The sequence below is a fragment of the Variovorax sp. Sphag1AA genome (genome assembly GCF_014192575.1).
Classification (GTDB): domain Bacteria; phylum Pseudomonadota; class Gammaproteobacteria; order Burkholderiales; family Burkholderiaceae_C; genus Variovorax.
In genome coordinates, this window is sequence record NZ_JACHYC010000007.1 from 396558 (window position 1) to 452497 (window position 55940).

Below are 55940 nucleotides of genomic sequence, written 5' to 3' on the forward strand. Positions count from 1 at the left end.
CTCCAGACCCAGCGCCTGCAACGCGTCGTCGATCGGCCCTTTGTCGATGCTTCGACGCGACACGACGACATGCCTTCCGGCCGCATATCGAGCAGGTGTCATTTCGCCTTGGCAAAGGGGATGCCCGGGACGCACGACGCCAATGAATCGGTCCCGGAACAGGGCCTGCACACGCACCTCCGGACTCGTAGTGCTGCCGATCACGCCCGTCTCCAGGTCGACGGTGCCGTCGCGAAGTGATGCACTCTCCCTGTCCGCCTTCTGCATGAATCGCAGCCGTACCCCGGGCGCTTCGCGGCCGACGTGTTCGAGCAGGTCGCCCCCGAAAGTCTCAACGAATCCTTCGCTGGTGCGCAGCGTGAACGTCCGTGCGAGATGCCTTAGGTCGAGCGCCTCGGCAGGTCGCAGGATGGCCTCGGCGTCTTGAACAAGGTGATTGACCCTTTCGCGCAGTTCGAGCGCACGGGGAGTCGCGACCAAGCCTCGCCCGGCCCGAACCAGCAGCGGGTCGCCGGTTGTTTCCCGCAATCGCGCAAGGGCCCGGCTCATCGCCGAAGGGCTCAAGCGCAAGCGGCGCGCAGCGGCTGCAACGCTGCCTTCGGCGAGGAGCACATCGAGCGTGACAAGCAGGTTCAGATCAGGCGTTGACATGCCCGACGCTAGCACGTTCGTGCCGACATGGCGTTTCATGCACGTATATGTTGCAACTGATGCGTCTTCCGCAATTTGCGATGAAGTCCTATCGTTTCACCACTGCTTGAACGGAGGTCGTCCGAGCGCAACTCGAAGGAGATGGTGATGGTCAGCAATACTCTCGAAGCATCGATACTGGGAATCAAGTCGGTCTGGGGCCCACTCAGCGACAAGGTCGTCGCCGGATGTGAGCGCCACTTGGCAGACCTGCTCCGGGCCCCTGTCACGGAAGACTGGTTGGCGGCCTTGCACCGCGACGCGCCGGCAAATGAAGAGCTCTATCGCGATCCCGCCCATGGGTTCGTCCTCCTGGCGCATTCCGAGTACGCCGGTCTCTATCGGCCACCCCATGACCATGGCCGCAGCTGGGTCATCTATGCGATCCAGCAAGGCGAGGTCGAGATGAGAACCTATTCGCGGGTCACGAACCCGGACGGCAGTGTCGGACTGGTTCAAAAGGACTCGACCCTGATGCGGCCCGGACAGGTTCAGGCCTATCTGCCCGGAGACATTCATGACACGCGATGCATGAAAGGACCGGCGCTTGTGTACCGGTTCACCGAACGCGACCTCAAGAAAGAAGACAAGGAAGAACACCGGGTGAATCGCTATGTGGAGAGGGACGGCGTCTGGGCGTTCGGAACACGATGAACCCTTCGACGACACAACTCCCTCGCGCCGCCGCGGTCGCGGCAGTGCTCGCGGCGATGGTGCTCGTGGTCCTCGATGCAGGCATCGCCAACGTGGCCCTCCCAACGATCGCGCGTTCCTTGCAAGTCACGCCGGGCATGTCGGTGTGGGTGATCACGGCCTATCAGACCGCGCTGGTGATGGGATTGCTGCCTTGCGCCGCGTTGGGAGAGAGCCAGGGCCATCGCGGAGTGTTTGCAATCGGCGTCGCGGTGTTCACGGCTGCATCCGCGTTGTGCGCACTGTCTCCTTCCTTGCCGTGGCTTGTTGCGGCACGATTCCTCCAGGGACTGGGAGGTGCCGCCGTCATGTCGCTGGGCGTTGCGCTGTTGCGCTCCATCGTTCCGCGTCAACAACTCGGTGCGGCCATCGGCTGGAACGCACTCGCTGTTGCACTGTCCTCGGCGGCTGGTCCGACGATCGGTGCATTGATCCTCTCGCACGCGAGTTGGCCCTGGCTGTTTCTATTGAACGTGCCGCTGGGCGCTGCGGTCTTGCTGGCCGCACGCGCATTGCCGGCGCTCAAGGGGACGGGGCGCTGGCTGGACCTGATCAGTGTGGCGTTGAATGCGGGGGCGTTGGCGGCATTGGTCATTGGTGCGGAGCTCTTGATCGAAAAGCCGGCCGTGGCGGTCTTGCTCCTCGGGGCAGCGGCCTTGGGCCTCACGATGCTGGTTCGGCGCGAGATGCCGAAGGCCGTGCCATTGGTTCCGCTGGACCTGCTTCGCTCGCCTTCCCTGCGCGTTTCGGTGATCGCCTCGGTGAGCTGCTTCTCGGGCACGACCTTGGGCTTGATGGCGCTTCCTTTCTACCTGCAGCACTCCTTTGAATTGGACGCGCTGACGACCGGTCTCCACATGACACCTTGGCCTCTTACCGTGGCATTGGTGGCGCCGCTCGCGGGGCGTCTCGCGGACCGCATGCCGACATCCTGGCTCTGCGTCACGGGCGCTGGCATTCTTGCCGTTGCCCTGGGGGCTGCCTCGCTGTGGCCTTTCCAAGGGCGGCCTCAAGCGCTGGTCCTGATCACTGTGGTGTGCGGCATAGGCTTCGGACTTTTCCAGGTGCCGAACAACCGCAACATGTTCCTTTCAGCGCCCGACGAACGGAGTGGGGCGGCGGGCGGCATGCAGGGGACCGCCAGGCTGGCTGGTCAAACGGCAGGCGGCATCGTCATGAGCCTGTTGTTCACTGTTGCATCGGCCGACACTGCTCCCAGGATCGCGCTCGGAATCGCTGCCGTGCTGACGTTCGCGGCGGGCTTCGTGAGCATGGCGCGGACTGCTTCAGCCCTCAATAGGGCTGTCCCTCCTCGATCGGAAGCGAGAGGTCCCGCGACCACTCGTTCCAGGAGCCTAGATAGAGCCGCACGTTCTTGATACCGGCCTCTTCCAGTGCGACAAACGTGGTGGATGCACGCGCGCCCTTGAAGCAGAAGACAACAACGGGTGTATCCCGCCGAATCCCGACCGTCGCGCACTCGGCAAGGATTTCGGCCGGTGACTTGAACATCTGTCCGGTCGGGGCGGGCTTCATCATGCGATACCACTCAAGCCAGACCGAGCCTGGAATGCGACCTTTGCGCGGGCAGAAGTCCTTGCCGTAGGGGGAAGAGCTTTCCCCGATCCACTCATCGACGTCTCGCACATCGAGCTTGACGATGTGCGGGTCCGCAACGGCTTCCCTCATTTCCTTCAGATCGACCAGGATGTCGTGCCCTTGGATTGCGAGCGGAAACTTGACGGGTTTGGGCGTCGGCACCTCTGTCGTGCTCGGCTGTCCGGCTGCACGCCACGCATTGAAGCCGCCGTGGAGCACCTTGATCTTGTCTCGTGGGTAGCCCAGAAAGCGCAGCAACACGTAGCCCCGGCAGGACTGCCCGAAGCCCGTCGTCATGGACTGCTCGTAGACGACGACGATTTCCTCGCCTGACAAGCCGGCCTTGCCAAAGGCTTCGGTGAAAGTTTCGCGCAAGGCGATCACGCCTTGCGGTGTCGACATTGCCAAGTAGGTGAATATTTCGTGAATGTTGACGGCGCCGGGCAGATGCGCCTCGGCGTAGTTCGCGGCATCTCTCGTATCGATGACGACGACCGCCTTCGTCTTGATGATTTCAGCCAGTTCGCCAGGAGAAATGAGAACCCTGTCCAGCATGACCAACCTCGCCTGCGCCGCTTCTATTTGGACGCCTTGAAACCATAGGCGCTGCGTGGCTTGTTGGTATTGACGTCTATCAACCCGGAGTGAGAAAGAGTGCTCCCTCTGACTCGTCGACCATCACGCAGCGATCCAGCCCAGCCCGCGAGCCAGCAGGAGCAGGGACACTGCGCCGCTGATCACGGCGAAGGCCTGCTGGAGTCGGGCTCCGGCCAAGCGGGCGGCGATCAATCTTCCCGCGAGAAGAGCCGCGACGGCTCCAACGGCGAACGGTAAGGCGATAGCCCAAACGATGGACCCCTGCCAAGCTGCGGAGGCCACGCCGCCCACGGACACCAGCGCGATCACTGCAAGGGACGTTGCGAAGATGCCGGGCATCGCGACATTGGTGTAGCGGCTGAGCGAAGGCACGATCACAAAGCCGCCGCCAACGCCCAGCAGACCGCTTAACAGCCCCGACACGACACCGGTGCCAGCGAGCGTCCAAGCACAGGGAAGTGTCCAGATCAGCCGGCCCTCGCTGGGATGAAGCACGCATGGGGGCTTCGACGAAAGATGGACATCAGGGGGGGGCCCAGCATCTCGCCGTGCCTGGTTGAACATCCGCCAGGCGACCCAGGCAAGTACGAAGGAGAACGCCACCATCAAGGGTGCGTTAGGGATGACGCGCGCCAGTCGCAAACCCAGCGGCGCGAGCAACATGCCCGTCACGCCGATGAGCGCCGCGGCGCGATAGCGGACCAGGCCCTTGCGCAGTCCGAGAACCGCTCCGAACGCAGACGCAGCGCCCACGGCGATCAGCCCGACGGGAGCAGCCTGCACGATGGACAGATGCAAGCCGAACACCAGCAGCGGCACGGCGAGGATGCCTCCCCCGGCACCGGTGAGCGCCAGGATGAAGCCAACCAGCGTGCCGAGGCCGAAGCCAAGCAGTGCAACTTCCATCCCGTCCAACCCCCTACGCGGTCATCTCGGGCTGAGCTAGCCACTCGCGTCCCTTGAGCATCGCCTGCCAGTAAAGGGGCGGGAGAACGCGCTCCTTGAGGTACCAGGCAAGAGAAGACGGACGCGTGCCGTCGATGAGCCATTTCGGAAAGCTCGGCGCGAGCTTGCCACCGTAAGTGAACTCAGCCAGCACGATCTTGCCGCGCTCGACCGTCAACGGGCATGAGCCGTAACCGTCGTAGATAGCTTCACCTTTAGCCTCACCCCGCATGGCGAGCAGGTTGTGCGCCACCACGGGCGCCTGCTTGCGGGTCGCGGCCGCTGTCTTGGCGTTGGAAGTGCTTCCTGCATCCCCGAGCGCAAAAATGTTGGCGAAGGTCTTGTGACACAGGGTCCCCGGCTCTACGTCGATCCATCCCGCCGCATCTGCCAGCGGACTGACGCGAACGAAGTCCGGCGCTTTCTGTGGCGGCACGACATGAATCATGTCGAACTCGCGCGTGATCAGCTGCTTGGTGCCGTCAGCGTTCGTCTGGCTGAAGCAGGCCTTCCTTGACGGCCCATCCACGGAAACCAGCGTTTGCCCGAAGTTCAGGCCAATGCCGTAGCTCTTGACGTATTCCATCAGCGCAGGCACGTATTCGCTCACTCCAAAGAGCACCGCGCCCGCGCTGCAGAACTGAATGTCGATGGCGCTCAGCACGCCTGTGCGCCGCCATTGGTCCGCTGACATGTACATCGCCTTCTGCGGCGCACCGGCGCACTTGATGGGCATGGGGGGCTGCGTGAAGATCGCCTTGCCCCGATGCAATTGCTGCACCAGCTGCCACGTATAGGGCGCTAGGTCATACCGGTAGTTGGAGGTCACGCCATTGCGGCCCAGCGTCTCTGCAAGGCCGTCGATGCCGTGCCAGTCGAGCTTGAGTCCAGGGCACACCACGAGTTGCTTGTACTTGACCACGCGGCAGCCATCGAGAATGACCGCGTCGCGCTCGGGCTCGAACGCAGCGACGGCCGACTTGATCCAATGCACGCCGTGTGGCAATACCGACGCCATGGTGCGCGCTGTGGTCGCCGCGTCAAAGACGCCGGCGCCGACCATCGTCCACCCAGGCTGGTAGTAGTGAATGTCCGCCGGATCGATGATGGCGATGTCGAGATTTGGTCTGCGCGCCAGTAGGCTGGACGCGACGGCGATGCCTGCTGCACCGCCACCGATGATGACCACCTCGTGCGTTGCATCGGCCACCTCGATCGGTGTCTTGCCGCCGTTGACGATGCGCCGCACGACGCCCTTGAGGTCGAAGCCGGCCTTGAAAGAGCGCTCGATGATCTCCGGCAGCGGCATCTGCCCAGCCTGCGAAAGCGCCCACATCGTTGTGGAGCGCATGCCGGTGCGGCAGAACGCCAGCACCGGCTTCGGAAGCTCTGCCATCAAGGCGCCGAAAGCCGCGCCCTGTTCGTCGGTGACTTTGCCGGACTCGGCCGGCAGGTAGCGCACCTGCAGCCCCTGCTCGTGGGCAGCAAGTTCGATCTCGCTGAAAACGGGTTGATCGGATCCTTCGCCATCCGGGCGATTGCAGATGACCGAACGGAATCCGGCCTCTGCGATGGCCTGCATGTCGGCGCCGGCAATCTGAGGTGAGACCGACAGTTCGCCAGTCAATGACTTGATGTCCATGCCTTTGTCTCCTGGTGCGTCGTGTGGCCCTGTTGAGCCGTCTTCGAGCCGTGTCGCGGTCTACACCGCGTTCAAGGGAATCTTGATGTAGCGCGTGCCGTTGTCTTCGGGTTCGGGCAACTGTCCCGCCCGCATGTTGACCTGCACCGATGGCAGGATCAGCGTGGGCATGCCCAGCGTGAGGTCGCGGGCGTGCCTCATTGCGACGAACTCTTCCTCGCTGATCCCGTCTCGCACATGGATGTTCTTCTCCCGCTCCTCGGCGACCGTGCTGACGAACTGCACTTCTCGACCGCCTGGCTGGTAGTCATGGCACATGTAGAGCCGGGTTTCGCGGGGCAGGCTCAGCACCTTGTTGATGGATCGATACAACGTGCGGGCATCGCCGCCCGGGAAGTCGCAGCGCGCGGTGCCGTAGTCGGGCATGAAGAGCGTGTCACCGACGAAGGCGGCGCTGGCTGAAGTGGGATCTTCCGGGTCGCTGACCACATACGTCATGCAGGCGGGGGTGTGGCCCGGCGTGTGGATGGCGTGGGCCTTCAGGCTGCCGATGCTGAAGCTCTCGTCATCCGTGAAGAGGTGGTCGAACTGGCGGCCGTCGCGCGCGAATTCGTTGCCGGAATTGAACAGCGACCCGAAGACCTGTTGCACGATCGTAATTTGCTTGCCGATCCCGAGCTGGCCGCCCAATGCCTCCTTCAGGTAAGGCGCCGCGGAGAGGTGGTCGGCATGGACATGCGTTTCGAGGATCCATTCCACGGCCGCGCCGAGTTCTTTCACGCGAGCGATCAACCGATCGGCGCTGGCATGGTCCGTGCGGCCCGACTTGGGGTCGTAGTCAAGCACGCTATCGATCAACGCACAGGCTCGCGTCTTCTGGTCGAAGACGATGTAGCTGATGGTCCAGGTGGCGGGGTCGAAAAAGCCTTCGACCTGCATGTTGCGCGGGGTATTCATGGTGAAGTCACAGTCTTCAATCGCGCTTCGTCGAACAGGTATTGATTCGAAGCAGCCCGTAAAGGGGGCACATACCGACCACGCCGGTCAGCAACGGCACGATGCCCACGTAGCCCCACGCGCCTATGGCATTCGTCGCCGCCAAGCCGATCAGAAGTACGCCGATGGCGACACGCAGTGTGCGATCCAGGATGCCCTCGTTCCTCTTCATGATGCGTCTCCGTGTTGGTTGAACCGGTGGTGTGCCTTTGGGCCATCACACAGCCTCTTTATCAAGAGCCGTGCCACCTTCGGCGGACTCGCTCCGCTGAACGCAAGTCATTGATATGAAAGAGTTTTTCCGATGTTTTCCTCTCGCGACCCGGCTCATGGCCTTCGAGGCGGCGGCAGATGTGGCAGAGAAAATGGCAGTGTTATCTGCCATCTTTGGCAGTTTTGGCAGACCGGCACACAATCGGTCGAATTTCCGCACTTGCTTGCGATGCCGAACGTCAACTGCACAAGGAACACGCCTCACTGGTTCCTGATCCATGCGAGCCGCTGTCCAACCGACTCAAGAAGGAAGAAGGCGCCATGACATCCGCCCCTCCAGTACAAGCGCTGATCTCGTACCTCGAGCACGAGGCGCAGCCGATGATCGTGCTAGACCCGGACTACAACATCCTGGCGGCGAACACGGCCTATCAGCGCCAGTTCGCCACGGTGGGCAGGCCCTACATCGGACACAAGTGCTTCCGCGTCTCGCATCACTACGACGTGCCTTGCGATCAGGCGGGGGAGCACTGCCCGATGAAACGGGCGCTTGAGCTCAAGGGCCCGGACCGTGTCCTGCACATCCATCACACACCGCGCGGACCGGAGCATGTGGATGTGTCTCTGCGACCAATCCTGGATGCCCGCGGCGAGGTGGTGGCCTACGTCGAGCGCCTGGTGACCGTGCACAGCGCATCGGCAAGTCCAAGTACCAAAGGCCTGGTGGGTCGTGCGCCCGCCTTCAATGCGGCTCTCTCGGCGGTGCAGCGAGTGGCGCCGTCCATGCTGCCGGTGCTGTTGCTGGGCGAGTCCGGCACGGGCAAGGAGCTCTTCGCGCGCGCGATCCACGAGGCCAGCGAACGCGCGAGCGGCCCCTTTGTCGTGGTGGATTGTTCGGGGCTGACCGAGACCCTGTTCGAGAGTGAGCTGTTCGGGTATGAAAAGGGCGCGTTTACCGGCGCCAACGCGCGCAAGAAGGGCCTGGTCGAGACTGCCGATGGGGGCACGCTTTTCCTGGACGAGATGGGGGATGTGCCTCTGGCGATGCAGGTGAAGCTGCTGCGCCTGATCGAATCGGGTACGTTCCGCCGAGTGGGTAGCCTTGAAACGCAGAGGGCCAACTTTCGGCTGATCTCCGCGACGCACAAACCTCTTCGCGAAATGGTGGCCGACGGTCGATTCCGACAGGATCTCTACTACCGCATCAGTGCATTCCCGATCTACTTGCCGCCGCTGCGCGAGCGCACCTCGGATATTCCTTTGCTAATCGATTCCTTCCTGCAAAGAGGGGGCTCTGCCGAGCCTCGGGTAAGGGTCGAGCCCGCGGCGATGGCGCGTCTGCAGTCGCACGACTGGCCCGGCAACATCCGCGAGCTTCGCAATGTGTTGGAGCGAGCGCGGCTCTTTGCGGACGACGGCGTAGTACATGCCGAAAATTTGCCGAACTTCGAGAGGCACGGAGACGCCGGCTCCGCCGGTCCCGGCATCGCGAAAACTCCCGTGCGGTCGAATGGCAAGGACAGCGTCAGCGACTTGCAAACGCTGCTTCGGGAGGGGCGACACACACGGCTCGAAATAGCTCGGAAGCTGGGCCTCAGTGAACGCACGCTGTACCGTCGGCTCAAGGCGCTCCGGGTGAGTTGACTGGCGAACAGCTTCGCTGGTACGCACGGCTCGTACAATTCCCAGCTCGTGATCCACAGAGCTTTGCTACCTTGAAACGAATCCTCGCGTCACTCGCCGCCGCATTTTTTTCTTGTACCGCGCCGGCGGCCACGGGGATGTTGAATCAGGCTGGAATGGCTGCCCGTTACGAGGACATGCTGCACTGCATGGATCAGGCCATGGGCAAGGGCTGGCAGGGCAAGTACGACATCGATATTGTGACCAACCGGTGGGGCACAGCCGAGGCGAGCGCGCGCGACGTCAGTGAGGCGCCGGAGGCGATCCGTCTCAATGACCTTCGCTGCCGGCGGGAGCTCAACCTGGATGGTCAGCCGCGCCCCGACTGACGGCATTGCTGCTGGCAGCCGTCGGTATCAGGTCGAGCCCCTGGTTGCCCTCTCGTCGAATTTCCGAATCGCTCGATCGAGTCGCCGCTTCAAATGATCGATCTTCGGATCGGGGGGCAATTCTCCAGCCCTCTCGCAAAGCAAGGCGACCTCGTTGTATGCGGCAATCCGAGGCCGTACAGCTTGGAGTTCGTGGGCAACCGCTTGATCCTCGATGGCGTTGAGCGCCCGCCTGGCGAGTATCAGGGCGCTTGTGAAGTAGGCCACGCGACCCACATTTAAATCAGCGCAAGGGACCGTGTCGCTCCGCCCGTCCCGGTGGATGACGATCGCGGTCGATCCAATCAAGGCAACCCGAATCGGAACCGGCCTCATCAACGGCTCTGCTGACGAACCTGCGGCCGACATGGCAAGTGACAGTGTCGGCACAAGAAGCCATTTCATCGGTTAGCAGCCCTCTCGAGGAGACCGACTCTAGCCGATTGCGCCTTGGATGCAACACACACATGGGACGGCCCGTCCGTTCAGCGACACCTCATCCGATCCGAACCGTCGTCGACGATATGAATCGGTAGTTCGGGACTTCAAGATTGGTAGGCGCCGGCACGTTCTTCACGACGCGCCCGGCGAGGTCGAAGCGGGAACCGTGGCAGGGGCACAGGAAACCGCCAGGCGCATGAAGCTCGGCGCTCAGCGCTTCGTCATTAAGGCGGAGGGTAGGGGAGCACCCGAGGTGCGTGCATACGCCTATGGCTACGAAATATTCCGGACGTTCTGACCTAGTCGCATTGATGCAGGACGCCGGTTGTTCGGAGCGCTTGGAGAGCGGGTCTGCGAGTGCTGGATTCACCTCCTGCAACGCCCGTACCATCTCATTGCTGCGCCGCAGCAGCCAGACCGGCTTGCCCCGCCATGCGACCGTGCGCAATTCACCAGGGGCTAAGCCGGCGAAGTCCCCGGTGACTGGTCCACCTTGGGCCCTGTCGCGAGCCGAGGGTTCGAGACTGGCAACGAACGGACAGGCTGCAGCCGATAGGCCAACCGCGCCGATAACGCGCGTTGCGGCCAGCAGTATGCGGCGTCGACGGTGGTCAGACAAAGCACCGGCATCGATCTCGTGGATGAACTCGCTGATCGATGTCATGAGCCTGACCCGACTTCGTTTCGTTCACGAAGCTTTGCTGCGTGCTTCGCCCGGCCAGACAAAGACTGCTTTGGTCGGCCCGTGCTCCTTGATCACAATGTTCTCGCTCAGCTTCTTGCCAGCAAGCGTCGCATCGACAACATACTGTCCGGGCGGCAGTTTCGCCAGCAGGAAAGGTCCGTCGGAGGTTGCCTTCATAGTGTCCTTGCCGTGAGCGTCACGCACCCGAACCTTGACGTCTGCGAGGAAGTCGGCGCGTTGCTTGTCCTTGGCCGCGAACTCCAAGGTCAGCGGCCATTGGGGGCTCGCGTGTTCGATGGCTCGGGATTCATCCAGCCCGATGCCACCGCTGAGGTATTCGACGGAGCCGAACTTGTGTACTGGGGGCAGCATCGTGGTGGCCTGCGCGAGCGCTCCGCCCGACAACAGGGCGCCCGCGGTGGCTGTCAGAACGATCTTGCGGAAGAGGGGGCTCATGACGACTCTCCTTTGGAGACGAGAGCAGCAGATCGATGCAGTGTGCTGCTCGGAGCACTGCTTTCGCGAACCGGTGCAAACGGACCTGAAACGTGCCCGGCACGAAATCTCGTGGCTGTCTCGATGTATCGCCAACGAGACTGCCAATGCACAACTTCAATATCGGAGCGGAGGCTTAGAAGGACCTTAAGCGGTCGACCGCGTATCAGAGCGCCATTCAGTCTTCACCATCATCCAAGGCGCAGCGGCGCAAAGATCTTGCTGTCATCCCGCTCGATCAACAACGCGACCGCGTTCACGGAGTTCACATGCTCCAGCGTCAGCAGTGGCAGACTCAAGCGTCTGCGACGCCCGCCCCAAGTAGCGTAGTCCGCTAACCGGAGAACGAGTTTGCGATGGGCGCTCTGTTTCTATTCACGCGACCCGGCCCGACCACCACAGGGACAGGACCGTTGCGATCGCCACCAGCAGCGCGGCGATGCCAGCGAACGCGAACGCGATTTCGGTTCTTTTCTTTTCGAGAACCACACGGTTCTTCAGCACGTCATAGGCTGCCTCGAGCTCCGAACCGCTGCCAGCATAGAAGTACTGGCCGAGCGTCAGGTTGGCAACGTTCCTAAGCGTCTGTTCATCCAGGCTCACCCGCATCCGCATGCCTTGGTATCCGATGACTTCTCCGTCCTTGGTCCCGAAGCCGACCGTGAAGATCCTCACACCCCGGTCCGCCGCCAACTGGGCCGCGTCGATCGGCGACGGACCCGAGGTGTTCTGTCCGTCAGTCAGCAAGACGATCGCGGCGTCTTGATATGAGCCAGGAGCCGCCCTGACAGTGGTCTCGTGGTCTTGAGGCTCGATAGGAGCCGACTTCAATCGGTCCCCCCGTTCCGAGGTTGTGCCAGGCACAGCAATCTCTTGATCGGGGAAGAGGGTGCCGAGTGCAACGATGATGGCCTCCCCGATTCCGGTGCTGCGCTGGAAGCGAAGATCCGCGATCGCGGCGACGGCGTCATCGTGGTTCAGGGTCGGGTGCTGGACAAGGTGTGCAGTACCACCATAGGCGATCACACCAACGCGCACGTTCACGGGAAGGTCATTGACAAACTTCTCGGCCGCCTGTTGAGAGGCCTTCATGCGATTTGGCTTCACGTCCTGTGCCTTCATACTGACTGAAGCATCCATGAGCAGCAAGATCGTCTGCTGCGGCATCGGCAGGACAACGACCGCGGAGGGTCTGGCCGCCGCCAGCACGAGAAGGGCGACGGCGACGAGAATCAGTGCGGGCGGCAGGTGACGACGCCAGAGAGTCCCGCGCCCTTGTGCTTGCCCCACCAGCCCAAGGCTCGTGTAGCGCAAGCAGGTTCGATGACGGGGTCGACTACCGTTGTGCAGCGTGAGCGGCCGGTCGACGGGGCACTCTCCGCAGCCGGGTGGCCGCCGGGTAGCGGAAGTTCAGGGTGCGCAAACAACCTGCTAAAAGCGCAAACAACTCAACACATGCGCGAACAGTCTGCCCCAAATCGTGAGGGTGTTTGATTGGGGCATTGCAGCGTGCAAAACGACCTCCGGGTGAGACCCCCGATCGAACCGGGCCGCGTGGATCAAAGACCACGTTCAAGGCGCCCCAATTCCGGAATCCACTGCGAGACGGCTGGCCAGACACTTCCCCACATAAGCAGACCTACGATGCCCGCAACGGCGATGCATAGCGTTGCCCGGACCAGCTTGCCGACCAAGTCCGGATTGCGAGTTCGCAGAACGAACGAGAGGCTGAACGCGAGACTTGTGAATGAGGCCAGCACCGCCCCAATACCAGCGACACTGGGCGAGATGCTCCCTTGAGATGTGAGCGCTGCAGCGGCGGCTACCGCGCTGGCGCTGGACATCAGGCCGCCGACTACGCAGACGAAGTAGAACCCCAGATCGCCGAACTGGTGCTGGGTCAATCCGCCGACCACATGCAGCACCAGGAATACGACTCCGTACTTGAGCGCCAGAGGCAAGGAGAAGGGCAGTTCGAGCTTGATCTCCGGCGACTTCTCGCCAAGACGGTGCCGTCGCCGCCCATAGCTCCACGTCACGATGGCAATGCTTGTCAGCAGCATCAGTGCGAACGCGGCCAGCGAGCCGAGCAGGGCCAACGGCGCAAGGATCAGAAGCAGGATCGCGTTGCGCATGATCATTGCGGACGTCGCCAGAAGGATTCCTCGATACGCTGAATCCACTGTTCCTTCTGGCGACTGTTTCACGCGCGAGGACAACTCGATCACAGTGAAGTTGCTGTTCACCAGTCCACCCAGGAAGCCCGAAAGCTCCGTGCCACGGGTCCCATACAGCTTCCAGAGGATGTAGTTCACGAAGCCGATGCTCGCGATGAGGATCACTGTCACCCAAGCTGCGCGGGGGTCCACGAGCTTCCACGGCCCGACCGGGCCCGCTGGCAAGGCTGGGTAGATCACGATGGCCAGAATGGCCAACAGGAGGGCGGAGCGCATTTCGCCCTCGGTCAATCCGGTGGAGAGGCCGGCCAAACGTTCCTTCCAGGCCAAGAGTGCCGTCGCGATGACCATCACGGCGGCCGGGGAGATGGTGTGGCCCTGGCCGCAGAGAATGCCGGCGACGCAGGTGACAAGCATCGCGGCTGACGTGGTCAACTCAGTCCCTTGTCCCGCGCGCAGCGTCTGCACGTTCAGAAGGACAGCCAGCATCCCGACCAGCGCCAGGATCAAGAGCGCGAACGCGACGCCGAGAGATCCGCCCAGCGCGCCGAGGAGCGCTATGAATCCGAAAGTGCGCAGCCCGGCTTCTTTGCCGCGCCGCTCGCGCTCCAGTCCGATCAGAAGGCCCAGCGCGAGGCTGAGCGCCAAGCGCACGAGAATCTGCAGGTAGGGCCATTCGACATTGGGCAGTGCTGGCGGGGGTTCAAACATGACCGCGTCATCGCTCCTTGATCAATGCCACATTCTCATCAAGTGCGCGCGTTCTGGCCATCATCTGTCCTAACCGTCCGGTGGCGGAGTCGACATGCCAGAGTCTCGACTGATGGTCCTGGTGACGAGCTTCGATCGCAGGAAGCGCTCCCCAGCGTGTCACTGGCCAGTTGTCCAACTTCAAGCCCGTCGCATGACGTTGGCGATGGTCCGAAAAGTCAGATCCGCAAACGCGGCGCTGCCTATCGCAACCACTGCCGACATGATCATGTCCAGAGGCCAGTGGATGCCGACGTAAATTCGCGCCCAGGCGAGCACAAACCCAAACGCAGTCAAGACTGCGGATAGAGACCACTTCCCTTTCATCGCAAAGACGGCTGCAATGACCCAGACAAACGTCACATGCGAACTAGGCATCGAGTTGTTCGCTGCATGATGCACAAGAGCTGGCCCAAAGCCGGCGGCAAACGGGCGGTCATGGTACGCGTGGGCATTGCAGAGCGCCTCTACGATCCAGCCGAGCAACCATGCGACGGCAATCGTGGCCATGAATCTCACGTCTCGTGCCCGATACAGGTAGACCGCCGTCACCAGGACCGCCACGTATACCGGGCAGTTCAGACAACACGATGCCTGACGCGACGACGAACTTCGTCGCAGTGGGTGAAGCGCGCAGGTATTCGAGCCCAGAGACATTCCAAGTCTCCAAAAGAGGCAGGCTATACATTCGGGATTTCGAGGAACATGAGGACGAGGCCGCGACAGGGCCGTGCGGCTAGGGCGCTCTGCGGCCCTATTTGTTCTGGCGAACAATGGTTACCGCGCAATACGCATAGGCGACGACCTGCCTTGCCACCGAGCCGATGAGCCATCGCTCGAACAATGTGTGCCCGCGATGGCCGACTACGATGTGGTCGATGGCATGCTGTTCGGCGTAACGTACCAACTGCTCTGCTGGATGGCCGATCACAAGCTGCGAATGTGCAGCCAAGCCATCGTTGGCCAACCTCACTTTGAGGGCAGAGAGGACGCGGTTGTAGCGACGCTGTACGTCTTCGAGTGCCGCCTCCGTTTCGACTTCGTCGCCGAAGTCCGGCGGTCTCGCGACAACCAATGCATGCAGTTCGGCCGCGTAGCGCTTGGCCATCTCAGCCGCGAAGCCGTATGCGTTGTCGGAAGACGCCGAACCGTCATAGCCCAGGAGAATCCTGCGAATCATGATGCCCTCCTTGCTGCGGTGCTACCGCTTTCCTCGCTCAGGGCTGGCGCTTCACCGGGATCCGCTGCCTGTGAGTCGATGAGATGACGTGGAAGGAAGAAGGCGTTGGCAATCAGGGTGGGAACGACGGCGCTCAGGATCACGGTTGCGACCAATGCCGAGTACTGTGCCTGGTTGATGACGTCGTGAGAGAGTCCGAACAAGGCGGCGATGGTCCCGAACGTCAGCCCGGTTGACATAAGCAGCGTCGTGTACGCGGCTTCGCGTCGTGGAGCTGCGTACAGACGTGTGACGGGATAGACGCCGACGATCTTCGTAACCATCTTGGCGATGAGAAGGATCAGCATTGCTGCCGGCGCTGCAACGAGGGCCGGAATTGAAACCAGCGATCCGGCGCGGATGAAGTAGAACGGTGTCAGCAGCCCGAAGGTCAGGGTTCTCAGGCGTCGCACCAGTACATGGTCCTTGCCGACCGTGCCTGCAAGCACCATGCCGATCAGGTACGCGGGAAGCACCGCCTCGCTGTCGGCCCAAGTTGCAAGCGCACCCATCCCGAAGAGGCACAGCATCAGGAACTTGGCCTCAAGTTCAGACGGACGCCCGCCGTAGCGACGAAAGAACCAAGGCGTGATGATGGGCAGGACGACGAACACGACGATGCCGGCGCCGAGAAAGATCAAAGTGCGCACGCTAAACGGTGCGAAGAGCAGACCTAGCGCAACCACGGTCGCAAGGTCGGTCACAAAGCAGGCGGCCAACACTGTCTTGCCGTAGTCGGAACGGTTGATGCCGAACTCCAGCATGACCGCATAGACGACAGCCACGGACGTCGTGGACATGGCGATCCCTGCAAGCCAGCTCGCCTGACCTGACCAACCGAGTACGAAGCGCGCGATCGCCGCGCACCCGAGAAACGGACCAAGGAAGCTGATGAAGCCGATCGCGCCGGCTTGCTTCCACTGCCGCTTGAATACGACCGGATCGAGTTCGGCACCCGCCAGGAAAGTGAGCACGATGGCACCGGCTCCCGCAAGGAATTTCAGCCACGAGGCATCCCCCGCCAAGATCGTGCTGCTCAACAAGGCGCCGATGACCAGCTGGGCGATGGTGCCGACGACGATTTCGGAGAGAGCCGTCGCCACTTTCAGCCATATGGAAAGGAGCGTCGCGAGGAGTGCCAGTCCGAGCCAGAGGGCAGCTTGAGCCCAGATCTCGGTCATGGTGCACCATCCCCTGCCGAAGCGGCTCCAATGGAGGGGTCCCCGGTCTTCGGATTGATGACCCCGAAAACGGCCGGCACGCGCGCGTAGAAGACCCGAACACTTTCCTTCTGCAGGAGCGCGAGGAGCTTGGTAGCTTCGTCATCCGTGACGATGAACTCCACCTCGACGGTCATCGTGCCGGCCAGCTCGAAGAAGTGGTCCTCATGAAGAATGTGGTGGCTGCCGAAGCCTGCCATCGCCCGAAACGCAGAGCCGCCGCGGATTCCGAGTTTGTTCGCCTCCTTGAGCAGCCATTCCCAGACGAGCGTGTGGTGGACGCGTTGATTCTCGTGCACGTAGAAGCGCAGGAAAGATCCGTTCATGGCTAGGGCTCCTTGTGGGTCGCACAGACAGGGCCTGGCGCATGCCCGACGCTGCCTGTTGAGCGCGGTGGGAGAAAGGTTGCTTCGTTCACGTCCGATCCCTTCTTCGCATGGAGTGGGTGGGCGTTGAACGGGCTGAAAACAAAAATGCCTACCGCACCCGAGTTGAGCTTGGTAGGCATCATCAGCCGTTAGGCGGTTAAAGGAGGTATGCCATCTCCCTTACTGGTCATTCTAGCGAACACCGGCCGAACCAGCAATTTGGGCGTTCGGGCTCGGTGTCGCACCACGCATTGGTGATCAAAGTTGCTCGCATCAGGCCGCTACCGTGGCGCCCTGAGCCTTCTCGGCGCGCGGATCGTGCCCGATGAGCAGAACCAGGATGAAGGCCACGACGGCCAAGAGTGCCAAGAAGAGCACCGCATAGAAGTCGTTGCCCATCTTGTCTTTCAGAAGGCCGAAGATGGTCGGTCCGATGTAGCCACCAAGGTTGCCGATCGAATTGATCCAGGCAATGCCGGCAGCGGCGGCCACGCCACTCAGCAAGGCGGTTGGAATCGTCCAGAACACGGGCAACGCCGTGAAGATTCCGAACGCTGCGAGCGTCACTGCGGCCATTTTGGGGATCGGCGATGCAATTTCTGCGGCCGCTACGAGGCCCACGATGATGCAGACCAGTGGCACCAGGAGGAACCACTTGCGTTCGCGACGCGCATCCGACCAGCGCGTCCATAGCACCATTGCGATGGCGCCGACAAGGTAGGGGAATGCGTTGATGAAGCCGATCTCGACATTTGTGAGACCACCGAATCCCTTGATGATCTGTGGGAGAAAGAATCCAAGGCCATAGAGAGGCACCGTGATGCCCATGTAGACGAAGCCGAGGCCGATCACGCGCCAGTTGAAAAGCGTCTGCTTCCAGGAGATCTTGTGGAGGGACTCGCGATTGCGGCGTTCTGCGACCAGGGTCCCTTTCAGCCAGGCGCGCTCGTTCGTGCTGAGCCACTTCGCATCGTCTGGACCATCCGGCAGATAGAAGAGAACGACGAGGGTTAGGACCAGCGCCGGGATGGCTTCAAGGATGAATAGCCACTGCCAGCCCCGCAGGCCCGCAATGCCGTCCATGTTGAGGATGTAGCCCGAGATCGGTGAGCCGATCACCGTCGAGATCGGCACTGCAAACATGAACCAGCCAACGATGCGGGCACGGTATTGCGACGGAAACCAGAGCGTGAGATAGAAGATCACGCCCGGAAAGAACCCCGCTTCGGCGGCGCCGAGGAGGAAGCGCACGACGTTGAAGCTCGTCGCGCCCGCCACCCACGCCTGTGCTGCGGAGAGGATCCCCCAGGTAAACATGATGCGCGCGATCCAGCGACGAGCGCCGAACCGCTCCAGCGCGAGGTTGCTTGGCACCTCAAGGAGGAAGTACGCGATGAAGAAGATGCCCGCAGCATTGCCGAACACGGTGCTTGTAAATCCGAGGTCCTTGGACATCGAGGCGCCGGCGAACCCAAGGTTGACGCGGTCCAGGTATGCAACGAAATAGGCAATCATCAGCAGCGGCAAGAGCCGCCAACTGATCTTCGAGATGGTGGTCTGTTCTATTGCATTCATTTGTTCTCCAGAGTTGTTATAGGTCCGATGCACCTTGTTGATCTGATGCGCCGGAACGCTTTGTCGGCACAAGGCCGCTTGGTACGCCGGGCGGACGTCGTCTGCGCGGCGATTGGGGATGGCCGGTGCTCCGGATGAGGCGGCCATAGTGTTCCTTCTTAACGCACTGAGAGGCGCGACCCCGAAGCCATGCCTGCTGCATGGATGCGGTACCGCCAGCCAGTGCAAGTCAGGGAGTGAACTGGATCTCGCATCGATAGAGGACGGCCCGAACCTTCTGAAGCTCTTCGGCATGCTCGCGAAGGAACTTGCGGAGACGGCTTTCCGTGTCGATCAGTTCAATGCACTGAGGGATGCGCCCTGAGGTGCTCTCGAAATGGTGATGCGTCATCTTGTCACCTGGCAGATAGCCCGAGTCGATCCGATGCATCACGGCTTGATGGATATGCGCTCGGCGCGCGCACTGCAGCAGGTGATGCCCGAGGGCGGGAGCGCTCAGGCGATGCCAGAAGCGCGTTCCCCGTGCGCGGGCGGACAGGGGAAAATAAAGACGCAGCGAGGCCATTTCACTCATGATTTCTCGATCTCTTCAACGGGTAGGGAGGTTTTCGAAGCGGTTGCGGCGCGCGATTTGCGTCGATAGGCGGGGACGTCGCTCAGCTTCAGGCCTTCGGGCACATGGCGATGTTTGGCATGACCCACGCGCTGTGCGCGGTAGATCCCTGTGTGACCGGAAAAGAGGTAGGCGAGAACACAGGCCACGACTGCGTAGACCCCTATCTCGGCGCCGAACAATTCGATGGCCATGAGCGTGCAGGCCAGGGGCGTGTTCGCCGCGCCGGCAAAGACCGCGACGAAGCCGAGCGCTGCAAGCAGGGGAACCGGCATATGCAGGAGCGGCGCCATCGCGTTGCCCAGCGTGGCGCCGATGTAGAACAGTGGCGTGACCTCTCCGCCCTTGAATCCGGTGCCGATGGACGCCACGGTGTAGGCCATCTTGGCCGCGAAGTCCCATGGCGCCACCGGTTGGGAGAAGGACTCGACAATGACCGGAATGCCGAGACCTGCGTAGCGAGGACCGCCCACGGTCCACATGGCGGTCGCGATCAGCGCGCCGCCAATGAGAGGGCGCAGCGGTGCATAGGAAATGTACCGCTTAGCGAAACCGGAGAGCCAGTGCGTCGCATCGGCAAAGAGCATGCCGACGATGCCGAAGACACCGCCGGCCAACAGCACCGCGGTGACGCCCCAAACGCTCAGCGGCGGTATGGTGCCTGCCACGTAGTGGGTGTGATGCACGCCCAGGAAGTGCGTCGTCTGCGCACCGACGATTGCTGCGACGACGCAGGCGAGCAGCGCGTCGTAGCGCAACTTGCCAATTGCGAGGACCTCCAGTCCAAAGAGAGCGCCGGCCAGGGGCGTTCCGAAGATGGATGCGAAGCCGGCGCTGATGCCCGCCATCAGGAGGATGCGGCGGTCCTCATGCTTGAGCTTGAACGCGTGAGTAACTTGGTCCGCGAGCGCGCCGCCCATCTGCACAGCGGTGCCTTCTCGACCGACGGAAGCGCCGACCAGATGGGAGAGGACGGTGCTTCCCAGGATGAGCGGGACCATGCGCAGTGGTATGACCTTCTGCGGATCGTGGATCTCGTCGATCAGGAGGTTGTTGCCAGCCTCAACGCGCTGGCCGACCTTGAGGTAGAGCCAGCTCACCACGAAGCCGGCAATGGGCATGCACCAGATCAGCCACTGATGCGATTCGCGTGTCGAGGTCGCAGCCTCGAGAGCCAGGAGGAAGACAGCGGATGCGGCGCCTGCCAGCGCGCCCACGGCCGTCGACAGCAACAGCCATTTCGTCGCGTGCGGAAAGAGCGCGAGCTGTTCAGGGTGTTTGGAATACATCATCGAATCAAAGTGTTGAACACACCTGATCGATGACGCTTGGCGCACGCCTACAGCGACCTGGTCGACCAGGACTCCGTAGGCATCATCAGCTCCGCAACTGTCGCTGCGGGCGGTTCGGGGAGGAATGCCATCTCCGTAGCGGCGATTCTAGCAATACAACGCGCAGGCCCTTCGCTGGCGAAGTTTGCGGGCGCCGTGTGTGGCATCCAGCCGATGGTGGTCCATGTTGATCCGACAGCCGAATACCCGTCGCAAGAGAGGTCTGCAAGCTCAAGTGGGTAGGATTGGCGCGGTCAAAAGCGTTGACGCTGCTGACGGGGCGGCGGCTGCCTGTACAGAATGAGGAGGTGAACGGATGGTGGGATTCGTTGTGGTGAGCGGCCTTCCTGCCAGCGGCAAGTCCACGGTCGCAAGAAGTCTGGCGGACCAACTCTCCATCCCGCTTCTCGACAAGGATGACTTTCTTGAGGCACTCTTTCCCCCCGCAGGTGTCGATGATGAAACTCTGCGTCGCAAGCTCAGCCGACAAGCTGATGAGGAGTTCCGCTATGCGGCAACGCGCTTGTCGGGCGCTCTCCTGACATCTTGGTGGCGCCATCCAGGCTCATGCCGCGATTCCGGGACACCTACCTCGTGGTTGGGGACACTCCAGGCGCCTTTGGTGGAGGTACATTGCCGCTGTTCCGCAAGAGCGGCCGTAGCCAGGTTTGTTGCGCGGTCTCGGCATCCTGGCCACCGTGATGGTGTACGGTCGCACGCTGAGTTGGTGGCGAGTTTCGAAGAACAAGAAGCGCTGGGCTCCCTCGGCTTGGGCTATTGCATAGACGTCGATACCGAAAGCGAAGTGCAGACCCGCGGGGTGGGTCTAGCCGTCGCTCAAGCGCTGGTCGAGCTTTCCGGCTGATGGCCTGGGCGACCGTCGAGTGTCCGTCTGGCGAGGCGCCGAAGCGTCGGCCTTCTGATCTGTCGGTATTGCGCTGGCCGATCAAGGTACAACCATTACAGTACATGGCGCTCGATCGATGACACGCTTCGCTGTCGACAGCTCCATGCAACGCTGCAAGAGATTTCGGTGCCGGTGGCCCATGACGATGGGGTCAGCCTCGAGGCGCGTGGCGACTTCGACGATGGTCGGTGCTGTGATGCCGTCAACTACCTCAATATCGAGCTCCACACCCACCGCGGCCGCCCGTTCGCGCAAAGGTTTCATGCGAGCCCAGCTGATCACGCGAAGCTTGTCGTGCATCACGTGGGTCTCAGCTTCCGGTGCCCAGACGACTGTAAGGACGTAGAGCTTTGAAGCACGCTGGCGCGCCATGTCCAGAGCCGTCTGGAAGGCATGATCTGCGGGGTCGGTACCGTCGTAGGCTAAAAGAATGGGATGGTTCATGGTCACTCGCCTCCTGCTGGCCTGCCAGCGTCCGCTCAGTACGACTGCTTGCGCGGAATGACCCTCCGAACGCCACCACGAGGTTCGGGTGTGTCTCCGTTGTATCGAGGGATCAGGTGCACATGGACATGCCCGATCGTCTGGCCCGCGGCGTCGCCCACATTCACGCCGACGTTGAAGCCGTCAGGGTGGTGATCTTTGCGGACGCGCTCGTGCGCCTGCAGTAGCAACGCCATGAGCGCTTCACGCTCGGCCGGCGTGACCTCGAAGAAGTCCGCGACATGCCGGCGCGTGAGAACCAGGAGATGTCCCGGCGACACTGGATTGATGTCCCAGCGCGCGAATGCGAGAGCGTTCTCCAACACGGGCTCACCGGGTGCGCAGAATGGGCAGTTCAGGTTTTCCATGACGGTCTCGCGCTAGGTCTTGATGGTCACCAAGTTGATCAGCAAGATGCCGATCGCGGTGAGGAACAGTGAACCGGCCAGATGCAAGCTGGCGGCTCCCAGTGCCCACCAGTACTGTTGCCGGCCGATCAATGTGACGATCTCGAAAGAGAAGGTCGAAAAGGTCGTCAAGCCGCCCATGAATCCAGTGATCACGAGCAGTCGCCATTCAGGCGGCAGGCTTGAGTTGTTCTGAAAAAAAGCGCTGGCGACACCGACCAGCAGCCCGCCAATCAGATTGGCGGCGACGGTTCCCATCGGGATGGTCGGGAAGACGGGGTTGAGCCAACTTCCCAACCACCAGCGCAGTAGTGCACCGAGCCCGGCACCACCGAAGACAACCAATGCTGAAAGACCGCTCATGTCGCTCCTTGTCCGATAGGACCCTGGCGACGTCGGTCTGGCAAGAGGCGCATTGAGCGCACGTGATGCCTACACCACCCCGCCAGGGGTTGGTCGTAGGCATCATCAGCCCTCGCGGGCGGTTTCGGAGGTATGCCATCTCCGTCGAAAGTCAGTATATCGGCGTGCTACGACACCGGCAATTTGCCTGATATTCGCTTTAGACGATGCGCAGCCAGGCCCCCAGGACCGCAACGATCCCGCCGGCCAGCGCGAACGCGATGGCCCAGCACGACTTGCAGCTCCTCGTTGCATAGCCGACGCCCGAGCCGAAGAGCATCAGACAGAGGATCGAAGCGACGATCGCGTTCTGCCGCGATCCCGGTACCACGCTCGCAACCAACAGCGGCAAGGATGCGCCGACGAACGCGCAGGAGCCTGCCAGGAGCGCCGCCCCAAGGGAGTCTCTCAGCGCGATTTGGCCGAGGCGGCTGCTCACGATTCGCCCGTGATGGGTCAGGTTCAACTGCTGGGCAATGTGCACCAGCTGTCCGCGCTGTCGCGCGTACTCGGCGGCGAAGAAGACCACCACCTCCGGACATCCCGCCACGATGCCGACTCTCACGGCAAGGTCGAGATCCAGCAAGGCGCTTCCATCGAGAATCTTTCCGGTGGCCAGGATCAGCGCGGTGAGCATGCCTTCGGCGAGGCCGGTGACCAGGAAAAAGAGATGCTCACGCTGAAGGGCCCATTTCGCTGTCACGTCCGACCCCGTTTGATCTCCTCCACGATCCGGTCGCCGGCCACGAGTTGATCGATGCTGTGCACCACCGCCCCAACGTGCTCGATGGCGTTCACGAAATCCTCGTACACGAGGTTTTGTCCTTCGATCGTGACGTTGAAGCCCACGGTCTCAATATCGATCTCGGTGACTGTGAGGTTGACCGACTCAACCCCCTTGACGCTGCTTATCGCATCGGCGAGGTCGATCAGGGTCGGCGTGCTGACGGCCTTGTCCACGTCCAGCACGAGTCTGCGAACGTTCATGTGTGGTCTCCTTTCTGCTATGCGACCCGCTCTCGATCGTTGGGCGGAGCGCGCAAGCTCTCCAGGTCGCCGGCAATGCGTTGCGGGAGGCTCTGCAGCCGACGTCGCTCGTGAAGGAAGGCGAGCTGCAGTCGCTCAAGGGCATCGATGCGCCACAACCCGAGACCGACCAGGTGGTTCGCAAGCTCGGTGTAGACGAGCATTCGCAAGCCGCGACTTGCCAATACGCGTTGTACCCACCACCGCAAGGGCCAGATTCCGAAGGCCGCGAACCAGGGCACTGGAAGGACTGTGCTCGGAAGCCGCGCGACCCCGGTAAACGCCGGGGCGTCCCTGACCTGAAAAGTCTCCGGGTCAGGGGCGCCACCCGAGCGCCTCAACGCATCGACACAGCCGTCGGCGAGGGTACGAATCTCGTTGGACACATCATTCGTCTCGGTGCCCGCCCGGGCCGTCAGAGAGGCCGCGATCAACGAGGTGAGGTCCAGCACCGGATCGATGCCTGTCCTCCCGAGAACGGCCGCGTTGTGCGCCACCTCTGCGATCAGGCAGTGTGTCAGTCGCCTGGCATCGGCTTGTAGCGAGGCCCTCTTGCTGGCAGCTTGTTCTAGGGTTGAGCGGACTTGCTTCAGCGATTCATCGGCCTGCGCAGGAGACTCGGGCGTGTCGGAGAGCCGTCGCTCCAGGGCGTCGACGACCGCCGTCCGCAAGGCTTGGAGCTTCCTTTGCACTGAAACCTGTCGTAGCGTCTCGCGCTGCGCGATGCACGGCTCGAGCCCGCGCACGATCCAGTCGTCCCTCAAATCCGCATCGTTGCCGAGACAGCTGACGAAGAAGATCGGGATGTCGATGCCGTTGCGAACCAGCAGTTGATCGATGACATGGCCGCAGACGGTCCATCGGTCCTCCTTGCTGAGCCTATCCGCCTTGCTGAGAAGCACGATGACCTTCGACCCTGAGCGCAGCAGTGCGCCGATCACGGTCGCTTCAGTCATTGAGAGTGTTCCCGAGACGTCGATCAGGACGATGCCAAGGTCGCACGCGGGCATTGTCGCGATGGTCTCATCGGAAAGAGGCGGTGTGTCGACCAAGGTGATGCCGTTCTCAAGCCGGCCGATTGGTAGTTCCATGACCACGCGAGAGATCCTCTTTCCATTGTCGGGATTGAAGTGTTCGGCCGCGAATTCCGCGATTCGATCGGGCGAAAACGACTCTTTGGACCCGCCGGCAACCTGGGCTTCACCTCGCGCTCGGCCTGCGTGGCGCAACACGATCGGCGCCGTCGTGACGGGTGTGGGGCCGACCGGCAGGACCGCGCTTCCGAGCAGGTAGTTCAGCAAGGTCGATTTGCCCGAATTGGCGGTTCCGAACACCGCGACCATGTAGTCGCCGGCATGAATGCGATCTGCGAGCGAATCGAGTGGCGCGCGAAGTGCGACGAAGCCGTACGTGATGACCATCCGGTGCAGCTGATCCATCTCCGTGCCGGTGGTGGGCCTCATGCTGTCGCCCGCTGTGTCAGAGCCTGCATCGAAAAGGGCCCGTTGTAGATCCCCTAGCGGCCCGAGCAACTGCGCGACGATGCGATGCAGCTCGGCTTCCTCCGTGTCGCGCAGTTGAAGGCCCTCGACGCGCATGGCGCTCGGACCCAGCCCGATCAAGGTGCTCCTTGCCTGATGCAACGCTGTCCTGACATCGCACAGAGCGCTGGTGCCAGGTGGCGGTGCGACGAAATGATGCTTCGCAAGGATCCGCTCCATCTCGGCGCGAAGACGTTGCGTTCCTTCCTCGAGCGCGCGGCGTTGCAGGGGCCCGATGTCGGCGACCCGAATGGGGAACGGAGAGCACCTCTCGGCCGCATCGACACATTGCAGAACCTCGGTGAGCAACCCATCGAGGCGTGCGAGGCGTGATTGCAAGCGGGAACGGCTGTGCTCGGAGAGTTCGCTCCCGGGGGGGCCACCGGAAAGCAAGCTTCGAAGCGACTTGCCCATCGGCGTGGCGTCGGTTCTGCGCATCGATCACTCCCGCGACTAGAACGTGCGCACCTTGGGCGCCACACTTTCGACGGTCAAGGGCTGAAGACGAACCGGCTTGTAGTCGAGGCGATTGCCCTCGCGATACCACAAGGTGTGCTTCAGCCACTCGACATCGTTGCGGCCCAAGGGGTAACGGGCGTCGTCGACCGGGTACTCATAGTCCATCACCATGTGCGCTCCACGACATTCATGGCGCGCCGCCGCAGAGACGATCGTGGCCTGAGCGACCTCAATGAGGTTCTCGACCTCCAGCGCTTCGATGCGAGCGGTGTTGAAGACCCTGGAGTTGTCTGCAAGGCCGATTCGTTTCGTGCGCTCAGAAAGCTCTGCAACCTTGACCACTCCTTCGTCCAGGCTGGCCTGGGTCCGGAATACCGCGGCGTGCTGCTGCATCGTGGCTCGGATGTCGTCGGCGACCTTCTGCGAATACTCGCCCGTAGAAGAGCCGTCGAGCCTCGAGAGCCTTGCAAGAGAGCGCTCCGCTGCATCTTGCGGGAGGTCCTTGTGCTCGCGGTCGTCCCGAGCCTGCGCGACGATATGGTTTCCCGCCGCGCGGCCGAACACCATCAGATCAAGCAGCGAATTGCAACCGAGGCGATTCGCGCCGTGGACGCTGACGCACGAGCATTCGCCGACCGCATAGAGACCCTCAACGACAGAGTTCGGCTCGCCGGCCCTCGGCACGACCACCTGCCCGTTCATGTCGGTCGGGATGCCTCCCATCTGATAGTGCAACGCGGGTACGACGGGGATCGGGTATCGCGTGATGTCGACATTGGCGAAGTTCTGTCCGATCTCGAAGATCGAAGGCAGCCTCTTCATGATCGTCTCGCTTCCGAGATGCGTCATGTCCAACATCACGTAGTCCTTGCGTGGGCCGCAGCCGCGGCCTTCCTTGATCTCCTGGTCCATGGAGCGCGAGACGAAGTCGCGTGGCGCCAAATCCCTGAGCGTCGGGGCATAGCGCTCCATGAATGGCTCGCCATCCGCATTGCGCAGGATGGCCCCCTCGCCGCGGCACCCTTCAGTCAGCAACACGCCAGCGCCGGCCACCCCCGTTGGGTGGAATTGCCAGAATTCCATGTCCTGCAGGGGGATGCCTGCCCGCGCTGCCATGCCCATGCCGTCGCCCGTGTTGGTGTAGGCGTTGGTTGAAGCCGCGAAGATCCGCCCGCCGCCTCCTGTGGCGATCATGGTTGTCTTCGCCTGAAGGATGTGGATGTCCCCCGTCTCGATCTCGAGCGCGGTGACGCCGAGCGCCTCGCCCGCAGCGTTCTGGATCAGATCGAGCGCCATCCACTCGACGAAAAAGGTCGTGCGTAGCTTGACGTTCTGCTGATAGAGGGTGTGGAGCAGGGCGTGGCCGGTGCGATCCGCTGCAGCGCAGGCGCGCTGAACCGCCTTCTCGCCGTAGTTGGCCGTGTGTCCGCCGAACGGGCGTTGATAGATCGTCCCGTCCGGATTGCGATCGAAGGGCATCCCAAAATGCTCAAGCTCATAGACAAGCGTCGGCGCCTCGCGGCACATGAACTCAATGGCGTCCTGGTCTCCGAGCCAGTCGGACCCCTTGATGGTGTCATAGAAGTGGTAGTGCCAGTTGTCTTCGCTCATGTTCGCAAGCGACGCCGCGATTCCACCTTGCGCGGCGACTGTGTGGGAGCGCGTGGGAAACACCTTGGAGACCACGGCCACGTTGAGACCGGCGCGCGCCAGCTGCAGCGAGGCCCGCATGCCTGCTCCGCCGGCGCCCACGATCACCACATCGAACTTGCGTTTCGGGACGGAAGAGATTGGCAGCATGGCGGTCTTCACGAGCCTGGAAGGATCGACGAGACCGAAGCGATTGACGCATGGATGTGCGCTATGCGCGCAGCACGCCTACACCGCCCGCTTCGGGGCCTGGTAGGCATCATCGGCCCTCACGGGCGGTTCTCGGAGGCATGCCATCTCCGCTGCGACCCAGTATATCGATGAGGCCATGCCGCAGCAAACACACTGCTGCTTCAGCGGCTGCCTGCTGCAGAGAATTGCGAACCGTGGGGCGCACTCGTATAGTGGCCCTTTGGAGATGACATTCCTCCACCTCGTGAAACCGCCGCACCGGCTGATGATGTCTACGCCACCCAACTTGGGCGCGGAGGCACGTGCGGATGTGGAACAAATCCATTCTCGAGGCGATCGATCCCCTTGCAGAACGACCATGTGGCGCCGGAGCGCACACTGCCGGCTGGCCACCGACCGCGCACTCTTTCTCTGATGACCCGCTGCGCAGCCGCGCGACTTGGGCTTCCACTACCGACCTCGGCCCAACAAGTTGCGGCTGCCCAATCTGCAGGACATGGCTTGAGAGCCGCGCTTCCTACGCTCTTGCTGCTTTCGGCGACCCGCGTCGATTTACCACGACGAGCGAGTCCGTGGCGGATGCGCTCGGCTTCTGCCATGAGCACAGCCGGGGCCTGCTTGCCGAAGCGCTGGTCCGCGAAGCTGCGGCCCCAGTCTTTGCGAGCGCAATCCGGCAGACCATGCCCCTGTTGTCCGAGCGCAGTTTCGGCGACGCCAAGTTTCAGCAGGTCTATTTTTCGGCCGCGCACGCGTGCCCGGCCTGCACGTTCGAGCGGCGCGCGGTCGGACGCCATGCAGGGCGGGTGAGTAGCGCGTTTGCCGGTTCTTCGACGTCAGACGCCCGCATTGATCACGATCACCACGCGCTGTGCATTTCGCATTTTCGATGTTTGGCACGCAACGTGGAACCAGAGCACCGCATCCTGGCGCTGGGTCGCTACCTCGCCATGCTGGAGCGTGAATCCCAGGAGATCCAGGACCTCGAATCCATCGAGTCAGCGGGTCGATTGGAACTTGAGGACGAAGACGCTGCGCCGAAGTTGCGTGACGTTCTCCGCCTAGTCGCCGAACCGTTCGGTGAGGCGACTTTCGCTCCTTCCTGCTTCGAGGATGTGCTTCCCGACTTGAGTGACCTGGCCGAATTCGTGACGTGCATGGTGGCCTGTCCTGTCTGCATCGAGGTTGAACGAGCACGCCGGAGGTGGCTTGAAACCGTTCGTCAAGGGATTCTGCCTTCCCCCGAGATGTGGCTATTCCTGCCGACGTGTGCGCATCACGTTTCCGTCGCCGCGGCGCTTGGCGAAACTGCGCTGGTGAGGGCAGTCGTCGCGCATTCGCTGCGCGTTGCGCTGGAGCAATTGCAGCAACAGTTGCGTTCCCTGGTGAGCGCGGCGGAATCGGAGGCCGAACTTGCCGCGGCTCGCGCGGTGAAATGGGGGCGACGTCGTCGCCGCAAGAAGACCGACCCGCCGATTCAACACGCGCCGCGGATCGCGCGTTGCCCCGCCTGCGAGCGGCTGGCCGTTGCCGAGCTCCAGGCCACCGCCAGGCTTCTCAAGGCGCTTCGCGTCGAAAGGCATCGCCGCAGTTTCGAGCGTGGCTATGGCTGTGCATGAAGCACCATGCGAGCGCCTATCTGCTTGAGCCCAGAGGGGTCGTTCACTCTCTGCTGGCAGCCGATCAGCGACGGCGGCTGTCCGGACTGGCGGATTTGCTCAAGCAAGACGCCAAGGACGGCGTCGTGCGGGCCATGCATCGGTTCAGCGGCTTCTCATAGCCTCGGTTGCGCCAGGACGTCGGCCACTTTTCACATCTTCTCGGAGATACCTCATGGACACCGCAATTCAATCGATCCGCGCGAGAGAAATCCTCGACTCGCGAGGCAATCCGACCGTCGAGGTCGATGTCCGACTGGAAGGGGGCGCCGTCGCCCGTGCTTCGGTTCCATCGGGAGCCTCGACCGGCGCGCATGAAGCCAAGGAACTGCGGGATGACTATGGCACGCGCTACGGAGGCAAGGGTGTGCGAAATGCGGTAACGCACATCAACCGGGCCATCGCCGACGCGCTTCTCGGCTTGGATGCGCTGGACCAGGGCGCTGTGGACCGAACGATGCTCAGGCTCGACGGTACCGCGAACAAGTCCAAGCTCGGCGGCAACGCGATCCTCGGCGTGAGCCTGGCGGTTGCGCGGGCGGCGGCCGCAGCGTCGCACCTGTCGCTGTTCAAGTATCTGGGCGGCGCATCGGCCTGCCGCCTGCCTGTTCCAATGTTCAACGTCCTCAACGGCGGCGTGCATGTGAACTGGCAGGGCACGGATATGCAAGAGTTCATGATCGCGCCCGTAGGTGCCCCCAGCTTCTCCGAAGCACTCAGATGGGGTGCCGAGATCTACCACCATCTCAAGGCGCTGATGCAGGTGCGAGGTCATTCGACCTCCGTGGGGGACGAAGGCGGATTCGCACCGGCCCTGAAGCGAAACGCCGATGCAATGGACCTGATCCTCGTTGCGATCGAGGCTGCCGGATTTCGGCCTGGCGAAGATGTCGCTCTGGCTCTCGACCCGGCGTCCACCGGCTTCTTTGGGGATGGCGTCTATCACTTGCGCACCGAAGATCGAAAAGTGACCGCCCATGAACTGGTCGCGATGTACGCCGAGTGGATTGGCAAGTATCCGATTTCCGTGCTCGAGGACGGTCTCGCCGAAGACGACTGGGACGGTTGGAGACTCCTGAACGAGGCGCTCGGCCACAAGATCGAACTCGTTGGGGACGATCTGTTCGTCACGAACGTCGAGCGGATCGCTCGTGGCATTCGCGAGAACGTGGCCAACGCGGTGCTGATCAAGCCGAACCAGATCGGCACCTTGACCGAGACGTTTGCGGCTGTGCGCATGGCCTTCGATGCGGGGTGGGGCGCCATGGTCTCGCATCGCAGTGGCGAGACCGTCGACAGCTTCATCGCCGATCTGACGGTCGCCTTGGGAACGGGTCATCTGAAGACGGGTGCGCCTTGTCGAGGCGAGCGCGTCGAGAAATACAACCAACTCCTTCGCATCGAGGAAGAACTGGGCGACTCGGCCGAATATGCGGGGCGCAAGGCATTCGTACGTTGAGAGAGAGCCGAATTTCGAGCCCGTGACTGGTCAGGCGGCGTTGAACGGATGTGACCCCATGAAGAACGATCGTCTGCCGTTTCCCGCGGCTACAGAGCTGCTGGAGCTCCTCGACGATGCGGCCATGGTCCCGGAAGTCCCTGCCGTATCGCTGCGGGCACTGCAGGAGAAGGTGTTGCAGCGCCGATTCAACCTGGCGGTGGTCGGCGAGTTCAAGCGCGGCAAGAGCACGCTGGTCAACGCATTGCTCGGTGCCGAGGTCTTGCCGATGGGAGTGCTGCCGCTCACGTCCGTCGTGACCTTGCTCGGGCATTCAAACGAACCCGGAATCGAAGTGGAGTTCGAGAGCGGTGAAGTGCGCCAAGCGGGAATCGAGGATTTAGCTTCCTACGTGACGGAGGAAGGCAACCCCGGGAACGCGAAGAACGTTCGCCAGGTGACAGTCGGCTATCCGGCGGCCTGGTTGTCGGAGGGAATTCGCCTGGTGGATACGCCTGGGTTAGGGTCGGTCCATCGTCACAACACCGAGGCGACGCGGCGCTTTCTGCCGGAGGCCGATGCCGTGATCTTCGTGGCATCCGTCGACCAACCACTTGGCAAAGCCGAACTCGACTTCATCGTTGACATCCGCCGAAACGAGGGCCGGCTCTTCTACGTTCTCAACAAGATCGATCACCTGAGCGAGAGGGAGTTGTCCGAATCGGTGAGCTTTGTGCGAAGCGTTCTGTGTGACGCTTTGGGCGCGCCGGCGACAGTATTTCCTGTGTCTGCTCGACTGGCCCTAAGAGGAGCGACGGAAGGGGACGAGAGCGCTGTTCAGAGAAGCGGACTCCCGACGTTCACCTCGGAGCTGCGCCGCTTCCTCACAGAGGAACAGTCACGGACCTGGGTCCAATCGGTGCGGCGAAGACTGGCTCGGCTCCTGGAGCGGACGCGACTTTCCGTCGAGCTCGAACTGGCAGGGCTGTCGGATCCATTGAATCTCCTCAATGCCCGGTTGGCCCACCTCGAGACGGGGAAGCGTCGCAGTTTTCAGGCGCAGTCGGAGTTCCGTGCCGTGCTGGAGGAGGCCGGCCGTGTATTCGTCAAGCAGCAGCTAGAACCCGACCTCGCCGCGTTCGGGGAGACTCTGTCAGGCCAATTGGTCGATGCGCTCGATGCTTGGCATCGCGAGTTTCGATCCGCGGGCTCCCGACGTCTTCGGGCCGGGCTCGAAGAGGGGTCTATTGCCATGGTTCGTCAACGCTTTGACCAGTGGCGCGCTCAAGAGGAGAGTGTTGTCGATGATCTATGTGATCGGTTGCGCGAGCGCGTATCCCGGGAACGCACAGAGATTGTCGATGCACTCATGTGCAGCGCTGCGGAACTCTTCAGTGTTCCCCTTTCGAGGGGGGACGGTGAACCCATCGCGACGCACGGGCCGCACTTCCAGTACAAGTTCTGGGAGCAGACCCCGAGTCTGTTCCTCATCACCGATGCGTTGGTCCGGATGCTTCCGCGCGCGCTGGGGCATCCATTGATCCTGCGCCGCGCCCAGCGGCGCGCAATCGATCTCGTGGAAATGCAGGCCGGCAGGATGCGAAGCGCCTTTGAAGCCCGCATCAGGGACAGTATCGCCCTCCTGTTTCGCGAGATGGATCTGTTCCTGCGAGCGGCCGTGCGCGACATCGACGAGGCGATCGACAGAGGCAAGGCGCTACGAGATCTGGACGAAGTCAGGCTCGGCGCGCGACTGGAGTATTTGACGGCATGCAAGGCGAGGCTGCTGTCGATCCTTTCGCGCTGTGAGGCAGCCGAGCCGTCCCCGTCGTGATTCGTAGCCGAAGCTTCTGCAAGCTCTGAGTGCCCGTCCCTAGCGATGCCCGCTTGCACCGTAGATCACGGAGCCCTATAGTGGTAACCGGAGATGGCATTCCTCCACCTTGTGAAACCGCCACACCGGCTGATGATGCCTGTGCCACCCGTTCGGGTGTCAAGGTGTGTGCGGATGAATGAACTGACCTTCTTCCTCCCTGTGATCGATTCGGATCGCAGTGCCTGAGTTGCCCGCGGCGGCAAGACTCCTCAGGCCTCCTCCCTGACTCTCGAACGATGTTCGTCGTCGCGCATCCGTGCGCGACAGGGACCAGGAGAAGCGACATGGGCATGCAGTTGGTCGACGCAGGGCGTGACGTCCCGCAAGAGTGCAACGTCGTGATCGAGATTCCGATGCTCGGCGCCCCCATCAAGTACGAGGTGGACAAGGCCACCGGCGCGGTCTTCGTGGATCGCTTCATGTCCACGGCCATGCACTACCCGTGCAACTACGGCTACATCCCCCGCACGCTCTGTCCGGACGGCGATCCGATGGACGTACTGGTGATCACGCCCGTGCCTCTGTCAACAGGTGTCGTCGTTCGCGCTCGCCCGATCGGGTTGCTCAAGATGGAGGACGAAAAGGGAGAGGACGTGAAGGTCCTCGCCGTCCCGGTGAGCGCGTCCAGCGCTCTGTACATCGCCGTCCAGGAGCCAAACGATGTTCCGGCGCTGCAGCTCCAGCAGATAGCCCACTTCTTTGAGCACTACAAGGATCTGGAGCCCGGCAAGTGGGTCAAGCTCGGCGGATGGGCTGGTGCACAAGAGGCACGTGACGAAGTCCTGCGAGCCGCTGCTGCCTACCAGGACTACCAGCGCCGCATGAGTATTTGAGGGCGAATCCTTCACCGCCCGACTACCCGTTCCACCAACCGCGAACTCGCAGGAGACACCCCCCATGATCGATTGCATCGGCAGCATTCGTGCGATGGAGATTCTCGATTCGAGAGGCAACCCCACTGTGCGGGTGAGCGTCGTTTTGGACAGCGGAGCGCGAGGAACCTCCTCCGTCCCGGCGGGCGCGTCCATCGGCGTCAACGAGGCTGCTGAACTCCGAGATGGGGACATGTTTCGCTACCGCGGCAGGGGCGTACGCAAAGCCGTCGGGAACGTCAACGACGTGTTGGCGCCTGCCTTGATGGGCATGGATGTCACCCGCCAGGTGGAGATCGACGATGCGATGAGGGAGATCGACGGCACCGCCAACCTCGAACGCATGGGCGCGAACGCAGTCCTCGCGGTGTCCCAGGCTTGCGCCGTCGCCGCTGCGGCCTCCAACGGAGTTCCGCTCTACACCTATCTCGGTGGCAAGGACGCGGTGCGATTGCCGATGCCGATGATCAACGTGATCAACGGAGGCAAGCATGCCGACAGCAGTCTCGACATGCAGGAGTTCATGATCGTGCCGATCGGAGCACCCAGCTTCTCGGAAGCGCTTCGCTATGGCGTGGAGATATTCCACGCACTCGCGCGGATCCTCGGCACGCGAGGCTACACGAGCGCAGTCGGTGACGAAGGCGGCTTCGCTCCGCTTCTGACGAGCAATGAGGAGGCCTTCGACCTCATCATGGAAGCAATCGTCGCGGCCGGCTATCGGCCCGGAGTGGACATCTGCCTCGCACTCGATGCCGCGGCGGCCTCGTTCTTCCGGGATGGCAACTATTGGCTCTCTCGGACAGGTTACCGGTCCAAAACGAGCGTGCAGCTGATCGAGCTCTACCAGCAGTGGGTCCACAAGTATCCGATCGTCTCGATCGAGGACGGGATCGCCGAGAGCGATCCGGCGGGCTTGAGAGAGCTCATGACCGCACTGGGACATCAGATCCAGATCATGGGCGACGACCTAGTCGTGACCAACCCGGAGTTCATCGCCCGAGCCATCGAACAGGGCAGCTGCAACGCTGCGCTCATCAAGCTCAACCAGATCGGCACGGTGAGCGCCGCGATCGCAGCCGTCGAGCTGTGCTGCCGTGCCCATTGGCACTATGCCGTGGCGCACCGTTCCGGCGAGACGGAGGACACCTTCATTGCGGATTTTGCGGTCGCCATGAACGCGAGTCACATCAAGACGGGCTCCGTGTGTCGGGGCGAGCGAACCGCGAAATACAACCGCCTGCTCGAGATTGAAGGGGAGCTGGGCGCCCGAGCCCTCTTCGGACACGACGCGAGGAGCCGCTGATGTTGCGAGCCATCCCTTCTGATGAGCCATCCACATCGGTCGAAGTGAAGAAGGTCGAGGACGCTCAGCGGGCGGATGAGATACCGAAGGAAGCTGGTGTGTCTGTGGAGTTCGAAAGCATCCTGTACCCTGGGCACATGAAATCGGGCAAAGAACCGCGCGACGCGCCGGAGTTCTTCCACGACCTCAACCTCGATCAGATCGTGCAGTCGATCACGGCGGAATGGCAGGAATACGACCTCGGGCCATTCTTCTACTTCAAGCTGGACGACCTTGCCACGATCACCTATCGACAGGAGATCATGAAGGACCTGCAGTCCGAGTCGCTCATGCAAGCGGTCAGGGCTTTCGGTCAAAAAATGCGTTCGGTGCGCGAGCTTCTGACGCAGATGGGAAAGTTGCACTACAGGTACGAGAAGGAGCGATGGTTCGTGAGAGCCGTCCAAGCCTATGGCCTCGCCGTGGAAGAGTTTGCGCGGGCGCTATCGACGCTTGAGTTCTGCTCGGACGGCATGCGGACGTTCCACGAATACCTTGCTGGCTATGCAGTGAGCGACGCCTACCGGTCCCTTGTCGTTGAGGCGGGCGAGGTCATCAAGGGTCTCTCCGCCATCCAGTACACGCTCTTGATCCGGGGACTCACGGTGACGGTGCGGAACTACGATGCCGAGCCTGACTACAGCGCTGAGGTGGAACACACCTTCGAGAAATTCCGGCGAGGTGCGGTGAAGGACTATCGGGCCAAGTTTTCGAGCTGGGTAGGTCTGAACCACATCGAGGCCCAGGTCCTCGATCAGGTCGCCCTGCTGAATCCGGCGGCTTTCGGGGCTTTGGACGGGTTCTGGTCCGGACATCAGGACTACCTTGATCCGGTGCTTTCCCGGTTCGATCGAGAGATCCACTTCTATGTCTCCTACCTCTCTTACATCGCCCGGTTTCGCCAGGCGGGCCTGAGCCTTTGCTACCCGAGTCTGAGTCGAGACAATGAAATCGTCAGTCGGGAGTCGTTCGATCTTGCATTGGCCGGGAAGCTCATCAAGGAGCAGAAGCAGATCGTGTGCAACGATTTCGAGCTGCATGGCTCAGAGCGCGTGCTGGTTGTCTCCGGGCCGAACAACGGCGGAAAGACGACCCTTGCTCGCACGTTCGGACAGTTGCACTACCTGGCATGCCTGGGCTGCCAGGTCCCCGGAACGGAGGCGAAGCTCCTCTTCTTCGATCGGCTCTTCACGCACTTCGAGCGAGCCGAAGACATCCGGAACTTGCGAGGGAAGCTCCAGGACGACCTGGTCCGAATCCATCGGATTCTGCAGAACGCTACGCCCGACAGCCTCGTGATCATGAACGAGATCTTCTCGTCGACCACGCTCAAGGATGCCGTCTACCTTGGGCGCAAGGTGTTCGAGAGCATCTCTCGCCTCGATCTGGTCGCCGTGTGCGTCACGTTCCTCGACGAACTTGCGGCCTTTGACTTCAAGACGGTGAGCATGGTCAGTACCGTGGACCCTGACGACGTATCGATCCGGACTTACAAGCTCGAGCGGCGGCCGGCGGACGGTCTTTCCTACGCGCTGGCGATTGCACAGAAATACGGCGTGACGTTCGAACGCCTCAAGAAGCGGGTGATGCCATGAAAGCGCTCCTCATGCATGCCGAGCAGGATTTCGATCCCGAACAGAGTCCGCCAGCGAACGAGGCCGAGCTGATCCAGGATCTCGAGCTCTCGACGTTGTTGAGCGCGATGGCCGGCGAAGATCCGTTCCTGCTGAACGTGTCGCGCAAGGCGCTCGTCTGCTCTGCGCAGAATGACATTGGAACCATCATCTATCGGCAGGAGGTCCTGTTTGATGCGGCCAGGAACCCCGCCTTGGTTCGAGAGCTCTACGAGCTCGCGATCGAAGCCATCGAGGGCAAGAGGAAGTCGCACTTCGGCGTCTTCAGCAACTACCCGAGCGGGATCCTCAGCGGCGCGATCGATGTGATGGTGATGTTCATGGGCGTGCTCACCAGGCTGAGGGTCATGTCCGAGGCGTATTCCAAGCGCTTCCGCTCGCGCGGCTTCAGGAAGCTCTTCGCGATGATCGAGCGGGAGTTCAGCGACGAGTATTTCGTGGAGGTCCAAAGGCATCTGCGCGAGCTCAAGTTCAACTCGGGCGTCCTGATCAGCGCGCGATTGGGCGACGGGAATCAAGGGGTGGACCATGTGTTGAGGCACCCTCGCGGCAGGCCTCCCAACTGGTTCGAGCGGCTGCTGGGTAAGGGCGGACCGGCCTTCAGTTTTCAGCTGGCCGAGCGGGATGAGGGCGGGGCGAGGATTCTCTCCGAGATACGGGACCGTGGAATCACCCTGGTCGCGAACGCGATGGCCCAGTCGATGGACCACATCCTGAGCTTCTTCGAGATGCTTCGAACCGAGGTGGGCTTCTACGTGTGCTGCCTCAACCTGCGTGACAGGATGGAAACGATGGGGGCCGTGACGTGCCTTCCCGAACCGCACGCGGCTGGCTCGCGCGAGCTGTCCTTCGAAGACCTCTATGACGTGTGCCTCGCGCTGAACATGGGCAAGGCGATCGTCGGCAACACCCTCGACACGGATCACAAGAGCCTCTTCGTGATCACCGGCGCGAACCAAGGTGGGAAGTCGAGTTTCCTGCGCAGCATCGGTCTCGCTCAGGTGATGATGCAGTCCGGCATGTTCGTCGCAGGTCGAGCATTCGCCGCGGAACTGTGCTCAGGGGTCTTCACCCACTACAAGCGGGAGGAGGACGCCACGATGAACAGCGGCAAGCTCGACGAGGAGCTCGTCAGAATGAGCGCCATTGCAGACGCCGTCCATACCGGTGCGCTGGTGCTCTTCAACGAATCCTTCGCATCGACGAATGAGCGCGAAGGCTCCGAGGTCGCCCGGCAGATCGTGAACGCGTTGCTCGATCGCTATGTCAAGGTGTTCTATGTGACGCACATGTTCGAACTCGCCAATGGGTTCTTCGTTCAGGCAAGAAGCGACGCCATCTTCCTGCGGGCGGAGCGGCGTGACGACGGCAGTCGATCCTTCAAGCTCTCCGAAGGGGAGCCGCTGGCGACGAGTCACGGGGAGGATCTCTACGAAGAGATCTTCGAACGGGAATCGAGTGCCGAGGAACCGGCGGCGGTGCCCTGATATGCCGTCGATCGGGGGACAGTCGGACCGCTGATTGCCGCGTAAGCTACAAGCCGGGGCCCGAAAGGCAGATGCCGTCCCCGCTGGCCTCGGTGACATCGCAATCGGATTCGCTTTGCGTCTGATCGTAGATCGCCGCACCTTCCACAAAGCGGACGACATGCCATGACGAGGCGACTCCTTGGGGAACGCTGCCACTGATGGCGAGCATCGTCAGCGCCCATGCGCCAAGGGCAACGAGCAGCTGCGTGTTTTCTTGAAGCCAGTCGCGAAAGGTTGGCTCAGGCGGTAGGTTTCGCACGGTCAGCATCACGCGCCTCCGCTGCGTGACATCCGGCGGCCGAAGATGATTCGTTGACTACGTGGCATCGGTCGTATTCCTCTCGAACTTGCGAGGTTGACCGATGAGCGAGGGTGTATGTGCGCGGACACCTACAGCCCCCGACATCAGTCAGTAGGTGTAGGCATCATCAGCCGCACCAATTTGCGGCGGTTCATGGAGGAATGCCATCTCCAGTCAGAGGAGGGTACCACCCCGCCACAGTGTTCGCCATAGGGCTCACTACTTGCGAGCGGGTCCTTGATGTCCTCATGCCAGACCCCTATAGTCATCGGTGGAGATGGCATTCCTCCGCATTCCAAACCGCCGCCCCGGCTGATGATGCCTACATGACCCGTGACTGGGTGTGTAGGTACGCGCGGAGAGTTCTCCTCTTGCGTTGAGCGTCAGGATGCCAGCCTAGCTGGCGTCTTCATCGCGGCGAATCAGCGCGCAGGTCTTCGCATTCCTTCCTCCGGTCCTAACAACCGCGCAGGGCGCGGTGCTGGGAAAGAGAATGAACGAACGTGTTTCGAGCATGTCCGCGGTTGCAAAGGACCATCGCGGTCAGTCGCGGCTCTATCGATCGATGGTGGAGCTTCTCGACCAAGCGGGTGTTCGGGTCGACGGGCCCGATCCCTGGGATCTTCAGCTCAAGGATCCTTCGCTCCCCGAACGCGTTTTCACGCATGGCGGCCTGGGCCTCGGCGAGGCCTACATGGATGGTCATTGGGATGCCCGGCAACTCGACGGGTTCTTCTTTCGCGTTCTGCGGGCGCGCCTGGACCAGGAGGTCAGACCGCTTCGGTTGGCACTTCACGCACTTCGCATGCGCCTGTTCAACCTTCAAGGCTTCGAGCGCGCTTGGACGGTGGGAAAGGCTCACTATGACATCGGCAACGATTTCTACGAGGCGATGCTCGACCCGAGGATGACCTATAGCTGCGGGTACTGGGATCACGCGTCCAACCTCGCGGAGGCGCAAGAGGCAAAGCTCGATCTGATCTGCAGGAAGCTGCGCCTGCATCCAGGAATGCGGCTACTGGACATCGGGTGCGGCTGGGGAAGCCTGATGGGCTTCGCAGCGGAGCGCTATGGCGTGGAATGCGTCGGTGTCACTGTCTCGAAGGAGCAAGCCGCTTGGGCGTCCGCGAGGTATGCGGCGCTACCTGTCGAGATCAGGCTGCAGGACTATCGGTCCCTGGACGAGCCGTTCGATTGCATCGCGAGCGTTGGCATGTTCGAGCACGTGGGTCGCAGGAATCACCGGGAGTACATGGAAGTCGCTCACCGATGCCTTGCGGATGACGGGCTATTTCTCCTGCACACCATCGGGAAGAATATGCGCGACACGATTTCGGATGCGTGGATCGACAAGTACATCTTCCCGAATGGCGATCTGCCATCGGTAGGGCAAATCGGCGACGCGGTCGACGGCCTCTTCGTTGTGGAGGATCTTCACAACTTCGGAGCTGACTACGACAAGACCTTGATGGCCTGGTGCGCGAATTTCGAGGCGGCATGGCCGCGCTTCGAGCAACGCATGGGGGAGCGGTTCCGGCGGATGTGGCGGTACTACCTCCTGTCGTGTGCGGGGGCGTTTCGCGCGCGGGACCTCCAGCTCTGGCAATGGGTGCTGTCGAAGAAGGGCCTGATCGGCGGCTACAGGCGCCCGGAGGCATCGTCGTAGCTGTGCATCGAGCGTGCCCTTCGCGGCCAGGAAGGGCCGCCGCGAAGCGGGCATTCACGGCCGCAAGGTTGCCGCCACCCGCTGCGGGTTGGTGAGGAGGTCCAGCGCGTCGCTGATGTTCCGAACTACGACATCGGCCGCGAACAGTGTTTCGGGCGCAGCGCCTTCACTTTGAACAACCGCGATACCAAGAGCTGCGACCTCCAACATCAGTTTGTCGTTCCGACCATTCCCGATGCAGACGGAATGCTCTGCGCCGAGATGATTGACGTAGTCGCGCTTCGCAATCTGCTGGTTCTGTGATTCAAGGATGATCAACTCGCACGCCACGTCCGCCATCTCCGCTCGCGCGCGGCCGAAGATGTCGCCGGTTACCACGTGGATCTGGAGACATTCGGCCAGATGGTTGAGCCGGTAGCGCACGCCGTTGATCAGCACGCCATCGCAGGCGAGGGTGCCATTGAAGTCCAGCACCACGTGATTCAAGCGCAACGACGGCGAGTTCGGGATGTCAATGAGAATCATGGGCACCTCGTCTCAGCGATCAAGCATCGGCTCTTTGTTCACCGCCCGCCAGCTCATGATGAGCAATACGAGACGGACCCACACGAAGACTGTGGCAGCGGACCAGATCAACAACTCGGATGTCTCCAGCGACAGTTGCTGATACTTGAAAAACAGCCCAAGCCACACAAAGAGGAGGCCGACATGTGCGGTCGTCCAAAGAGCGAGCCGCTTGAGGATGCGGGAACGTTCCTGCTCCAATGCGAAGTTCTGACTTGGAACGGCGCCGAGCCTCATGATGCAGACCCTCCCCGGAGGGAAACCTGCCCGAACGTGGGACGGCGGGAAAGGTCGGGGAGCGAATGCTTCGGAGGTGCACCGTCGCTGAGAAGTGGGCAGGCGTTGGGGGACGTGCCACCTGGACCGTCCGTCGAGTCAGAGATCCGTGGTTTGGAGAAATGCTTCATGCGTTGCGCAGTCAAAGTTGACCACCCGAGCATGAGACTGACCATTCCGAACGAACGCCCACAGTCCCGTACTCGGGAAACCGTAGGCATCATCAGCGTCACCCATTCAGGTGCCGCGGTTCATGGAGGAATGCCATCTCCAGCGCAGAAAGCTTAGCACGGCGTTTTTGCATGCTCAATCCTTGAATGCTCGCGTGATTCACTGCGAGGACCGCGCGAAGCGTGTCCTTTGCCGGAACCGCAGCAAGCGGATCAAAGGAGCTCCAGCCTCCGCGTTTGGGTAATCGTCGTTGTCCACGAGCGTGAGTCAACAGCGCATCGCCTGATGCGCGTCACGACCACGTCATCAATCCCGCCCCTGGATAAGATACACTGAGAATGTAACGGTCGCTACACGACAAAAGATGCAGACAAACAACTCCGCCTGGCTTCTTCTGACCTACAAGGTTCCGAGCGAACCGTCGAAGGTGCGAGTAGCCATCTGGCGTCGTATCCGTAGCCTGGGGGCGGTGTATATCCAGAACAGCATCTGCGTGCTTCCCGCGAGTACTGAGCACCAGCGTCAGTTCCGGATGGTCCAAAGCGAGATCGAACGTGGCGGCGGCGAAGCGGTCATCTTCGAGACGCTCGCGTTGGATGCCAAGCAGGAGGCACGTGTTGTTGCCTATTTCAAGCATGACCGCGAGCAGGACTACGAGGAGTTCCTGGACAAATGCGCCGACTACAAGAAGGAAGTCGCGAAAGAGGTTGACGCGGACCACTACACGTTTGCGGAACTCAAGGAAAACGACGAGGACCTCAAGAAGCTCAAGAATTGGCTGGAGCGCATCAAGACGTTGGATTTCTACGGCGCGCCTGCCCGAGAAACTGCCGAGAAGCAGTTGGCGGAGTGTGAGGCGCTCTTGGACGCCTACGCGGCAGAGGTCTTCGAGCGCGAGCAAAACTCAAAGGCTCCGCTCAAGGGGAATCCGCGCATCAGTGCCCGTACGACGCCAGCCGCAAAGAAGGCTGCCCGCAAGACGGCTCGCAAGAAGACGTGATTTTCGGTAGCGCCACTTCCAGTTTGGCGAGTGCGCAACGCGAGCCAAGACGGGTGGCATGAAGGGGAGCATCGCTACTGCGTCGCCTTCCTGAAGAAGGCTATCTTGCATTCGTCGAGGACAAAGGCTGCGGCAATGACTGATGCCAGCAAGAGGAATAACGAGGTCCCCGATACGGGCTCAGCCAACAGTCCGAAGTACGCCATGAGTGACGCGATGACTGCGTTGCCGATGGTGGCAGCGGCAACCCACATGCTTGGAGCCGACGACCAAAGCCGGCCGCGGACACGGGTCAAGTAGATCGTCGCCTGCGCCGAGTAGATCAGGTAGACGAAGGTCAACGTCTGGGTCTGAGGGATCGACATGGCCCATACGTCGCGCGCGACCCAAACGACAGCGAACCCCAAAATCAGCCATCCTGCGGCGAGAATGCCTGCGATATTTCCAATGGCGTTGATGCTCCATTTCTCCGGTGCCTGCGAGACCCCGGCGCGATCGGTGGCGAGCGTGATGGTGACGACATCGTTTAGGACGACGAGCACGGCAATCAACGCTAGAGATGTCACGAAAAATCCAGTGATCATGTAGCCGAAGGTGAGCAGCACGGCCAGCTCGATCGTCCGCGCGATCTTGGTGATCGTCCAGGTCAACATCCTTCGGTAGACCCGTCGACCGCTGCTGATGACGGCGATCAAGTCGTGCAATCCCGGCCGCGTGAGCACGACCTGGGCGGAGCCCTTTGCCACGTCGGTCGCGCTGCTGACGGCAATGCCGACCTCGGCCTGTTTCAGCGCGGGGGCGTCGTTCACGCCGTCGCCCGTCATGCCCACGACATGGCCGGCTTGCTGGAGCTTCTGCACCAGCTGGAATTTCTCTTGCGGATAGCAGTGGGCGAAGCCATCGAAACTGAGCGGATCTTCCGCTTGTGAGATGCCATCGCCAAGGCGCTCGCCTAGACCGACTTGCCGAGCGATGGCCCGTGCGGTGGCCACGGTGTCCCCGCTGATCATCAGGACGCGCACGCCGAGTCGGCGCACCGCCTGAACGAGTGCAGGCGCGTCCTCGCACAGTGTGTCTGCGAATGCCATCAGTCCCCGGATGACAAGGCCGCCCTCGGGTCCGGCCGCAACGACCAGAACGCGGGCACCTGTCGAGGCGAGCTCCTCCACGCGTCGGTCCAATCCGTCGTTCAGTTCGGCGATCTGCGATACGGCAGGTGGCGATCCGAGGACGACCCGAATGGTTTGCCCGCCGCGGCGTACATAGGCTTCCGCTCGTTTCAGCGCTGGATCGAAGGGGACGAGCTGCAAGCGTTCAAGGGATCGCAGCCCGCGCTGTCCGAGCGCCGCGAGGATGCTCAACTCCAGTTGCCCCTGCGATGCTTCATCACATGCAGCGGCCGCCCACATCAGCACGTCGGATTCGGTGTCGGCCTCCAGGATAGGAACCAGGGCTGAGATGACCTGCCGGTTGTGAGTCAGTGTGCCTGTCTTGTCGATGCACAGCACGTCCATCGTTGCCGCTTCCTGAACTGCAGACAGGCCGGTTACGAGAACGCCATCTTGAGCGAGTGTGCGGGCCTCCACCGCGTTGGCCACGGTAAATGCCGCGGGCATCGTCACCGGGACTGTTGCAATCACTAGCACGAGCGGAAAGGGGATCAACGCGACCAGATCGGCGCCGGTCCATAGGGCGAACACCACCAGCAGTGCAGCCAATAGGGCGTCGATGGTGACCAAGCGTCGAACGACGGCGAAGAGGAGTTGATCGAGGTGACCAGCAGACCGCGCGGAACGCACGAGCTCGGCGGTCCGTCCGTAGTAGCTCTTGGCTCCGGTTGCAGCCGCAGTGGCGGTCGCCTGTCCACTGCGAACCGTGGATGCAGAGTAGATGACTTCGCCCACGCTGCGGGCTACGACAGCGGACTCGCCAGTCAGCGCAGACTGATCCAGCTCAACGGTTCCCTCGGCGATTGTGCAATCGGCGGGAACCAGGTCGCCCGGACCGAGGTGTATTTCATCGCCAGGAACCAGTTCTCGCGCGGGGACGATCCGCCACGTGCCATCGCGGCGAGCGCTCGCGTTCACCCTCAGCCGGCTGCGCAGGAGGTCCAACACGCGTTGCGCCCGACGCTCCTGGACGCCACCTACACCTGCGCTGAAGAGCAACCAGATCCCGATCAGGAGCGGCTCATTCAATTTGCCCAGCAGGACTTCGAGAATGAGGGCGATTTCCAGCGTCCAGGGGATGGGTCCCCATAGCCGCTTGAGAACACCCCTCGCCAGGCTCGCTCGCGCCTCCGGAATTTCATTGAAGCCGTACCGTCGCAGCCGCGCCTGAGCTTCTGCTTCGGACAATCCGGTCTGCCTTGCCGCATCAAGCGTTGTCGTGTCACGTTGTGCTGCTGCCATGATGTCCAAAGCCTCCCGCACAAGATCTTTGTAATGCCAATCGCATTTGCCAAGCAACGCCCACTGGCGGGGATCACTGCACCGTAGTTAGCCTGTACCTTGTCAGAGAATCTCCGATGGGGTTCGTGGCCCCGCGTCGATCACAGTCTTCGATAGCGCCTTCAATTCCCCATCGAGTTCATAGATGACCGGAGTACCGTTGGAGATCTCAAGATTCGCGACTCGGTCGCCGTCCAGGTTTTCAATGATCCCGACGAGCGCTCTGAGTGCATTGCCATGACCGACCATCAGCACGTGTTGCCCTTCGTCAAGCAGGGGTGCCACGGCCTCAGTCCATGCCTCTTGCACGCGTTCCATGGTCTGTAGCAGCGACTCGCCCCGCAAAGCAAGGCTCACGTCCAGTCCCGAGTAGCGCTCATCGACCGGAATCAGGCTGGAGGCTCGCTCGTCCATGGAAGGCGGAACGGCGCTCGCCGAACGCCGCCACTGCCTGACCTGTGCTTCGCCGAAGTCACGGACAGCATCGCGATGAAGGAGTCCCGAGGCCGCCGTAGTGGCGTTCGTTCAAGCGCCAATCCAATCGCTGGGGAATCCAGAATCGCTGCATCTCATCGAGAGTCACCCATAGGGAGTGCACACAACGTCGCAACACCGAAGTAAAGGCGACGTCGACCTCGACGCCGGCATCGCGCATTGCTCGGCCCGCGTGACGCATCTGCGTCTGCCCCAGGGTTGTCAGCTCGACATCCGCCCAGCCGGTAAAGCGCTGCTCGCGGTTCCATTCGGACTCGCCATGGCGCAGCAGGACAAGACGACCGGACATGGCGAAGTCGTCAGCGGGCTGCGCGCCTGCTGGCGCTGATAGCCAGGAGGGCGGTCAGCCCGACGCTCAAGATGGCGACCTTCTCGGAAGACGGAAGGGCAACGGTCGGGCCAAAGAACCAGATGGCCGCGACCCAGACGACGATGCCGGCGGCCAACCAGCCGTCGTCGATGAACAGGGAAACGGCCTCGTTCATGATCAGCCGCAAGGTGCTTTCTTTGGGCTGAGGGGCGCTCGCCGCGGGGGGCTTCTGCTTCTGGATGATGGCAGCCACACGTGCAGCGGCCGACTTCCCGAGCCGACGGCACAGCAATACGAGCCCCAGGGAGGCGATGAGGAACAGCGCGATCAGTGCAAGGATGGCCCAGTCCTCGCCAGGCCACTCCATGCCGAGACCTTCTCCGACCCAGAAGGTACCGAAGGCCGCCAACAGCACGCCGACGCCGAACTTGAGCGCGTTCTCCGGGACGTTTGCGAGCGGGCGGTGCAGGAACAGGCCAAGGACGACCACGGTCAAAAGTGCCAGACCTGCGCCGACGATGGCCGGAACCAGCGCGCCACCGGCACCGATCGCGATAACGATGAACACGACTTCGATGCCTTCGAGCATGATGATCTTGAAGGAGGTCGTGAAGGCCAAGGTATCGATCGACCGACCAACGGAACGGGCCTGCCGTCGCAGGGTGGCCGTCTCTTCCTCGAAGGCTTTGGCCTCGTCGTGCAGCGCCAGCACGCCAGCAGCGCGAAGAACGGCTTTTCTGAGCCAGCGCAGTCCGAAGAGCAGCAAGAGCGTGCCAACGACAAGTTGGACGGTTTGCAGGGGGATGCGCATCAGCGCTGGCCCGAGGGCTGCTATGAGGGCGAGCAGCACGGCCAGGGCTGCGCCAGTGCCGAGCAACGCCGAGCGCCAGCCGCGCACGATGCCCACCGCGAGCACGATGGTCAGCGCCTCGACGAATTCCACCATCGACGCCATGAAGGCTGCGAGGACAATGGGTGCAATTGAAGTCCAGTTCATTTCATTGAGTCCTTTTCCTTTGTTGCTACGCATGTGCGTGGTCAGGGCCAGTCGGTGGGTTGCCTCGATCCAGGAGTACCCGGCTCGGTAGCCCGACCAAGGCAAGCACAGGCAGAGGTGAGGCCGAGATGCGAGAGGTCTTTATCGCCGGCCTCCCGAGATCAAGGCCCACGTGCCTGCTGCCATCAACACGGCGGCCAATGCGAATCCGACCACCGGGGACAGTGCTGTCCACACAGTCCCGACCGTTGCGCTCGAGACGAACTTGGCGACGCCATTCACCGTGCCCAATGCTCCGTAGCTGAGCGCCAGCGTGTCGGTATCCACCATCTCGGCGGTGACTGTGGACTCCAGCGCTTCCTGGACCGCGATGTACAGGCCTGCGATGAAGAAGATGCCCGCGAGCTGCGGCACGCTGTCGACTTGCAGCCAGAACGCCAGTGCAGTCAACATGGCGGTCAAGGCGCCGAGGACGTAGCCGGCAATCAGCACGCGGGCATGGCCTGCCCGGTCAGCCAGATAGCCAATCGGATACGAAATGACGACCTGGACCACGTTTCGCCACACGTAGAGCAGACCCGCCACCTGGGCGGCTTTCACTACGCCGAGCCGTGGAGTGAGCAACGTGGTCGCAGCCAGGATCAGCAAGCTGTGCGAGAAGTCCCCAACGCCAAAGATCCCCACTGCGGCTAAATAGCGCTTGAATCGCGCCGGTAGCGCTCTCAGCGTGCCGAAGAACTTCATCGCCGGATTGGTGGAGTGTTCCGGGTCGCGGACTAGCGCGAGAAAGGCCACGACGGCCATGGCGCCAGGGATCACTGACAACCACAGCACGAGGCGGAAAGGGCCCGCGGGGCTGTCCCAAGGTAGTGCCTGCGCCCAACCCAGGAGTGCAACACCGAGCAGCGGTCCCGCGACTGCCCCCACAGTATCGGCCGCGCGATGGAATCCAAACGCGCGGCCGCGGGTCTCGGGGGACACCGCCTGGATGACGATGGCATCGCGCAGCGGGCCTCTCAGTCCCTTGCCGAACCACGACACGATTCGTCCCAGCATGAGCAAAGGCCAGCCCGCTGCCAGTGCGATGAGTCCTTGGCCGACCGGCGTGAGGGCGTAGCCGACAAGCACCAGCAGCTTGCGGTGGCCGACCTTGTCGGCGATATACCCCGAGAGCATCTTGGTGAAGGCCGCCACGGCATCGGCGATGCCTTCGATGATCCCCAGGACTGCAGCCGGAATGCCTAATACCGCCAGAAAGCCAGGCAGGATCACCGAGGTCGTTTCGTAGCAAAAGTCGCCGAGTGCACTGGTCAATCCGGCGCCCGCGACCGTTCGATTCAGCCATCCCGCAGGCCGCTCCTGCATGGACTCTTCTCGGCGACCGGGATCGAAGAGCTCCCCCTCGAACCTATCCATGACCTGGTCCCGTCGCCTGCGTAGCCGGCCGGAGGGAGCGCGTTGTGCAAGTGTGGGCAACCACATGGTCGCTTCTCCCGTTCAAGGCGACACCTCAAAGCTGGCCATCACTGGGTAGTGGTCGGACGCCATGTCGGTCAGCGGTGTGCGGATGACTCGATACGAACTGGCATGCGCCGCAAGCGCTGGCGAGGCCAGGACGTAGTCGCATCGCATCGTCGCGAACGCGGTGCCGACGAAACCTGTGGTGGGTACTGTCGGCGCATCGTTGCCGCCAAGGGCGTGGCCGACGTCCACCCAGCCGGCCGCTTCGAGGTGCCCGAGGACGCTTCGATCGGCGGTTTTCAGGTCATCCGCGAGGTAGCGGGCTCGATGGTGTAGCGCCAGTTCGTCGAAGCCCACGGGTTCGAGATCGTGCGGAGACGCCGAGTTGAAGTCTCCCGTCAGGAGGCTCCATGCATTGGGTGCGGCCTGCACCGCGAGATAGGCGGCTTCCCGCCGTCGTACCGCCGGTCCGTTGGGACAGAGGTGTGCGCTCAGGAGCGTGAGCACGCGGTCGCTGTTCGGTAGTGCCACCTTCAAGGTGGCCAAGGCGTGATGAAAGTTTGCGCCGTCGGCATCGAAACTGATGGGCCGCAAGGGCTCCCGGATGAATATCGCGACGTGCTGACCTGTTCGGGGTGCGGGAGCGAGAAAGCCGCGCATGCCGAGACGGCGTTCGGTCTCGAAGAGCCACGCGCTGCCGTTGAGATCGAAGGCCTTGGCCTCCTGCATCAGGAACACGTTGGGTCGCAGTTCGTTGACCAACTCGATCTGCGCCAGCGCGCGCCGATCTTCATTGCCGTCGCGACCGCCGAACAGGGTGTTGTAGGTGAGGGCTTTCAATTTCATCGTTCGGCACTTGGACGGTGGCTTTCTTGGTCGTTGGTGCAGACCGCATGGCGGCGGCAGGTTCGTTCAAGGTCGTGCCGCGCGCGGTCTGCTGGCGCGAGACCTCGTTGGCGTGCGCCTCCGACAGCGCCCATGCGCACCTTGCTTGGCTCGGGCAGGATCTTGTAGGTGAGAAGCGGCCAGGTGATGGTATTTGATTGATTCATCTTAGATGTAGCAGTCGTTACATAACAACTGTACATTGCGATCCTGTGGCGTGCAACAAGATCTCCCCACGACGGGGCGAAGACGGGTCGTCGTTCTCTTCTTCGATTCCGCGACTTCGAACGGTCGAGCGTTGGCGAATTCGGGACCAGGTACGCCATCAGACGATGCGGCGCGATTGGACGTGCAGCACGCCGAACCGGCCCTCGAAAGCATCGGGTGGTCAACGCGTCGGGCGCCTTCGTGGCGAAATAGACTGCAGCCAGAAGGCGACGGCGCGCGTCGCTACGTCAGGTCGGCGCCATAGCCTCGGTCGCCCCATATTCGGCGCACAAGGCCATGAATTTCCGGTAGTCGAATCCGGCTTCGCCGTGTACGTCGATCAGCTCGCAGCGCGCCGCTGCCTCGAGGGCTGCCCTGGAGACCATGACGGAGTCACCGCCCTCCGCCGAAGGCGTCACCCACGGCTCAAGCGAACGCGATTTCATCAGTCGCGACAACGCCCCCATCCGGCTGATCGCAGCATGAGATCGATGGGGTTCCTTGCCGAAGTGCCGAGCAGCAACAAAAAGCGCCAAGTCGGAGTTGTCGCCCTCCGGGTCGCGGCGCGATTCGACTTTCTTGGACAGGGTTGAAGGTCCTCGCCAGTGAAGACTTGCGAGTTGACGCGGAGCAGCCACTCGGCGCGCCTCAGGAGCGTCCGCGACCGATGCAGCGGCATTGAAGCTCAGGCTTGTCTGCTCTGCAACGAAAGCGGCTGGTACTGAGGGTAGGGCGGAATTTCTGCTCGGTGCTCAATCTGGGTCTTGGCAGTAGCGGAAGTGGCGGCTGCTCGAAAGCGGACCATGGGCCGACGCGACAACTGGTGCCCTGATTGACCACAGTCCTCAGTGGGCGACTAAGGCCGGCGTTCCCTGCGCGAGTCGGAAGCTGGATTGTCAGTCAGACCTACGCGAGCGCGGCCTATCTGCCTAGCTCAGGCTCTCGAGCACCCTCGGGGAATCCCTGATGTTCTCTTCCGAACGAATTCCTGTACATTTCCGTTATCGTTCACGGGATCGTTAACGAAAGGAAGGCAGACAATGGATAGAGAACAGTCATTAGCTCGGCTGCGCACCACGCTTGCGGCGGGCCAAGCACTAGTGGGAGCAGGCGCAGGCACCGGACTTTCCGCCAAGTGTGCGGAGGCAGGGGGCGTCGATCTGATCATCATTTACAACTCCGGCCGCTACCGAATGGCAGGACGCGGCTCGATGGCCGGGCTGATGCCCTACGGCGACGCAAACGCAATCGTGATGGATATGGCCGGCGAAGTGCTCCCCGTTGTGAAACACACACCGGTACTGGCGGGCGTCTGCGGAACGGATCCGTTCCGATTGATGCCGGTGTTCCTCAAGCAAGTTCGCGATGCCGGCTTTAGCGGCGTCCAGAACTTCCCGACCGTCGGGCTGTTCGACGGGAAGATCAGGCGCGACCTCGAGACGACGGGCATGGGCTACGGCCTAGAGGTGGACATGATTGCGCAGGCCCACCGCCTCGGGCTTCTGACCTGCCCGTACGTATTCAATCCCGACGAAGCAGTCGCCATGGCCCGTGCAGGCGCGGATCTGCTCGTTGCGCATATGGGCCTCACCAGCAAGGGGACCATTGGTGCAACCAATGCGATGGAACTCACCGAAGCCGCGCAACGGGTCCAGGAAATCCACGACGCCGCCAAGCGCGTGTGCTCCGACGTCATCGTGATCTGTCACGGCGGCCCCATCTCCGAGCCCGACGACGCGCATTGGCTGATGGAGAACACAACCGGCATTTCCGGCTTCTTTGGCGCCTCCAGCATGGAACGCATCCCCACAGAGGTCGCCATCACGACCCAGGCTCGCAAGTTCAAGGAACTTCGCACGGCTGTGGCCGCCTGAATTTCACCGTCTCACACTCAATTTTCGGAGTCAACAATGCGATTCAAAGACAAGACTGTCATCGTGACGGGTGCCGCACGCGGCCTGGCCGAAACCACCGCTCGGCTTCTCGCCGCCGAAGGCGCCAATCTCGTCGCCGCGGACATCAACCTAGCCCGGTTGAACGACGTCGTCGGCTCGATCAACCAAGCCGGCGCAGGCAAGGCGACGGCCGTAGAAGTCGACGTGACCTCCAAATCCATGATCCAGAACATGGTCGACGTTGCGGTGCGCAAGCACGGTCGGGTGGACGCCATCGTGAACATCGGCGCGGGCTATGCGCCCTACAGGGGACTCGTCGAGACGTCTGAAGAGGAATGGGAGCGCATCATCGACTCCAACCTCAAGAGCATCTTTCTTTGCTGCCAAGCGGTCCTGCCGGTCATGCTTGACCAACGCTATGGGCGCATCGTGAACATCTCCTCGCTCGCCGCGCGGACCTACAGTCACTTCCTGGGGGCCCACTACGCAGCGGCCAAGGCAGGAGTTCTGGGCCTCACGCGCCACATTGCACACGAGTACGGCCCTCGCGGAATCTGCGCGAATGCCGTCTGTCCGACAGCCTTCTACGGAGAACGGCTGAGCGAGATCATGACGCCCGAGAAGGAGCAGGCCCTGATCAATGCCATTCCGCTGCGCCGGATCCCCACGGCGGAAGACATTGCGCCAGCCATCGCCTTCTTGGCCTCCGACGATGCCGTCTTCGTGTCCGGCGTCTCGCTGGACGTGAACGGCGCCCAGGTTACCTCCTGAGAAAGGCCAAGCGATGAAAAAGATCCGAGTCGCGGTGATCGGGCCGGGGCGCATCTCCCGAGCCCACCTGAATGCGATCAGGAAAAACGCCGACGTGGCGAAACTCTCCTACGTCGTCGGCCTTGCGCATGAGCAGGAGCGTACTGCCGCCTTGGCCAAGGAGTTTGGGGCTGACCAGGCGAGTGACAACCTGGCGCTCACCTTGTCCGACCCCGAACTCGACGCCGTCGTCCTCACGGTTCCCAATCACCTGCATCGGGAGGTCGCGATTCAAGCCATGCGGGCAGGCAAGCATGTGCTGGTCGAAAAGCCTCTGGCCAACTCGCTGGAGGACGCAGACGCCATGATTGCCGAGGCCAACGCTTCGGGGCGCGTGCTGATGGTTGCGCAGTGCAGACGCTTCTTCGCCGGCGCCGCGCAGGCGCAAAAGCGAGTTCGAGAACTTGGGCGGCCTCTGGACATTACGCACGTGCTGGGTGTCTTCGTCGACGATGCCAAGGTGGACTGGTGGCGTTCGGCGGCTAAAGCTGGGGGGCTGGCCCTTGGGCTCAACGGTCCTCATGTGGTGGACACCATCCTGTGGCTCATGGGTGAGCTCCCGGTGCGGGTCTACACCCAGACAAGCCGGCTCAAGCCTGAGAAGTGGGAGGGCGAAGATCAGGCTACCGTCGTCCTGACCTTCGCCGACGGCAGCATCGCCACAGGGCACCTCTCTCTGAACATGCCCGCCCACGTCAACGAGCGATGGATCGTGGGCCCCAATGGCAGCATGCAGTTGACGAACGACCGCACCCTGACGCTCAACGGCGAAACTGTCGTCAGCGCCGAACTGACACCCTATATCGACGGGGACGAGAGCTTCGACGGGCAGTTCCGAGAATTTGCCATGGCAATTGGCGAGGGGCGATCGCCGATGTGCTCCGCCGCAGAGCTCAGACCCGTAGTCGCCGTACTCGAAGCGGCACTTGAGTCCGCCTCGCGCAACGCACCGATCGAACTCGTCGCGACCTAGGCAAGGCAACGCCCCACGCGGGCGAAGACCCGCCTCACTGATCAAAGCAAAGGAGACAATCATGACTGTCAATCGCAGGCAATTCGTGACCCGGGCCGCCAGCCTCGGAGCAGCCAGCTTCCTGCATCTGCCCTCTCAGGCGGCGGCTGAGTTCACCTATAAGCTGGGCCACAACAACGCGACCACCCATCCGCAGCATCTGCGGCTGGTGGAGGCGTCAAAGAACATTGCGCAGGAGTCAGGTGGCCGCCTGATGGTGGAGATCTACCCGAACAGCCAGCTGGGCAGCGACGCCCAGATGCTGTCGCAGGTTCGCTCGGGGGCGCTCGAGTTGTGCCACATGGGCGACATCATCATCGGCAACGCCGTCCCCGTTGCCTCGCTCGCTGCGCTTCCCTTTGCGTTCGAGAACTCCGCCAGCCTTTGGGGCGCGATGGACGGCGAGTTCGGCAAATACGTCCACGCAGAGATCGAACGCAAGCTCGGTGTGCACGTCTTCGACAAGGGCTGGGATGGCGGGACGCGTCACCTTTTTACGAGTCAAAAGCCCGTGCGAGCAGCGCCGGACATGAAGGGCATGAAATTCAGGGTGCCCACCGGAGCCCTTGCCGTCTCGCTCTTCAAAGGGCTGGGCGCCTCGCCAACGACCGTCCCGAGTGCGGAGGTTTACACAGCGCTGCAAACCCGTTTGGTCGATGGCGCCGAGGGGCCGCTCGTCACAATCGAAAACAGCAAGTACTACGAGACCAGCAAGTTCATCACGCTGACCGCTCACATGCAGACGCCGTTCGAAATGCTCGCCAACGGCGCCGCCTGGGCACGACTGCCCAAGGATCTCCAAGACGTTCTCGCCCGGAACCTGGATGCCGCGGCAGTCTTGGAACGCGCCGACATCGCCAAGGGGGACGGGGTCCTGCAGGCACTCCTGAAGGATAAAGGCCAGACATTCATCGAGCCGGACCGCCCATCCTTTAGAGAAGCGCTTCGCCAAGCTGGGTCGTATGCGCGGTGGCGCGATGCCTACGGCGGCGCGGCTCCCTTCGAGCTGCTCGAAAAGGCGGTGGGCAAGCTCGCCTGAACGTTGGGTTATTGTTCCTTGTTGAACTGCGAGCCAACAAATGAGCCGAGCCATGGAATCACGCACCGCCACCCTCAAAGACGTCGCCCGTGAGGCGCAGGTTTCCATGCAGACGGTCTCGCGTGCGGTCAACGGACACAGCGAGATCAGCGAAGAGACGCGCGAACGGGTGATGGCCATCTGTCGCAAGCTCGGCTATCGCCCCAATCGCCTGGCGGGAAGCCTGCGCGCCAAGCACTCCAAGGTGATCGGCCTCGTGGTTTCCGACATCGAGAATGCGTACTTTGCTGAGGTTGTCAGTGGCGCAGAGGCCGAAACCACCGCGCATGGCTGGTCGCTGCTGCTGGCCAACAGCGGCGAGGACCTTCAGCGGGAGCAAAACGCGGTCGCAAGTCTCTTCGAGCGTCGCGTGGACGGCCTCATCATTGCGCCGGCCGAGGGAAATCACGCCTACCTTCGCAAGGTTCTGCCCTCGCAGTTTCCGGTCGTCTCCTTCAATCGCAGCATCGACCTGCGAGGGTGCGGCGCCGTCCTGACGGAGAACGAGGCCGGAGCGCACCAAGCGGTGCGGTACCTGATCAGCCGTGGGCATCGAAAGATCGGGGCTCTCGTGGCCAGCATGGGTCTCATGACATCACGCGAGCGCGTGGCAGGTTTTCGCTCCGCAATGGCTGAGGGCAAGTTGCATGTCAAAGACGAGTGGATCTCGATGGGGGGCGTCCACGTCGACAGTGCAAGAAAGGCAGCGCTTGGAATCCTCTCGCAACCGAATCGGCCGACGGCATTGCTCACCTCGAGTCACCGTGTCACAGAAGGCGTGATGCATGCGCTCAAAGAACTCGGTCTTCAGTACGGCAAGGACGTGGAAATCGTCAGCTTTGACAAAGTCCCTTGGGCCACCTTTCTGGAGCCCCCACTTCCCATGGTTGCGCAGCCGACACGGCAGATTGGCCAAGAGGCAGTGCGGATGCTGATGGCCATGATCGACGGCACAGGCAAGCCATCAGTGGTTCGCCTGCCGGTGGAGCTCATCACGCACGCCGCTGCGACTTAGCGCTCGCCTGAGCGCACATCGTTGAAAAACCTCTTAGGCGAGCGCCGTTGAGCGCGTCGCCGGAAGGAGCACGCATGAACAAGATCTTTGTGGTTGGTACCTGCGACACCAAGCAGGAAGAACTGAGCTTCGTGAAGTCCGAACTCTCCAGACTGGGCGCATCGGCGCTGTTGGTGGATGTTGGAACGCGCAGCCAAAGATCCGTCGCAGACGTCTCTGCCCAAGCGGTGGCCGCTTCCCATCCGCTGGGACGTACAGCCGTCCTTGGGCTCACCGATCGAGGAGAGGCGGTCAAGGCGATGGGCGAAGCGCTCATTGCCTACCTGGCCAGCCGCGACGACGTTGGCGGGATCATTGGGTTGGGTGGGGGCGGGAACACGTCACTGGTCACGTCCGCAATGCGATCGCTCCCCCTCGGAACCCCCAAAGTCATGGTTTCGACTGTGGCGTCAGGTGATGTCTCACCGTACGTCGGGATGAGTGACATCTGCATGATCTCACCCGTGACCGACATTGCCGGCCTGAACCGTCTCAACCGAGTCGTCCTGCGCAACGCTGCCCACGCCATCGCCGGCATGGTCGCCCATGATTCGCGCGCAGCCGAAGCGCACGAACTACCCGCTGTGGGCATCACACAGTTCGGCGTCACAACCCCATGCGTTGATGAACTCAGACGAAGGCTCGCGGACTCGCGGGAGTGCATGGTGTTCCACGCAACCGGTGTCGGTGGACAGATCATGGAGAGACTCCTCGAAGGTCGAATGCTCCAGGGGTTGCTGGACGTCACGACCACGGAAGTGGCGGACTTCATCGTAGGAGGCGTTTTGCCGTGCACCCCGGATCGTTTCGGCGCCACGATAAGAACGCAAGCGCCCTGCGTCGTCTCCTGCGGAGCGCTGGACATGGTGAATTTTGGGCCTGAGGAGACTCTGCCATCGCAGTTTCGCAGGCGTCGCCTCTATCGGCACAACCCGCAGGTCACGTTGATGAGGACTAGCCCAGAGGAGAGTTCTCGAATTGGCGCATGGATTGCCGCCCGACTGAATCTGTGTGAAGGTCCTGTGCGCATGATCCTTCCGGAGAAAGGGGTCTCCGCGCTCGACGCGGTGGATCAGCCTTTTTACGACCCCGTCGCGGACCGGGCACTTTTTGACGCGATCGAGGGAGGGCTGCGGACAAATTCTCACAGGCGCCTTGAGATCGCGCCATTTCACATCAACGAGGGGGGCTTTGCTGAACTCGTGTGCAAGAGATTTTTTGAGGCGAGCGCTGTATCCGCTTCGAGAGGAGTGCTTGGATATGGCCAAGAAGCGCAGCAGCACCAAGGAGGCCTGTCGTGCACGTGAAAATCATCGAAACGCCGACCGCATACGTTCCTGGCGAGAAAACTATGTCCTCCCGCAGAGCCAATGAACCGGCTGATGGCCCGCGCGCCCGAATCAAGCAGGTGGCCGATCTCTTGGCCTCCATGGTTGCGATACCGGCCGCATTGCTGGTACTGGCCGAGATTGCGGTGTTGCTGACCGGCGTGATCTGCCGCTTCGTGTTCCACGCGCCGATCGCCTGGTCTGACGAGGTGGCATCCATCCTCTTCCTTTGGTTGGCCACACTTGGCGCGGTGTTAGCGCTTC

At 62.1% G+C, this 55940-nt stretch carries 54 protein-coding genes, 1 pseudogene and 9 riboswitches (2 of these 64 cut by a window edge); of the genes and pseudogenes, 22 read left to right on the forward strand and 33 right to left on the reverse strand.

Annotated features, from left to right (window positions below):
* On the reverse strand, positions 1–651 hold the 5' portion of the coding sequence (locus tag FHW64_RS27745; RefSeq protein WP_184531439.1) for a LysR family transcriptional regulator. Its footprint begins 261 nt before the window's first position; the window shows 651 of its 912 coding nt (coding positions 1–651); its start codon is at positions 649–651; its stop codon lies off the left edge, out of view.
* A 147-nt stretch (positions 652–798) separates the two neighbouring features.
* Between FHW64_RS27745 and FHW64_RS27750 the strand changes: the two genes are divergently transcribed.
* Positions 799–1344 (forward strand): hypothetical protein, encoded by a 546-nt coding sequence (locus tag FHW64_RS27750; protein ID WP_184531440.1) that lies wholly within the window; start codon positions 799–801, stop codon positions 1342–1344.
* Complete coding sequence (locus tag FHW64_RS27755) at positions 1341–2762, forward strand: MFS transporter (protein ID WP_184531441.1); 1422 nt, start codon at positions 1341–1343, stop codon at positions 2760–2762. The genes FHW64_RS27750 and FHW64_RS27755 overlap by 4 nt, the downstream gene beginning before the upstream one ends.
* Here the strand turns inward: FHW64_RS27755 and FHW64_RS27760 are convergent.
* The 5 genes from FHW64_RS27760 to FHW64_RS27780 form a co-directional block, all read right to left on the reverse strand.
* Positions 2677–3537, reverse strand: coding sequence for a sulfurtransferase (locus tag FHW64_RS27760; protein WP_184531534.1), 861 nt, complete (start codon positions 3535–3537; stop codon positions 2677–2679). The genes FHW64_RS27755 and FHW64_RS27760 overlap by 86 nt on opposite strands.
* Before the next feature lie 123 nt (positions 3538–3660).
* Positions 3661–4485, reverse strand: coding sequence for a sulfite exporter TauE/SafE family protein (locus FHW64_RS27765; protein ID WP_184531442.1), 825 nt, complete (start codon positions 4483–4485; stop codon positions 3661–3663).
* A 13-nt stretch (positions 4486–4498) separates the two neighbouring features.
* Positions 4499–6166 carry a bifunctional protein tyrosine phosphatase family protein/NAD(P)/FAD-dependent oxidoreductase gene (locus FHW64_RS27770; protein WP_184531443.1) on the reverse strand — a complete coding sequence of 556 codons (1668 nt, stop codon included), beginning with the start codon at positions 6164–6166 and terminating at the stop codon, positions 4499–4501.
* A 60-nt stretch (positions 6167–6226) separates the two neighbouring features.
* On the reverse strand, positions 6227–7123 hold the full coding sequence (locus tag FHW64_RS27775) for an MBL fold metallo-hydrolase (RefSeq protein WP_260306408.1): 897 nt from the start codon (positions 7121–7123) through the stop codon (positions 6227–6229).
* 16 nt (positions 7124–7139) lie between these two features.
* Positions 7140–7334, reverse strand: a complete 195-nt coding sequence (locus tag FHW64_RS27780; protein ID WP_184531444.1) for a DUF2892 domain-containing protein — start codon at positions 7332–7334, stop codon at positions 7140–7142.
* Between the two features lie 362 nt (positions 7335–7696).
* On the opposite strand from FHW64_RS27780, the gene FHW64_RS27785 reads away from it, so the two are divergent.
* Positions 7697–9019: a sigma-54-dependent Fis family transcriptional regulator gene (locus tag FHW64_RS27785; protein ID WP_184531536.1), complete on the forward strand. Its 1323-nt coding sequence runs from the start codon at positions 7697–7699 to the stop codon at positions 9017–9019.
* A 71-nt stretch (positions 9020–9090) separates the two neighbouring features.
* Positions 9091–9387: a hypothetical protein gene (locus tag FHW64_RS27790; RefSeq protein ID WP_184531445.1), complete on the forward strand. Its 297-nt coding sequence runs from the start codon at positions 9091–9093 to the stop codon at positions 9385–9387.
* 535 nt (positions 9388–9922) lie between these two features.
* On the opposite strand, the gene petA is transcribed toward FHW64_RS27790, so the two are convergent.
* The 11 genes from petA to FHW64_RS27845 all read right to left on the reverse strand — a co-directional run bounded on the left by petA (position 9923) and on the right by FHW64_RS27845 (position 20261).
* Complete coding sequence (gene petA, locus FHW64_RS27795) at positions 9923–10531, reverse strand: ubiquinol-cytochrome c reductase iron-sulfur subunit (RefSeq protein WP_184531446.1); 609 nt, start codon at positions 10529–10531, stop codon at positions 9923–9925.
* A 24-nt stretch (positions 10532–10555) separates the two neighbouring features.
* On the reverse strand, positions 10556–11008 hold the full coding sequence (locus FHW64_RS27800) for a carboxypeptidase regulatory-like domain-containing protein (protein WP_184531447.1): 453 nt from the start codon (positions 11006–11008) through the stop codon (positions 10556–10558).
* A gap of 414 nt (positions 11009–11422) precedes the next feature.
* Entirely contained in the window at positions 11423–12361 is a 939-nt protein-coding gene (locus tag FHW64_RS27805) for a VWA domain-containing protein (protein ID WP_184531448.1), read from the reverse strand.
* A 245-nt stretch (positions 12362–12606) separates the two neighbouring features.
* Positions 12607–13935 (reverse strand): MgtC/SapB family protein, encoded by a 1329-nt coding sequence (locus FHW64_RS27810; RefSeq protein ID WP_184531449.1) that lies wholly within the window; start codon positions 13933–13935, stop codon positions 12607–12609.
* 180 nt (positions 13936–14115) lie between these two features.
* Positions 14116–14484: a phosphatase PAP2 family protein gene (locus tag FHW64_RS27815; protein ID WP_221210516.1), complete on the reverse strand. Its 369-nt coding sequence runs from the start codon at positions 14482–14484 to the stop codon at positions 14116–14118.
* A gap of 244 nt (positions 14485–14728) precedes the next feature.
* Positions 14729–15154 carry a universal stress protein gene (locus FHW64_RS27820; protein WP_221210515.1) on the reverse strand — a complete coding sequence of 142 codons (426 nt, stop codon included), beginning with the start codon at positions 15152–15154 and terminating at the stop codon, positions 14729–14731.
* Positions 15151–16374, reverse strand: a complete 1224-nt coding sequence (locus tag FHW64_RS27825) for a cation:proton antiporter (RefSeq protein WP_184531451.1) — start codon at positions 16372–16374, stop codon at positions 15151–15153. The genes FHW64_RS27820 and FHW64_RS27825 overlap by 4 nt, the downstream gene beginning before the upstream one ends.
* Positions 16371–16739, reverse strand: coding sequence for a DUF190 domain-containing protein (locus tag FHW64_RS27830; protein ID WP_184531452.1), 369 nt, complete (start codon positions 16737–16739; stop codon positions 16371–16373). The genes FHW64_RS27825 and FHW64_RS27830 overlap by 4 nt, the downstream gene beginning before the upstream one ends.
* A 168-nt stretch (positions 16740–16907) precedes the next feature.
* Positions 16908–16969: riboswitch (Fluoride riboswitch) on the reverse strand.
* 85 nt (positions 16970–17054) lie between these two features.
* A complete protein-coding gene (locus tag FHW64_RS27835) occupies positions 17055–18356 on the reverse strand; it encodes an MFS transporter (RefSeq protein WP_184531453.1) in 1302 nt (433 codons plus the stop codon).
* 229 nt (positions 18357–18585) lie between these two features.
* On the reverse strand, positions 18586–18921 hold the full coding sequence (locus tag FHW64_RS27840; protein WP_260306409.1) for a DUF190 domain-containing protein: 336 nt from the start codon (positions 18919–18921) through the stop codon (positions 18586–18588).
* 5 nt (positions 18922–18926) lie between these two features.
* The gene (locus FHW64_RS27845; protein ID WP_184531455.1) at positions 18927–20261 is read right to left on the reverse strand and encodes a voltage-gated chloride channel family protein; all 1335 of its coding nucleotides are present in this window, start codon (positions 20259–20261) and stop codon (positions 18927–18929) included.
* A gap of 69 nt (positions 20262–20330) precedes the next feature.
* Positions 20331–20405, reverse strand: a riboswitch (Fluoride riboswitch).
* A 211-nt stretch (positions 20406–20616) separates the two neighbouring features.
* Between FHW64_RS27845 and FHW64_RS34930 the strand changes: the two genes are divergently transcribed.
* Entirely contained in the window at positions 20617–21165 is a 549-nt protein-coding gene (locus tag FHW64_RS34930) for an AAA family ATPase (RefSeq protein ID WP_184531456.1), read from the forward strand.
* Positions 21166–21246: 81 nt separating this feature from the next.
* Here the strand turns inward: FHW64_RS34930 and FHW64_RS27855 are convergent, their stop codons facing one another.
* From FHW64_RS27855 to FHW64_RS27880, 6 genes are all read right to left on the reverse strand, one after another.
* Positions 21247–21651, reverse strand: a complete 405-nt coding sequence (locus FHW64_RS27855; RefSeq protein ID WP_184531457.1) for a universal stress protein — start codon at positions 21649–21651, stop codon at positions 21247–21249.
* 35 nt (positions 21652–21686) lie between these two features.
* Entirely contained in the window at positions 21687–22016 is a 330-nt protein-coding gene (locus tag FHW64_RS27860; RefSeq protein ID WP_311733377.1) for an HIT family protein, read from the reverse strand.
* A 54-nt stretch (positions 22017–22070) separates the two neighbouring features.
* The gene (gene crcB / locus FHW64_RS27865; protein ID WP_184531459.1) at positions 22071–22460 is read right to left on the reverse strand and encodes a fluoride efflux transporter CrcB; all 390 of its coding nucleotides are present in this window, start codon (positions 22458–22460) and stop codon (positions 22071–22073) included.
* Between the two features lie 89 nt (positions 22461–22549).
* Positions 22550–22612, reverse strand: a riboswitch (Fluoride riboswitch).
* A 47-nt stretch (positions 22613–22659) separates the two neighbouring features.
* Positions 22660–23136, reverse strand: a complete 477-nt coding sequence (locus FHW64_RS27870; protein ID WP_184531460.1) for a VIT1/CCC1 transporter family protein — start codon at positions 23134–23136, stop codon at positions 22660–22662.
* A gap of 62 nt (positions 23137–23198) precedes the next feature.
* The gene (locus tag FHW64_RS27875; protein WP_184531461.1) at positions 23199–23486 is read right to left on the reverse strand and encodes a DUF211 domain-containing protein; all 288 of its coding nucleotides are present in this window, start codon (positions 23484–23486) and stop codon (positions 23199–23201) included.
* A gap of 17 nt (positions 23487–23503) precedes the next feature.
* On the reverse strand, positions 23504–25123 hold the full coding sequence (locus FHW64_RS27880; protein ID WP_184531462.1) for a dynamin family protein: 1620 nt from the start codon (positions 25121–25123) through the stop codon (positions 23504–23506).
* 96 nt (positions 25124–25219) lie between these two features.
* Here FHW64_RS27880 and FHW64_RS27885 point away from each other — a divergent pair, with 96 nt between their 5' ends.
* Positions 25220–25399 (forward strand): hypothetical protein, encoded by a 180-nt coding sequence (locus FHW64_RS27885; RefSeq protein WP_184531463.1) that lies wholly within the window; start codon positions 25220–25222, stop codon positions 25397–25399.
* A 120-nt stretch (positions 25400–25519) separates the two neighbouring features.
* Here FHW64_RS27885 and sdhA read toward each other — a convergent pair whose 3' ends face one another.
* Complete coding sequence (sdhA, locus tag FHW64_RS27890) at positions 25520–27325, reverse strand: succinate dehydrogenase flavoprotein subunit (protein ID WP_184531538.1); 1806 nt, start codon at positions 27323–27325, stop codon at positions 25520–25522.
* Between the two features lie 96 nt (positions 27326–27421).
* A riboswitch (Fluoride riboswitch) is annotated at positions 27422–27485 on the reverse strand.
* Positions 27486–27580: 95 nt separating this feature from the next.
* A riboswitch (Fluoride riboswitch) is annotated at positions 27581–27649 on the forward strand.
* 290 nt (positions 27650–27939) lie between these two features.
* Here sdhA and FHW64_RS27895 point away from each other — a divergent pair.
* The 7 genes from FHW64_RS27895 to FHW64_RS27925 all read left to right on the forward strand — a co-directional run bounded on the left by FHW64_RS27895 (position 27940) and on the right by FHW64_RS27925 (position 37674).
* The gene (locus FHW64_RS27895) at positions 27940–28983 is read left to right on the forward strand and encodes a hypothetical protein (protein ID WP_184531464.1); all 1044 of its coding nucleotides are present in this window, start codon (positions 27940–27942) and stop codon (positions 28981–28983) included.
* Positions 28984–29197: 214 nt separating this feature from the next.
* Positions 29198–30481 (forward strand): phosphopyruvate hydratase, encoded by a 1284-nt coding sequence (eno, locus tag FHW64_RS27900; RefSeq protein WP_184531465.1) that lies wholly within the window; start codon positions 29198–29200, stop codon positions 30479–30481.
* 58 nt (positions 30482–30539) lie between these two features.
* Positions 30540–32294, forward strand: a complete 1755-nt coding sequence (locus FHW64_RS27905; protein ID WP_184531466.1) for a dynamin family protein — start codon at positions 30540–30542, stop codon at positions 32292–32294.
* Between the two features lie 80 nt (positions 32295–32374).
* Positions 32375–32443, forward strand: a riboswitch (Fluoride riboswitch).
* 177 nt (positions 32444–32620) lie between these two features.
* Positions 32621–33169, forward strand: a complete 549-nt coding sequence (ppa, locus tag FHW64_RS27910; protein WP_184531467.1) for an inorganic diphosphatase — start codon at positions 32621–32623, stop codon at positions 33167–33169.
* 67 nt (positions 33170–33236) lie between these two features.
* Positions 33237–34514: a phosphopyruvate hydratase gene (eno, locus tag FHW64_RS27915; RefSeq protein WP_409350653.1), complete on the forward strand. Its 1278-nt coding sequence runs from the start codon at positions 33237–33239 to the stop codon at positions 34512–34514.
* Positions 34514–36148: a MutS-related protein gene (locus FHW64_RS27920; protein WP_221210513.1), complete on the forward strand. Its 1635-nt coding sequence runs from the start codon at positions 34514–34516 to the stop codon at positions 36146–36148. Before eno (FHW64_RS27915) ends, FHW64_RS27920 begins: the two co-directional genes overlap by 1 nt.
* Positions 36145–37674, forward strand: a complete 1530-nt coding sequence (locus FHW64_RS27925; RefSeq protein ID WP_184531469.1) for a MutS-related protein — start codon at positions 36145–36147, stop codon at positions 37672–37674. The genes FHW64_RS27920 and FHW64_RS27925 overlap by 4 nt, the downstream gene beginning before the upstream one ends.
* 46 nt (positions 37675–37720) lie before the next feature.
* Here FHW64_RS27925 and FHW64_RS27930 read toward each other — a convergent pair whose 3' ends face one another.
* Positions 37721–37984 carry a hypothetical protein gene (locus FHW64_RS27930; protein ID WP_184531470.1) on the reverse strand — a complete coding sequence of 88 codons (264 nt, stop codon included), beginning with the start codon at positions 37982–37984 and terminating at the stop codon, positions 37721–37723.
* A gap of 144 nt (positions 37985–38128) precedes the next feature.
* Positions 38129–38198, reverse strand: a riboswitch (Fluoride riboswitch).
* 83 nt (positions 38199–38281) lie between these two features.
* Positions 38282–38349: riboswitch (Fluoride riboswitch) on the forward strand.
* A 182-nt stretch (positions 38350–38531) separates the two neighbouring features.
* On the opposite strand from FHW64_RS27930, the gene cfa reads away from it, so the two are divergent.
* Positions 38532–39683, forward strand: a complete 1152-nt coding sequence (cfa, locus tag FHW64_RS27935; RefSeq protein ID WP_260306412.1) for a cyclopropane fatty acyl phospholipid synthase — start codon at positions 38532–38534, stop codon at positions 39681–39683.
* 54 nt (positions 39684–39737) lie between these two features.
* Here the strand turns inward: cfa and FHW64_RS27940 are convergent, their stop codons facing one another.
* Both FHW64_RS27940 and FHW64_RS27945 read right to left on the reverse strand, forming a co-directional pair.
* Complete coding sequence (locus tag FHW64_RS27940) at positions 39738–40208, reverse strand: HAD family hydrolase (RefSeq protein ID WP_184531472.1); 471 nt, start codon at positions 40206–40208, stop codon at positions 39738–39740.
* A gap of 12 nt (positions 40209–40220) precedes the next feature.
* Positions 40221–40484, reverse strand: coding sequence for a hypothetical protein (locus FHW64_RS27945; protein WP_184531473.1), 264 nt, complete (start codon positions 40482–40484; stop codon positions 40221–40223).
* A 246-nt stretch (positions 40485–40730) separates the two neighbouring features.
* Positions 40731–40804: riboswitch (Fluoride riboswitch) on the reverse strand.
* 254 nt (positions 40805–41058) lie between these two features.
* On the opposite strand from FHW64_RS27945, the gene FHW64_RS27950 reads away from it, so the two are divergent.
* Entirely contained in the window at positions 41059–41694 is a 636-nt protein-coding gene (locus tag FHW64_RS27950; RefSeq protein WP_221210512.1) for a Chromate resistance protein ChrB, read from the forward strand.
* 74 nt (positions 41695–41768) lie between these two features.
* On the opposite strand, the gene FHW64_RS27955 is transcribed toward FHW64_RS27950, so the two are convergent.
* The 6 genes and pseudogenes from FHW64_RS27955 to FHW64_RS27985 all read right to left on the reverse strand — a co-directional run bounded on the left by FHW64_RS27955 (position 41769) and on the right by FHW64_RS27985 (position 49137).
* A complete protein-coding gene (locus FHW64_RS27955; RefSeq protein WP_184531474.1) occupies positions 41769–44105 on the reverse strand; it encodes an HAD-IC family P-type ATPase in 2337 nt (778 codons plus the stop codon).
* A gap of 102 nt (positions 44106–44207) precedes the next feature.
* A pseudogene (locus tag FHW64_RS34545) lies at positions 44208–44904 on the reverse strand (2,3-bisphosphoglycerate-dependent phosphoglycerate mutase); the annotation flags it as partial.
* A gap of 34 nt (positions 44905–44938) precedes the next feature.
* Positions 44939–46051, reverse strand: a complete 1113-nt coding sequence (locus FHW64_RS27970; protein WP_260306413.1) for a COG4280 domain-containing protein — start codon at positions 46049–46051, stop codon at positions 44939–44941.
* Between the two features lie 36 nt (positions 46052–46087).
* The gene (locus FHW64_RS27975; RefSeq protein ID WP_184531476.1) at positions 46088–47311 is read right to left on the reverse strand and encodes an MFS transporter; all 1224 of its coding nucleotides are present in this window, start codon (positions 47309–47311) and stop codon (positions 46088–46090) included.
* A gap of 132 nt (positions 47312–47443) precedes the next feature.
* Complete coding sequence (locus FHW64_RS27980; protein ID WP_184531477.1) at positions 47444–48253, reverse strand: endonuclease/exonuclease/phosphatase family protein; 810 nt, start codon at positions 48251–48253, stop codon at positions 47444–47446.
* A 494-nt stretch (positions 48254–48747) separates the two neighbouring features.
* Entirely contained in the window at positions 48748–49137 is a 390-nt protein-coding gene (locus FHW64_RS27985) for a hypothetical protein (RefSeq protein WP_184531478.1), read from the reverse strand.
* Positions 49138–49539: 402 nt separating this feature from the next.
* On the opposite strand from FHW64_RS27985, the gene FHW64_RS27990 reads away from it, so the two are divergent.
* The 7 genes from FHW64_RS27990 to FHW64_RS28020 form a co-directional block, all read left to right on the forward strand.
* Entirely contained in the window at positions 49540–50373 is an 834-nt protein-coding gene (locus FHW64_RS27990; protein WP_184531479.1) for a phosphoenolpyruvate hydrolase family protein, read from the forward strand.
* A gap of 36 nt (positions 50374–50409) precedes the next feature.
* Positions 50410–51165 (forward strand): SDR family NAD(P)-dependent oxidoreductase, encoded by a 756-nt coding sequence (locus tag FHW64_RS27995; RefSeq protein WP_184531480.1) that lies wholly within the window; start codon positions 50410–50412, stop codon positions 51163–51165.
* Positions 51166–51178: 13 nt separating this feature from the next.
* Complete coding sequence (locus tag FHW64_RS28000) at positions 51179–52177, forward strand: Gfo/Idh/MocA family protein (RefSeq protein WP_184531481.1); 999 nt, start codon at positions 51179–51181, stop codon at positions 52175–52177.
* A gap of 61 nt (positions 52178–52238) precedes the next feature.
* Positions 52239–53255, forward strand: coding sequence for a TRAP transporter substrate-binding protein (locus tag FHW64_RS28005; protein WP_184531482.1), 1017 nt, complete (start codon positions 52239–52241; stop codon positions 53253–53255).
* Between the two features lie 52 nt (positions 53256–53307).
* Positions 53308–54309, forward strand: coding sequence for a LacI family DNA-binding transcriptional regulator (locus FHW64_RS28010; RefSeq protein WP_260306414.1), 1002 nt, complete (start codon positions 53308–53310; stop codon positions 54307–54309).
* Positions 54310–54383: 74 nt separating this feature from the next.
* Complete coding sequence (locus tag FHW64_RS28015) at positions 54384–55655, forward strand: Tm-1-like ATP-binding domain-containing protein (RefSeq protein ID WP_184531484.1); 1272 nt, start codon at positions 54384–54386, stop codon at positions 55653–55655.
* Positions 55656–55699: 44 nt separating this feature from the next.
* Positions 55700–55940, forward strand: partial view of a TRAP transporter large permease subunit gene (locus tag FHW64_RS28020; protein ID WP_184531541.1) — the beginning only. It continues 1622 nt past the right edge of the window; the window shows 241 of its 1863 coding nt (coding positions 1–241); the start codon lies at positions 55700–55702; the stop codon falls past the right edge of the window.

Excerpts from the sequence above, each read along its gene's own strand:
- FHW64_RS27845 (WP_184531455.1), bottom strand. The coding sequence starts at position 20,261 with ATGATGTATTCCAAACACCCTGAACAGCTCGCGCTCTTTCCGCACGCG.
- FHW64_RS27875 (WP_184531461.1), bottom strand. The coding sequence starts at position 23,486 with ATGAACGTTCGCAGACTCGTGCTGGACGTGGACAAGGCCGTCAGCACG.
- FHW64_RS27820 (WP_221210515.1), bottom strand. The coding sequence starts at position 15,154 with ATGATTCGCAGGATTCTCCTGGGCTATGACGGTTCGGCGTCTTCCGAC.
- FHW64_RS27815 (WP_221210516.1), bottom strand. The coding sequence starts at position 14,484 with ATGGCCACGATTGCCGTCGCATGGTTGCTCGGCTGGATCGTAGAGGCG.
- FHW64_RS27955 (WP_184531474.1), bottom strand. The coding sequence starts at position 44,105 with ATGGCAGCAGCACAACGTGACACGACAACGCTTGATGCGGCAAGGCAG.
- FHW64_RS27870 (WP_184531460.1), bottom strand. The coding sequence starts at position 23,136 with ATGCTCACCGCGCTGATCCTGGCCACCGGAAAGATTCTCGATGGAAGC.
- FHW64_RS28015 (WP_184531484.1), top strand. The coding sequence starts at position 54,384 with ATGAACAAGATCTTTGTGGTTGGTACCTGCGACACCAAGCAGGAAGAA.
- FHW64_RS27775 (WP_260306408.1), bottom strand. The coding sequence starts at position 7,123 with ATGAATACCCCGCGCAACATGCAGGTCGAAGGCTTTTTCGACCCCGCC.
- FHW64_RS27785 (WP_184531536.1), top strand. The coding sequence starts at position 7,697 with ATGACATCCGCCCCTCCAGTACAAGCGCTGATCTCGTACCTCGAGCAC.
- FHW64_RS28010 (WP_260306414.1), top strand. The coding sequence starts at position 53,308 with ATGGAATCACGCACCGCCACCCTCAAAGACGTCGCCCGTGAGGCGCAG.
- FHW64_RS27940 (WP_184531472.1), bottom strand. The coding sequence starts at position 40,208 with ATGATTCTCATTGACATCCCGAACTCGCCGTCGTTGCGCTTGAATCAC.
- FHW64_RS27830 (WP_184531452.1), bottom strand. The coding sequence starts at position 16,739 with ATGAACGGATCTTTCCTGCGCTTCTACGTGCACGAGAATCAACGCGTC.
- FHW64_RS27760 (WP_184531534.1), bottom strand. The coding sequence starts at position 3,537 with ATGCTGGACAGGGTTCTCATTTCTCCTGGCGAACTGGCTGAAATCATC.
- FHW64_RS34930 (WP_184531456.1), top strand. The coding sequence starts at position 20,617 with ATGGTGGGATTCGTTGTGGTGAGCGGCCTTCCTGCCAGCGGCAAGTCC.
- FHW64_RS27755 (WP_184531441.1), top strand. The coding sequence starts at position 1,341 with ATGAACCCTTCGACGACACAACTCCCTCGCGCCGCCGCGGTCGCGGCA.
- FHW64_RS27840 (WP_260306409.1), bottom strand. The coding sequence starts at position 18,921 with ATGGCCTCGCTGCGTCTTTATTTTCCCCTGTCCGCCCGCGCACGGGGA.
- ppa (WP_184531467.1), top strand. The coding sequence starts at position 32,621 with ATGGGCATGCAGTTGGTCGACGCAGGGCGTGACGTCCCGCAAGAGTGC.
- crcB (WP_184531459.1), bottom strand. The coding sequence starts at position 22,460 with ATGAGCGGTCTTTCAGCATTGGTTGTCTTCGGTGGTGCCGGGCTCGGT.
- eno (WP_184531465.1), top strand. The coding sequence starts at position 29,198 with ATGGACACCGCAATTCAATCGATCCGCGCGAGAGAAATCCTCGACTCG.
- FHW64_RS27995 (WP_184531480.1), top strand. The coding sequence starts at position 50,410 with ATGCGATTCAAAGACAAGACTGTCATCGTGACGGGTGCCGCACGCGGC.
- FHW64_RS27810 (WP_184531449.1), bottom strand. The coding sequence starts at position 13,935 with ATGTTTGAACCCCCGCCAGCACTGCCCAATGTCGAATGGCCCTACCTG.
- FHW64_RS28005 (WP_184531482.1), top strand. The coding sequence starts at position 52,239 with ATGACTGTCAATCGCAGGCAATTCGTGACCCGGGCCGCCAGCCTCGGA.
- FHW64_RS27780 (WP_184531444.1), bottom strand. The coding sequence starts at position 7,334 with ATGAAGAGGAACGAGGGCATCCTGGATCGCACACTGCGTGTCGCCATC.
- FHW64_RS27945 (WP_184531473.1), bottom strand. The coding sequence starts at position 40,484 with ATGAGGCTCGGCGCCGTTCCAAGTCAGAACTTCGCATTGGAGCAGGAA.
- FHW64_RS27770 (WP_184531443.1), bottom strand. The coding sequence starts at position 6,166 with ATGGACATCAAGTCATTGACTGGCGAACTGTCGGTCTCACCTCAGATT.
- FHW64_RS27920 (WP_221210513.1), top strand. The coding sequence starts at position 34,514 with ATGTTGCGAGCCATCCCTTCTGATGAGCCATCCACATCGGTCGAAGTG.
- FHW64_RS27800 (WP_184531447.1), bottom strand. The coding sequence starts at position 11,008 with ATGAGCCCCCTCTTCCGCAAGATCGTTCTGACAGCCACCGCGGGCGCC.
- FHW64_RS27885 (WP_184531463.1), top strand. The coding sequence starts at position 25,220 with ATGATGCTTCGCAAGGATCCGCTCCATCTCGGCGCGAAGACGTTGCGT.
- FHW64_RS27975 (WP_184531476.1), bottom strand. The coding sequence starts at position 47,311 with ATGCAGGAGCGGCCTGCGGGATGGCTGAATCGAACGGTCGCGGGCGCC.
- FHW64_RS27950 (WP_221210512.1), top strand. The coding sequence starts at position 41,059 with ATGCAGACAAACAACTCCGCCTGGCTTCTTCTGACCTACAAGGTTCCG.
- FHW64_RS27925 (WP_184531469.1), top strand. The coding sequence starts at position 36,145 with ATGAAAGCGCTCCTCATGCATGCCGAGCAGGATTTCGATCCCGAACAG.
- FHW64_RS27765 (WP_184531442.1), bottom strand. The coding sequence starts at position 4,485 with ATGGAAGTTGCACTGCTTGGCTTCGGCCTCGGCACGCTGGTTGGCTTC.
- FHW64_RS27990 (WP_184531479.1), top strand. The coding sequence starts at position 49,540 with ATGGATAGAGAACAGTCATTAGCTCGGCTGCGCACCACGCTTGCGGCG.
- FHW64_RS27930 (WP_184531470.1), bottom strand. The coding sequence starts at position 37,984 with ATGCTGACCGTGCGAAACCTACCGCCTGAGCCAACCTTTCGCGACTGG.
- FHW64_RS27905 (WP_184531466.1), top strand. The coding sequence starts at position 30,540 with ATGAAGAACGATCGTCTGCCGTTTCCCGCGGCTACAGAGCTGCTGGAG.
- FHW64_RS28000 (WP_184531481.1), top strand. The coding sequence starts at position 51,179 with ATGAAAAAGATCCGAGTCGCGGTGATCGGGCCGGGGCGCATCTCCCGA.
- petA (WP_184531446.1), bottom strand. The coding sequence starts at position 10,531 with ATGACATCGATCAGCGAGTTCATCCACGAGATCGATGCCGGTGCTTTG.
- FHW64_RS27835 (WP_184531453.1), bottom strand. The coding sequence starts at position 18,356 with ATGAATGCAATAGAACAGACCACCATCTCGAAGATCAGTTGGCGGCTC.
- FHW64_RS27980 (WP_184531477.1), bottom strand. The coding sequence starts at position 48,253 with ATGAAATTGAAAGCCCTCACCTACAACACCCTGTTCGGCGGTCGCGAC.
- FHW64_RS27750 (WP_184531440.1), top strand. The coding sequence starts at position 799 with ATGGTCAGCAATACTCTCGAAGCATCGATACTGGGAATCAAGTCGGTC.
- cfa (WP_260306412.1), top strand. The coding sequence starts at position 38,532 with ATGTCCGCGGTTGCAAAGGACCATCGCGGTCAGTCGCGGCTCTATCGA.
- FHW64_RS27825 (WP_184531451.1), bottom strand. The coding sequence starts at position 16,374 with ATGACCGAGATCTGGGCTCAAGCTGCCCTCTGGCTCGGACTGGCACTC.
- FHW64_RS27880 (WP_184531462.1), bottom strand. The coding sequence starts at position 25,123 with ATGCGCGTCGAGGGCCTTCAACTGCGCGACACGGAGGAAGCCGAGCTG.
- FHW64_RS27855 (WP_184531457.1), bottom strand. The coding sequence starts at position 21,651 with ATGAACCATCCCATTCTTTTAGCCTACGACGGTACCGACCCCGCAGAT.
- sdhA (WP_184531538.1), bottom strand. The coding sequence starts at position 27,325 with ATGCTGCCAATCTCTTCCGTCCCGAAACGCAAGTTCGATGTGGTGATC.